Genomic DNA, 55,304 nt, shown 5'->3' with positions numbered 1-55,304 from the left:
TTCGGACCGCGATCATGTCCTTCTCGACGCTCTCTCCCAACCGGACGCCCGCGTCGAAGCCCTCCTCGACGATGTTGCGGAACGTGCTGTCCAGGATCAGTTCGACACCGATATCGGGATAGGCGCTGAGGATCGGCTTCAGCTTGGGCCAAACCACGCTTTCAAGCGCGTGGTCGGACAGCGTCAGCCTGATCGAGCCCGAGGGTTTTTCACGAAACGCCATCAACGCGGCGATCTCATCCTCGATTTCGCCGATGCGCGGGGCGATCGTCTGTAACAGCCGCTCGCCTGCGGCGGTCGTCGCGACATTGCGCGTGGTGCGGGTCAGGAGGCGTATGCCCATTTGCGCTTCGAGCTGCTTGATCCTGTGACTGAGCGTCGACTGCGCGACGCCGAGCTTTGCCGCCGCCTTGGTGAAGCTGCGCTCCTCGGCGACGGCCTGAAACCACGTCAGTTGATTGAGGTCGGTTTTGGCCATGAGCTTCTCTCGTTTGCCATGCCGCAGCACATTATTCGATGTGGTCGATTAGTTCATGCGAATTTCGATGGCTAATCGCTTTATGGCAAAGCCACTAGTTTTGCGTTGCAACAATTCAGCAGGAGCAAACGACATGGCGATTGCCGCCGCAACCGATGCGGATAGCAAACCGGACGCCGCCTGGGGCGCGGTTCTTTCGATGGCACTGTGTGTGGCAATGCTGATCGCCTCGGAATTCATGCCGGTCAGCCTGCTCACCCCCATGGCCGAAGGATTGCGCGCAACTGAGGGACAGACCGGACAGGCGATCTCGATCAGCGGTCTTTTCGCCATAGCGGCGAGCATGGTCATCACCACTGCCGCTGGAACGCTGAACCGCAAATGGGTTCTGGTCGCGATGACGGCTTTCATGCTGTTGTCACTGGTTCTGGTTGCGGCGGCCCCGAATTTCTCCGTGCTGATGCTCAGTCGAGGCCTGTTGGGCATCTGCATCGGCGGCTTCTGGGCACTGGCCACCGCCGTCATCATGCGGCTGGTCCCTGAAAGGGATGTGCCGCGCGCGCTCGCCTTGATGTATGGCGGACAGGCGATCGCTGCGGCCTTCGCCGCGCCGATCGGCAGCTATCTCGGCGCCGTGTTCGGCTGGCGCGCGGTGTTCTGGGCGCTGACGCCAATCGTCGCCATCAACCTCGTCTGGCACTTGATCGCGCTGCCGTCGTTGCCCGCGCGCCAGCGGCAGGATTTCCGGACGATGTTCGGCCTGCTGAAGCGCCCCCATTTCCTGCGCGGCCTTATTGCCTCGATGTTATCCTGGGGCTCGGCCTTCACCATGTTCACCTATCTGCGCCCCTTCCTGGAGCAGGTGACGGGCGTCAACGTGGGGACGCTCTCGATCCTGTTGCTTGTACTGGGCTGTGCGGGCTTCCTCGGAACATGGGCGACAGGGCGTTTCGTGAGCGGCAATGTCGCACCGCTGCTGCGGTTGCCCGCGCTGCTGATGGGCGGCTGCACGCTGGGGCTCCTGCTTCTCGGCGGTTCGGTAGCCGCCGCCGGCCTCTTCCTTGCTCTCTGGGGCGCGGCGAACACCGCAATGTCTGTGATCTGGATGACGTGGATGTCCCAAAACGCGGACGATGCGCCGGAAGCCGCCGGAAGCCTGATGGTCGCAGCCATCCAGGCGTCGATCCTGCTCGGTGCCGTGGTCGGCGGGCTGCTGCTGGATGGCATGACGGTCTTCGCGACCTTCGCCGGCAGCGTGGTTCTCGCCGGCCTTGCAATCGCCCTGATCGGCAATGGCCGGCGGTTGCTGAAGCCCGGACGCCCCGCACTGACGTTCGTTCAACGAACTGCCCAATCCCAATTCATACCAACAGGAGATCGGAAATGCCCATGAATACCCCTGACACGAAAAATTCGGCAAGCGTCATCCACCGGCGCGAACTGTTGAAGTTGACCGGCGCAGGCGTCGCCGCCTTCGGTGCAGTTTCAATATCCAACCCCTTCAAAGCAAAGGCTCAGAATATGTCAAAGGAATGGGATAAGGTCTTTCCGCTCAGCGATAAGATCGATCACGAGAAGATCACGTTCAAGAACCGCTACGGCATCACACTGTCGGGTGATCTCTATCTGCCGAAGGACCGGGCCGGCGGACGTCTGCCGGCGCTTGCCGTCGGCGGTCCGTTCGGCGCTGTTAAGGAACAATCCTCTGGCCTTTACGCGCAGACGATGGCCGAGCGCGGCTTCGTCGCACTGGCTTTCGATCCGTCCTACACCGGCGAAAGCGGCGGCGAGCCGCGCAATCTCGCTTCGCCGGACATCAACACCGAGGATTTCAGCGCGGCCGTCGACTATCTCGGCCTGCACGCCGCCGTCGACCGTGAGCGCATCGGCGTCATCGGCATCTGCGGCTGGGGCGGCATGGCTTTGAATGCCGTCGCCGCAGACAAGCGCGTCAAGGCCGTGGTGGCGAGCACCATGTACGACATGACCCGTGTTATGTCGAAGGGCTACAACGACAGCGTGACCCCCGAACAGCGCGCACAGACATTGGAGCAACTGGGTCGGCAGCGTTGGACGGATGCGGAAAACGGCGCGCCAGCCTATCAACCACCCTACAACGACCTGCACGGCGGCGAGGCGCAGTTCCTGGTCGACTACCATGACTATTACAGGACGCCGCGCGGCTACCATGCGCGCGCGGTCAACTCAGGCAATTCCTGGACGCAGACCACGCCGCTGTCGTTCATGAATATGCCGATCCTGACCTACATCGCTGAAATCTCGCCGCGCCCGATCCTGTTCATCCATGGCGAAAAGGCCCATTCGCGCTACTTCAGCGAAACCGCCTTCGCGGCAGCGGCGGAGCCGAAGGAACTCATGATCATTCCAGGCGCCAGCCACACCGATCTTTACGACAAGGTGGACGTGATCCCGTTCGACAAGCTGACCAGCTTCTTCAACCAGCATCTCGCTGCCTGACCAGGTCGTATCGTCGAAGGGTGCGGCCGTGTGCAGGAACGATGGACATGGCCGCACCGACCGGGAGACTTTAAATGACACGCGCCGCCGTATGGCTTTCACGCCGCACCTTGCTGGCAGGTGCTGCCAGCCTCGCGCTCCCCTCTTCGGTGCGCTCTCAGACCGACGCAGCCACGGATAGGAAAGGAGCCACCATGCGCCTTAGATTCATCTTCGGGGATCAGGATTTCACGGCGACGCTGGAGGACAATCCTTCCGCGCACGATCTGGTCTCGATCCTGCCGCTGGATCTGACGATCGACGACTATTCGACCAACGAGAAGATCGCCTACCTGCCGCGCAAGCTCACCGAGGAAGGCAGCGGTCGCTTCGGCAACGAGGCGACTGGCGATCTCTGCTACTACGCCCCCTGGGGCAATCTGGCGATGTTTCATGGTCCCTACCGCTGGTCGCGCGGCCTGATCCGGCTCGGGCGACTGGACCAGGGCCCGGCGCCCCTTCTGACGCGCGGAGAACATCCGCTGCGCGTCGAAATGCTTTCCTGAACCCGGGAAGGCCGCTGCGCATGGGGACAATGCCGCGGATGCCGGAAAACCGAAGCAGGTTTCGAGTGACTGACACACGCCGACCAAGTGGTATGAGCGCCTGCTGACCTCGATCCATGATCTGATACAAATAAATGATGCTCGCCTGTCGGGAGCTCGCTGTCAGATCGTCGTCGGCACCATCCACATCAATCACCGCTTGGAACGCCGCTCCGGCCGCGTCGGAACTCCGCCAATCTGAAGAGATTCGAACTCTTTACTGCCTAACGCCGCCGTTTCTACGCTTTTTCGCTCGCAGGCTATTCCCCGCTCGTCGCGTAGGCGCCAATTCGGCAGCTATATCGTCGCAGGGAAACGATGATGGTTTTGGCGCACCCGACAGGATTCGAACCTGTGACCTCTGCCTTCGGAGGGCAGCGCTCTATCCAGCTGAGCTACGGGTGCTTTCCGGAATCCGGAAAACGAACCAGCCGGTGAACCGGCAAGTCACGGCTTCTTAGCGGAAGCCGGGGCGGGCTTCAACGGGCAATTGGAGATTGGCGTAGCGACTTGGCTCGATGCGTCCGGGCTGCGGCCTATGAGGTTTCCGCCCCCGCCTTCACCGTCCGCCTTCCACGCACCGCCCGCTTCGGCTTCTTAGCGCCCGCCAGTTCGTGCATCGCGTCCAGCTGCATCTGCTGCATTTCGGCCAGGCGCGTCCATTGGCGCGAGATGAGGTAGTCGAGTTTTTCGTGCAGATGGCGCACTTCGAGCTCGGCCTTGAGGTTGACGCGGTAGTCGTTGAAGGAGCGCAGGCGGTCCTTGGACTCCTGCCGCCGCTGGCTCATCATGATGATCGGCGCCTGGATGGCGGCAATGCAGGAGAGCAGCAGGTTGAGCAGGATGAAGGGATAGGGATCGAAAGCGGCGCTCATGCCGGCGACCAGATTGATGCCGATCCACACCAGAAGCACGCTGCCGAACGAGATCAGGAACCACCAGCTGCCGCCGAATGCCGCCATGTTGTCGGAGACGCGGTCGGCGAAGGTGCGGTGCTCCTCGAATTCTTCTTCCGAGTTTTCGGAAATCGTGTCCTGCCTGGCGATCGATTCGACCACCTGACGGTCGAGCTCGGAGAATTCGCCGTGCTCCTGCTGCAGCAACTCCTCCATGTAGCGCATGCGGTAGCGGCCGAGCTCGGCGCGGCTGATGCGGGCGCCCGCCGGCAGGTCGGGATGGTCCGAGCGGATGCGGTCAGCGAGGCTCGGGCGCAGCGTGTCGATGCGCACCAGATCGCGCTTGCGGAATTTGCGGCCCGATATCGCCGACGGCTTTTTCTTCGGCTTGCCACGGTGGGCGCCTGGACCAGCGGGGTCGGAGTCCGGCACTTCGGGCGTGTCGAAGTGTTCGTCCGATACCGGATCGGCCTCCAGCTCACCGACGATCGGCGCCTCGAAATACTCGCCGCCGTCATCGTTCTGATTGTCTGCCGCCTGTTCGGGCGTTTTGGGGACGGTGCTCATGGTGGGCTCCTGAGGGTGCTGGGCGACGATAGACAGAGGTGGCGGCGCATAGCCAGCGCCGGGCACGGATTTCGCAGGCCGGACAAGTGTTTTTGATCGGAGAAGGCGATGTGGCTGGCGGCGGCTCGCCTCTCAGGGCGGGTGGAGACGTTCCAGATTGGCCGGAGCGGGAAGAACTTGCCCGATGTTTGCGGCAATCACCCCCCTCTGTCCTGCCGGACATCTCCCCCTCAAGGGGGGAGATTGGCTGTTGTCCCGGCTTTCGCCAATTTCCACCGTCACAGGAGTGAGCGGAGCGCCGAAGCTGCCAATCTCCCCCCTGCGGGGGTTGAGGAGCGGTCCGCGTAGCGGGTGGAAAGCCAATTGCTTGGCTTTCCGAGCGACGAAGATCCGGCAGGACAGAGGGGCGCTGTCCCCGCCAACGTGCACAAGGTTCTGCAGGGCGGCGGGCAACAAAAAACCCGCCTTGCGGGCGGGTCACGTTTCCAGTCGATCAATTGGCGCGACTCAGCACCATACCGAAAATAGTAGCATAGCTGCCCTCAGGGTCAAGAAAAAATTCCTATCGACATCCATCCCCGCGCAGCCAAGCGCGATGCTTGCTACCGGCAGCTCGCCCTTCGCAGGCTCAGGGCGTTCGTCGTTCAAAAAGCCAAGCAATTGGCTTTTTGTCCGCTACGCGGACCACTCCTCACTGTTCCGCGAACATCAGCCTGGTCTTGGCGCCGTCCGTGGTCGGCGACAGGCTGCGCTGGATCAGCGCTTCGACATGGTCGTTGCGCTGGCGGGCTGAGTCGGCGCCCATCACCACGACGATCAAATTGCGGCCGTCGGCATTGTAGGAGGTGACGATGTTGAAGCCGGACGCCCTGATGTAGCCGGTCTTGATGCCGTCGACGCCGCGCACGCGGCCGAGCATGTCGTTGTGGCCGCGCACCAGCCGGCCGCGGAACATGAAGTCGCTTTCGGAGAAATAGTGGAACTGCTGGGGAAAGCGCTGATGCAGCGCCATGCCGAGCACCGCCATGTCGCGCGCCGTCGTCATCTGGCCATCGTCGGGCAGGCCCGACGCGTTGCGGAAGGTCGTGCTGGTCATGCCGAGCTGGCGCGCCTTGGATGTCATCATGGCGGCGAACTGATCCTCCGAGCCGCCGAGATATTCGCCGACCGCCACCGCCACGTCATTGGCCGATTTGACGACGATGGCGCGGATCGCGGAATCGACGTCGATGCTCTCGCCGCGCCGGAAGCGCATCTTGGTCGGCGGCTGCGAGGCGGCATGGTCCGACACCGGGATCTGCGTCTGCTTGCTGACGCGGCCGGAGTCCAGCGCCTCGAACAAAAGATACAGCGTCATCATCTTGGTCAGCGAGGCGGGGTAGCGCTGCGCCGTCGAGCTGACCTCGAACAGCTGCTTGCCGGTCCTGGCGTCAACCACGATGGCCGCATATTTCTGCGCCGGCGCCGGCACGGCCAGCACGCTGTCGGGCGGCGTCGTGGCGCAGCCGGCCAGCAGCACCAGCAGGGCTAGTGCCGCAAAAACTCTCTGGATGAGCGGAAGGGGACGCAGGTAGGACAAGGGCTGGACTGTTCTGGGTCGGCTGTTGCTGAGATGAGACGACGCTAACGTAACGCGGCTGTTGCGTCCATTTGGTTAATGCCGGTTAGCCCCAGGATTGTCGAGCCTCGCAAGCTTGGCATCCGCCCCGAAAACGCCGGTTTTCCCGTGTCTTTGCTTGCCAAGGCCGCGTTTCCCGTGGGAAGGGGCGTGGTATCGAGGGCTTGGGGGCTTGGCATGACGAACATCGGGGCCGGGGGCGCTGCGCCCTCGCTTATCAGGGCATCACTCAGCCGCACCGGCAAATGGGCCGGCAGCGTCGCCTTTGTCGGGGGTGCCGTATCCGACATCCTCAATCCGCTGGCGCCGTTCGCCGCCTATATCGCGCTGGTCGCCGCGGTCGCCGCAATCATCATCGCCATTGCCATCGTGCTCCGGCTGGTGCTGGCGGCCAAGGCGCTGCCGGCCTTGATCTTCGCCACCAGTGCGGCGGCCGTCGCCGGCGGCGTCTACGGCCTGCAGCAGCAGACCAACGCCCAGCACGGGGTGATCGCCAGCCTGGTGCCGGCCATTGCCGGGTTGCAGCAGTCGATGGGCATCGTTACCGAGAAAGTTGCGAAGATCGAGCAGACCGTCACGCAGACGCAAAAGACGGTGGAGGCGGTCAAGCAGTCGACCGACACGGTGGCGAAAAAGACCGACGAGATCGCGTCCGTCCAGCAGCAGCAGACTGAGCGGACGGCGGAAGTGCAGAAGACCACCGACGAGGTGAAGAAGGAGACCGAGACGCTGGTCGCCGGCCAGGCGCAGCAGCAGGCCCAGACCGAGAAGCTGCAAGCGACGACCGTGCAGATCGCCGCCTCGATCGACATCATCGCCAAGGGCTTTGCCGCCTTGGCCGCGCAGGGCGGGGCGATCGCCGAGCCGAAGCGGCCGGACGAGTTCTACCACAATGCCCGCGTCTACGAGTTGTCCGGCGACATGCTCAATGCGCGGCGCTCCTACCTCGCCTTTGCCGGCTTCGACGTCGACGCCATCGACCCCTATACGCGCTTTGCCACGCTGCTTCGGGTGCAGGACGGCAAGGCCGGCGCGCGCGAGGTGTTCGGCGCGCTTGCCGACAAGGGCAAGGCGCTGTCGATCAAGCTCGTGCATATCCAGCAGTTCGACGACGCCCAGCGCCTCGACAAGCTCAACGCCTTCATATCAGCCAATCCAGATTTCGCGCCGGCCTATTTCCTGTTGGCGCAGGAGTTTTCCGAAGACCGCCTCGGCGCCCAGACGCTGGCCGACAAGCGCAACGAGGCCAAGGCGCTGACCAAGTTCACGTCCTACGAAAAGGATGGCGGGTTGCTCAAATATTTCGTCGACCAGACGCAGTTGGCCGACTGGCTGGACCGCAGCCGCAGCCGGCTGGCGGCGCTTGGCGACGTGCTCGACCCCGCCCGCTTCGTGCCTTCGCTGACGCCGATGCGCTCCAACCAGGGCTGGTCGATGACCATCTCGCTGCCCGAGCCGGCGACCGCCATCTCCTGGCGCATGGGCGACAGCGGTCCGTTCACCGACACCGGTTTCCTGGCCATGAACGACCAGACGACCGGCAAGCCGATGGCCAATCCGAGCTTCGAGATGCCCGACAGCACGGTGGCGGGAATCATTGCGATCAAATATCTCGACATCAGGGGCCGCGAGACCGGCCCGTTCGACATCCGCTTCGACCCCGAGACAGCGCTTCAGCAAGGCAACAAGCAGATCCTCGACCAGTTCTGGACCTCGTGGATCGCCTTCGATGCCAGCGGCAACCACGGCCTGGTCTATTTCACCCAGATGCTGTCCTACCGCTGCGCCATCAAACAGGTGCATTACAGCCTGAACGGCGCGGCACTCGACAAGGAGATCAAGATGCCGCCTTGCGACAAGAAGGACCCCTACGCCATCCCCTACGACTACCAGCCCTATTTCAAGGTCGCCGACAGCGTGAAATCGATGTCGGTGCAGGTCACCTACACCGACGACACCAAGTCGCCGGTGCGAGAATACAAGCGACAGTAGCTCACCCTCCCCTTGTGGGGAAGGTGAAGGTGCGCGATGCAAAAATGCCCTGTCGCAGTGCTTGCGCAACCGCCGCCGAACGGGTTCTGTTTGTGCCTTCAGAATCGGTGACAGCGCAAATGACCATCCACACCATCAAGGCCAGAGGCATTTCGGTTTCGCTCGACCTCACGGTCGGCCACATCGCCGACATGGTCGTCGAGGCTGGCGGGCGGCAGCTGAAGCCGCTGCATCGCGCGCCCTGGGTCGATGCGAACGAGACGCTGCCGAAAGACCTGCCGGAAGGCACGGTTCGGCTGTCCGGCGATTTTCTCTGCGCGCCGTTTTCGCGCAGCGATGTCGAGGAAGCGCCGCTGCATGGCTGCCCGGCCAACAGCGCCTGGGATGTCGTCGAAAGTGTCGCGACCGACGATGGCTGGCGCGCCGTCTACCGCCTGCGGCACGAGGTGATGGGCGCTTCGGTCGACAAGATCCTGACGCTGCGCGACGGCCATCCCTTCCTCTACCAGGAGCATGTATTTTCCGGCGGTCATGGTGCGATCTCGGTCGCCCATCACCCGATGACGGCCATGACCGGCGGCGGCAGGCTGGCCTTTTCGCCCAAGCGTTTTGCCGCGACGCTGGACGATCCGCTGGAGCCCGATCCCGCACGCGGCCGCTTCATGCTCGCCTATCCGGCTCGCTCCACCGATCTCGGCCATTTTCCCGCCGCCGGCGGCGGCACGCTCGACCTGACGGAATACCGCATGGATGACCGCCGCGAGGATTTCATCACGCTGGTCGAAGCCGACCATGGCGGGCCCGGATGGACCGCGCTTGCACGACAGGCCGAGGACGATCTGGTGCTGGTGCTGAAGAACCCGGCCGAACTGCCAATCACCATGCTGTGGTTCAGCAATGGCGGGCGCGACTACGCCCCATGGAGCGGCCGCCACCTTGGCGTGCTCGGCATCGAGGATGGCCGCGCTGCCGTCGGCCATGCCGCCTCGATCGGCGACAACTGGCTGAAGCGCGAAGGGGTGGCGACCGCTTTTGCGCTGGGCGAAGGCCAAAGCGTGTCCTTTCGCCACGTCATCGGCGTCCTGCCGCTGTCGGGCGGCGAGCCGCCGCGGGACGTCACGACGGCGGATGGCCGCATGCGGCTGCATGCCGGCGGTTCGACGCGGGAGGTTCCCTTCGACAGCGATTTCCTGCGCATCGGCCAGCCGCTGGCCTCGTAGGTGTGATTGCGCGGCCGCAGGGTTTGAAATTTCCGTGAACTGTCGCCAAGATGTGGCCGAAATCATCATGCGGAACATGGTGGATCTGAAGCTCTGCCAGAGAGGCTCTCATGTCCGAAATCGCCCATCTCGCCGCCACCATCTTCAAGCGTGCCGGCAAGGCAAACCGCTTCATCGTCGCCATTGCCGGTCCACCGGGCGCCGGCAAGTCGACGCTGTCGGCAAGGCTGCATGAACTGCTGCCCGAAGGTGCAGCGGAGGTCGTACCGATGGACGGCTTCCACTATGACGACGCCGTGCTCGAGCGGCGCGGTCTGCGCGCGCGCAAGGGCGCGCCGGAAACCTTCGACTTTGCCGGTTTTGAGGCCTTGCTGAAGCGTATCCGTGCCGGTGAACCCGACATCGCCATTCCGGTCTTCGACCGCAACATGGAACTGTCGCGCGCCGCAGCCTCGATCGTCGCCACAGAAACCAAGTTCATCCTGGTCGAAGGCAATTACCTGCTGCTCGACGAAGAGCCGTGGTCGCGGCTGGCGCCGCTGTTCGATTTCTCGATCTTCGTCGACGTGCCGCGCAACGAGCTCGAGCGCCGCCTAATGGAGCGCTGGCACGAGCATGGCCGCTCCGATGAAGATGCGCGCGCCTGGATCGCTTCCAACGACCTGCCCAACATCGAGCGCGTGCTCGCGCGGCGCAGTGCCGCCGATCTGGTGATCGGCCTTTCCGCTTGATTCGACGGATTGTGCAAGGGGAACCTTAAGACTTTCAGGCCGTTATCCCGACACGACAATTGTGCCAAAAGAGGGATTCGGTCCAATGGCAACCAAGGCAAAAAAGCCTGCGCCCGCCAAGGGCAAGGCGACCCAATCCAAAACCGGCGCCGGCCCGGCAATGACAGGCCGTTCAAAGGACGCCAAGCCGGCTTTCGGCAAGGCAGCGCCGAAGAAAGTGGTGCCGGCCGCAGCGAAAGCCGCGCCAAAAGCCGCAAAGCCGAAGAAGCCCGCGAGTTCCAGCGACTCCTTGGGCGGCAGTGCGATGCGCACGGCCAAGGCCACGGCCAACGTCGCTGCCGGCGCGGTCATGGTCGCCGCCCGAGGTGCTGCGTCGCTCGCTGCTTCCGTCATGGGCAAAGGCGGTTCGAAAGCTAAAGCGAAGGCGAAATAGCCGCGCTTCGGAGGCTGGTTTTTCTATCCCTTGGCCGGGATGGTCAGGCCTTTTTGCACCGCCGGCCGCGCCAGGCCGCGCTCCAGCCATGTTCCCAGATGGGCGAAATCGTCAAAGCCGACGAGTTCGCGCGCTTCGTAGAATCCGATCAGGTTGCGCACCCAACCGAGCAGCGAGATGTCGGCGATGGTGTAGTCATTGCCCATGATCCACTTGCGCCCTTTCAGCCGGCCGTCGAGCACGCCGAGCAGTCGCTTTGACTCGTCGCGATAGCGCTCGAGAGGGCGTTTGTCGGCGATCTCGCGGCCGGCGAATTTGTGGAAGAAGCCGACCTGGCCGAACATCGGCCCGACCGAGGCCATCTGGAAGAACACCCACTGGATGGTCTCGTAGCGGCGCGCGCCATCAATGGGCATGAGCAGGCCGGTCTTTTCAGCAAGGTAGAGCAGGATGGCGCCGGATTCGAACAGGCCGATCGGCTTGCCGTCCGGGCCGTTGGGATCGATGATCGCCGGTATCTTGCCGTTGGGATTGAGCGACAGGAATTCCGGTGTCCAGCTTTCGTTCTGGCCGATGTTGACCCAATGCGGCTCGTAAGGAAGGCCGAGTTCCTCCAGGGCGATCGATATCTTCACCCCGTTCGGCGTTGTCGCCGAATAGAGCTGGAGCTGGTCCGGATGCTTGGCCGGCCAACGCGTTGCGATCGGAAAGGCGGACAGGTCTGCCATGGAAACTCCTGGATGAGGATTCGCGCCGAGCGGCGCGGTTTTGGCGGGTCGGCCAAGGATTAGACGCGGCGCACGGCACGATCAATATGGCGGCGAAGGGTTTCATCGAGCACGGACAGTCAACGGAATGGCCGGCCCGGGGCAGATCCGCCCGCCCCTTAGATCAGACAGCCTTGAAGGCCAGCACGGCATTGGTGCCGCCGAACGCGAAGCCGTTGCTGATCGCGGCGCGCACCTTGCGCTCGCGCGGCACATTCGGCGTGACGTCGAGGTCGCAATCGGGATCGGCCTCACGAAAATTGGCCGTCGGCGGCACGATGCCTTCGCGGATCGCCATCACGCAGGCGATCATCTCCAGCGCACCCGATGCGCCGAGGCAATGGGCGTGCATCGACTTGGTCGACGACACCGAAAGCTTGTAGGCATGGTCGCCGAAGACGCGCTTGATCGCTGCCGTCTCGATCTGGTCGTTGGCCTTGGTGCCGGTGCCATGGGCATTGAGGTAGTCGACATCCTCGGGATTGAAACCGGCATCGGCGAGGCAGGCGCGCATGGCCGCCGTCGGCCCTTCGACGGTCGGCGCGACAATGTCGGAGGCGTCGGCGGAGAGGCCGGCGCCGGCGACCTCGGCAAGGATGGTGGCGCCGCGCGCCATGGCGTGCTCGTACGTCTCCAGGACCGCCATGCCGGCGCCCTCGCCGAGCGACAGTCCCTGGCGGTCGGCCGAAAATGGCCGGCAGGTGTCGGGCGCCAGCACGCGCAATGCTTCCCAGCCCTTCAGGATGCCCCAGACCAGCGGCGCATCGGTGCCGCCGGCGACCATCACGTCGGCGCGGCCAAGTCTGATCTGGTCGACAGCCGAGGCGATGGCGTGGTTGGACGACGAACAGGCCGAGGTGACGCCGAAGACCGGGCCGCGCAGGCCCAGATTCATGCTGACATGGCCGGAGGCCGCGCTTGGCATGACCTTTGGCACGGTGAAGATGCCGGCGCGGTTCTTGCCCTCGACCAGGATGGCGCGATAGCTCTCTTCGATCGCCTCCCAGCCGCAGACGCCGACACCGACGACCGTGCCCATCCGATAGGTGGTGGCTTCATTCGAGACCAGGCCGGCGTGCTGCATGGCTTCCCTGGCTGCGATCGTCGCCAGCAGGCTGAAGCGGTCCATCGACACGGTCTGCTTGCGGTCGATGCCGTGATCGGGAAGCGTCTTGATTTCGCAGCCGACCTTGACCTTCAGATCATGCAGTTGGGGACTTGTGATCTGGCCGATGGCCGAGCGGCCGGCGCGCATCTCGTTCCAGATCGCGGGCGCGCTGGTGCCGAGCCCGCAAATGCCGCCCATGCCGGTGATGACAACGCGCTGCCGCATTCAGTTCAGGCTTTTTTCGCGATCAGCGCGCGCACAGCTTCGACCATGTCGCCGACGTTCTTCAGATTGCTCCAGGCGTCGACCGTGTTCATCTCGATCTCGATGCCATACTCTTCCTCAAGATCGAAGATAATCTCCGTCAGCTCGAGCGAATGGATGCCAAGCGAGGTCAATTCGGTGGTGGTGGTGATTTCTTCGCCGCCCGGCTCGGCATGAGCCTTGATCTTCGCGATGATATCCGTTGCCAGCTGGTCGGCCATTCGGTTCCTTCCCCACTATCTCGCGTTTCCCGACGCCGACTGAGCAGCGCCCCTTTTTCTCCTGGTATCAAGCCGCCGTCGTCGTTTAATACCCCCGCCAAGCGCAGCATGACCGTACCAAGGTGGTTCCCTCTATAGAAACCGAAACGTTGTCAAGCAACAAGCTATATCGAACTCCATATCGACAAAGCCGCCGGAGTGCTTAACGTGCAGGCATGGATATGGGCGAACATGGCGGGATTTCGACGCAGCGCGTTGCGGGCGTGGCGCGGCTTTCCTGTGCGCTCAGTGAGGGCCGCACGCGCCTGCGGCGCCTCTATCAGGACGGCGCCGCCAAGATAAGAATGCCGGCCGTCTCGGCCGATCCGCTCGAAGCGGTGCTGATCAACACCGCCGGCGGAATGACGGGCGGCGACCGTATCGCCTGGGACGTGGATGTCGGCGCGGCCGCTTCGGCATCGATCACCACGCAGGCCTGCGAGAAGATCTACCGGGCGTCATCCGACCATGCCGAAGTGCGGGTCAATTTGTCGGTCGGGGAAAACGGCCGCATCGCCTGGCTGCCGCAGGAAACCATCGTCTTCGACAGGGCGGCCTTTGCCCGTACGCTCAACGTCGAGCTTGCCGTCGGCGCCGAGGCGCTGGTGCTGGAAGCCGCCGTCTTCGGCCGCCTGGCGATGGGCGAACGCGCCACGCAGGGCAACTTCCATGACCGCTGGCGTGTGCGTCAGGATGGCGCCCTCGTTCATGCCGAGGATTTCCGCATCGGGCCCGATATCGCCGCAACGCTCGATCGCCCGGCGGTTGCCGGCGGCGCGATCGCGGTGGCGACATTGCTTCTGGTGTCGCCGCGCGCCGAAGCCCTGCTCGATCCGGTTCTGGAGATCGTCGGCGACCAGGGCAGCGCCAGCGCCTGGTGCGTGAAGAAATCTGGCAAGCTTCTTGCGAGGCTCTACGCCGGGGATGGCTCCCGACTGCGCCAGCGGCTGGTTCCACTCGTCGAATTGCTCAACGGAAGGGCGGGGTTGCCCAAATTATGGTCACTATAGGCCTGCCTCTACCAATCCAGGGAAACGCATGAACCTGACGCCGAGGGAAAAGGACAAGCTGCTGATCGCCATGGCGGCGATGGTGGCGCGCAAGCGGCTCGAACGCGGCGTCAAGCTCAACCATCCGGAAGCGATTGCGCTGATCACCGATTTCGTCGTCGAAGGCGCCCGCGACGGCCGTCCGGTCGCCGAACTGATGGAAGCCGGCGCTCATGTCGTCAGCCGCGCGCAAGTCATGGAAGGCATCGCCGAGATGATCCATGACGTGCAGGTCGAGGCGACGTTTCCCGACGGCACCAAGCTGGTGACCGTGCACGAACCGATCCGTTGAGGAGGACAGGATGCTGGAGCTGCGTCCCAACTGCGAATGCTGCGACAAGGACCTACCGCCCGAGGCGACGGATGCGCTGATCTGCACCTTCGAGTGCACCTTTTGCGCCGGATGCGTGGAACAGGTGTTGGGCGGCATCTGCCCCAATTGCGGCGGTGGTTTTTCGGCGCGGCCGATCCGCCCGGCAGCGATGCTGAAGAAATATCCGGCGTCGAGCAAACGCGTTCTCAAGGCCGAAGGCTGCGGCCCCCGCAAGGCGGCGTGAACACCAGACCGAGCAAAACGAAAGGCAAACAGAATGATATCCGCCAAACGCCTCTGCCTGTCGGCGATCCTGCTGCTGGCCGCCGCCCTGCCGGCCTATGCCCATGTCGGCCTGGGTACCACCTCCTCCTTCACGGCCGGCTTCATGCACCCGCTCTCCGGCCTCGATCACATGACGGTGATGATCGCGGTCGGGCTGTGGGCGGCGCTCAAGGGCGGCAAGGCGATTCTTGCCTGGCCCGCTGCCTTTGTCGGCGTCATGCTGGTCGGCGGCGCGCTGGGCGTGCTGCATATGCCGCTGCCCTTCGTCGAACCGGGCATACTGGCATCGGTCGTGACACTCGGACTGCTGGTGGCGCTGGCGATCGATCTGCCGGTCTCGGCCGGCGTCGCCATCATCGGCCTGTTCGCACTTTTCCACGGCCACGCGCATGGCACCGAGGTGCCGGAGAATGCCGGCGGGCTTGAATACATGGCCGGCTTTGCCATCGCCACGCTGTTGCTGCATGCCACCGGCATCGCCGCCGGTCTCGGTCTCGGCATCCGGTTTCGTGGCCTGGCCCGCGCTGCCGGTGCCGCCTGCGCGGCGATCGGCATCGGTCTCGCCTTCGGCATCGTGTGAGGGTGACCATGATCCCCGGTGAAATCATCACGGTGGGCGGCGACATCGAGCTCAACAAGGGCCTGCAGACCGTCACCCTGAAAATCGCCAACAGCGGCGACCGGCCGATCCAGGTCGGCAGCCACTACCATTTCTTCGAAACCAATGAGGGGCTGAAATTCGACCGCGAACGGGCGCGTGGCATGCGCCTCGACATTGCCGCGGGCACGGCCATGCGCTTCGAGCCGGGCCAGGAGCGCGACGTCACGCTGGTGCCGCTCGGCGGCAAGCGCGAGGTCTACGGATTTCAGCAGAAGGTGATGGGCAAGCTGTGAAATCTTCCGGCGCGCTCAGCTCAGTTCGATGGCTTGGCCGCGGCGTAGATGACGATCTTTCCGGGATTGTCGAATTCGACGGCGAGGACATCCTGCGCCTGCACGCGCCGCGATTCGATGGCGTTGAACAGCAGCGCGTTGGCCTCGATCTCCTTGCGCAGCTCCGTAATGTCGTCCTGATGCTGCTTGACCTTGGTCTCGATCTCCGGCGGCGGGCCGCCTTCGCTGCGCGCGGCGTCGGTGAGGAACACGATGTCGACCTTGTCGAGCTTGGAGGTCTTGCGCACCGTGCCGATGTTTTCACGCGTGCGGTCGATCGCCGTGTTGACGTTGCCGGCCTCAGTGTTGGCCTTGGCCTCTTCCTGTTTGACCTGCGAGCCGACGATGCGATTGACGGTCTCCGTGCTTTCCAGTCCTTGCGCCTGCAGTCCGGCAGCAGGACCAGCCGCCGCCAGGAACGTCATGGCGGCGACTGCCTGCATTCTGGTCGAGAAAGAAGTGATCGCCATCGCTCGCTCCTGAGAGAAATCGTTTCGGGGCGCGGGTTAGTGCGAAAAGAACAAAACGAATCCGGCCCGGCGAAGGTTCCTTTCCCGATGCGGCCGGCCGGCCGGATGCCGGCCCGCCATGCCGTGGCGTCAGCTCGCCTTCTTGGTGATCAGGGTCAGTGCGCCATTGGGTTCCATACTGGCTGCGACCACCTGCGCCGAGGTCATTCCCTTGGCCTCGAGCGCCGACTTGACCTTGGGTGTGGCGTCGATCGAGCTGCGCAGTTTCTTCAAGCCGTCATCGCCGCGCTGGGCGATCACCTGGTTGACCTGCGTCTGGGTGTCCTTTGGCAGCTCCGTGATGTCGACGATGTTGACGCTCTGGATCGTCGGAACGGCCGGCTGAGCCTGGGGCGTGGCTGGAGCAGGCGTTGCCGGCGCCGGAGCGGGCTGTGGCGCGGGTTGCTGCTGGGCACTGGCGGCGCCCGCCAGCATCAGGCTGGCGGCGGCGGCAAGAACTATCGTTTTGCGCATGGATTTTCCTTTCCATCGATTGGCAAACGGTCGGTCTGGGGTGACCCCCTAACCTCAACCGCCAAATGGGATCAGAAGGTGTCGCCCAGCAGGTCATTGCGTGACCATAGGATGGCAGCAATGTGCAGCCGCGCTTCAATCCAACCGCATTTCGGCAAACCGCATTTCGGGAGCAATCGCTGATGGCCAGAATTACCCGCGCCGCCTACGCGCAGATGTACGGCCCGACGGTCGGCGACAGAGTACGGCTTGCCGACACCGAACTGTTCATCGAGGTCGAGAAGGATCTCACCATCCATGGCGAAGAGGTGAAATTCGGCGGCGGCAAGGTGATCCGCGACGGCATGGGCCAGAGCCAGGTTTCCAGAGCGCAAGGCGCCGTCGATACCGTGATCACCAACGCGCTGGTGATCGATGCCAGTGCAGGCATCTTCAAGGCCGACATCGGCCTCAGGGACGGCCGCATCGCGGCCATCGGCAAGGCCGGCAATCCGGATACGCAGGATGGCGTTACCATCATCATCGGTCCCGGCACCGAGATCATCGCCGGCGAAGGCAAGATCCTGACATCAGGCGGCTTCGACGCGCATATCCACTTCATCTGCCCGCAGCAGATCGAGGAGGCGCTGATGTCAGGCATCACCACCATGCTCGGCGGCGGCACCGGTCCGGCGCACGGCACGCTGGCCACCACCTGCACGCCGGGGCCATGGCACATGGCCCGCATGATCCAGTCCTTCGACGCCTTTCCGATGAACATCGGCCTGTCGGGCAAGGGCAATGCCTCGCTGCCCGCCGCGCTCGAGGAAATGGTGCTGGGCGGCGCCTGCTCGCTGAAGCTGCACGAGGACTGGGGCACGACGCCGGCGGCCATCGATTGCTGCCTGTCGGTCGCCGACGATTACGACGTGCAGGTGATGATCCACACCGACACGCTGAACGAATCCGGCTTTGTCGAGAACACGGTCGCCGCCATCAAGGGCCGCACCATTCACGCCTTCCACACCGAGGGCGCCGGCGGCGGCCACGCGCCCGACATCATCAAGGTCTGCGGCCTGCCCAACGTCATTCCGTCTTCGACCAATCCGACGCGGCCCTACACGGTCAACACGCTGGCCGAGCATCTCGACATGCTGATGGTCTGCCATCATCTGTCGCCGTCGATCCCCGAAGACATCGCCTTTGCCGAAAGCCGCATCCGCAAGGAGACCATCGCGGCGGAAGACATTTTGCACGACATCGGCGCCTTCTCGATCATCTCGTCGGATTCGCAGGCCATGGGCCGCGTCGGCGAAGTCGCGATCCGCACCTGGCAAACCGCCGACAAGATGAAACGCCAGCGCGGCTCGCTGCCGCAGGAGACCGGCAACAACGACAATTTCCGCGTCCGCCGCTACATCGCCAAATACACGATCAACCCGGCCATCGCGCATGGGCTGTCGAAAGACATCGGCTCGATCGCGGTCGGCAAACGCGCCGACCTGGTGCTGTGGAACCCGGCCTTCTTCGGCGTCAAGCCGGACATGGTGCTGATCGGCGGCATGATCGCCGCCGCCCCGATGGGCGACCCCAACGCCTCGATCCCGACGCCGCAGCCGATGCATTACCGGCCGATGTTCGGCGCCTATGGCAAGGCCAGGACCAACTCGTCGGTGACGTTCGTTTCGAAAGCAGCGCTCGAGTCGGGACTGCATGGCAGGCTCGGTGTCGACAAGCAGTTCGTCGCCGTCGAAAACACCCGCGGCGGCATCGGCAAGCATTCGATGGTGCTCAACGACGCAACGCCGCATGTCGAGGTCGATCCGGAAACCTACGAGGTGCGCGCCGACGGCGAGTTGCTGACCTGCGAGCCGGCGACGGTGCTGCCGATGGCGCAACGGTATTTTCTGTTTTGAAGCGGCGCTTCCACCGGGCGAGCATTATCCGTTGCAGCCCTTGGTGGAAGGCAGCACTATGCGGCCAACCAACAGCTGCATTGTGATCGAGCATGACCACCGAAATCGCTTCCGCCCACGACATCTTCCCGCACATCCGCATCGTCATGGGCATGGTGATCGGGCTTGGTGTCGCCCGCCTGCTGTCGGGGGTGGCGCGCATCGTCCAGCATCCCGGCCAGTACAAGCTCTATACCGTGCATCTGGCCTGGGTCGTCTCAGTGCTCCTGATGCTGGTGCATTTCTGGTGGTGGGAGTTCGGCCTCTACGCCGTCGAGACCTGGACCTTCGGCAAATATTTGTTCATCATCTTCTACGCGATCACGCTGTTCCTGCTGTGCGCGCTTTTGTTTCCCGATTCGATGCTGGACTACACCAGCTACGAGGATTTCTTCTATTCGCGCCGGGCGTGGTTCTTCGGCCTGCTGGCGGCGACCTATCTGCTCGACGTGGTCGACACGCTGCTGAAGGGTCCGGAGCATTTCGCCCGCTTCGGCAGCGAGTATCTGTTCCGCACGCCGGTCTTCGTCGCGCTCTGCATCATCGCGATCCTGGTGCGCGACCGCCGCTTCCACATCGCCTTTGTCACGGCGGCGCTTATCTACCAGATATCGTTCATCCTGCGGCTCTTCGACACCATCGTCTGAACGAACGCGATGATCTAGCTTTGTTGGGGAAAGGCAGGGTTCGACATGTACAAGGCCATTGGATCGCGCGTGTGCGGGCACAAGCAAATGGGAAATCCATGAAATGAAACTCAACCTCAACACCGACTTCACCAAATTCCCGCGCGTCGTCTCGGTGCTGTCCGCCGGCGCTGCCGGAACCACCCTACCGTCCGGCCGGGCCATTCTCGCCCATGACGAGCGGCATCTGCGCCGCCGGGCCATCGAACTTGCCGACGGCAGCAAGGTGCTGGTCGACCTGCCCGAACCCGTCGCCTTGAACGATGGCGACCGGCTGGTGCTGGAGAATGGCGGCCATATCGAGATCATCGCGGCACCGGAAGAGGTCTACGACATCCGCGCCCGCGATGGCGTGCATCTGGCCGAACTCGCCTGGCATATCGGCAACCGCCATCTCGCGGCAGGCATCGAGGCCGGACGCATCCTCATCCTGCGCGACCATGTCATCAAGGCGATGCTGGAGGGGCTGGGCGCCACCGTGACCGACGTTTCCGAACCGTTCAAGCCGGTGCGCGGCGCCTATTCCGGCCATGCTGGGCAAAGCCACGATCACGGCCATGCGCATGCGCACGCCGAAGCGCACAGCCATTCTCATGGCGAAGCGCATTCCCATTCGCACAGTCATGCCGGCCATCACCACGATCATGACTGACCAGCCTTCGAACATCGCCCTGCTGCGGCTGATGGCGTGGCTGTCGCCTGCCTTTCCGGTCGGCGGCTTTTCCTACAGCCATGGTCTCGAGCGGGCGGTGCATGACGGGTTGGTTGCCGATGCCGGAAGCCTCGCCGGCTGGCTGGAGACGCTGGTCGAGATGGGCTCGGGCTGGAACGACGCCGTGCTGTTCGCCGAGAGCTGGCGCCGAGCATGCGGCACCGGTGATCTCGATGAAGTGGCGGCACTCGCCGAAGCCCTGGCCGGCTCGCGCGAACGCCATACCGAGACCATGCTCCAGGGTGGAGCCTTCCTCAAAGCGGCGGCCGCCTGGCCTAATCCGGTGCTGGAGCGCCTGCCGGCCGAATGCGCCTATTGCGTCGCCGTCGGCGCCATTGCGGGTGGCAACGGCATCGCGCTTCAGGATGCGCTGTCAGCCTTCCTGCAAACCTTCTTCTCCAACCTTGTGCAGGCAGCGATCCGGCTTGGCATCGTCGGCCAGAGCGGCGCGACCACGTTGTTAGCCGGCTTCGAGCCGCTGGCCCTGGCGACCGCAAGCCGCGCCGCGCGCTCGACACTCGACGATCTCGGTGGCTGCGCCTTCGTCTCCGATGTCATGGCGATGAAGCATGAAACCCAATATTCGCGACTGTTCCGCTCATGATTTTTCTCGCCTTCTCGCTATCCTTTGTCCTGCTGCTGATCACCGTTCTGCATGTCTATTGGGGCCTTGGCGGCATCTGGCCGGGCCAGGACGCAGCCTCCTGCGCTCGCGCCGTGGTCGGCTTTCGCGGCGTCGATGAGATGCCGACGCCGTTTGCCAGTTCCGCCGTTGCCGCGTGCTTGTGCCTGGCGACACTATGGCCGCTGGCGCTCATGGGAGTCTTCGCTTCACCCTTCCCCAAGGAGGGTCTCGCCGCCACGTCGCTGCTCATCGGTCTGGTGTTCCTGGGGCGCGGCATAGCCGGCTTCACGCCATGGTGGCGGCGGCTGACGCCTGAACAGCCTTTCGCGCGGCTCGATGTCCGCTATTATTCGCCGCTGTGCCTGTTGATCGGGCTCGGCTTTGCCATCCTCGCCATCACGGAGTTTCCCGTATGACACAGACAAATGGTCCGCTGCGCGTCGGCATTGGCGGCCCGGTCGGTTCGGGCAAGACGACGCTGACCGAAAAACTGTGCAAGGCGCTGCGCGACGAGTTTTCCATCGCCGTCGTCACCAACGACATCTACACCAAGGAAGACGCCATGATGCTGGCGCGGCTGCAGGCGCTGCCCGAGGACCGCATCATGGGTGTCGAGACCGGCGGCTGCCCGCATACCGCGATCCGCGAGGATGCCTCGATCAATCTGCAGGCGATCGCGCAGATGAACAGGAAATTCCCGGACCTCGACATCGTCTTCATCGAATCCGGCGGCGACAACCTTGCCGCCACCTTCTCGCCGGATCTCGCCGACCTGACGCTCTATGTCATCTCGGTCTGCCAGGGCGAGGAGATTCCGCGCAAGGGCGGGCCAGCGATCACCCGCTCCGATTTCCTGGTCATCAACAAGAGCGATCTGGCTCCTTACGTGAACGTCAACCTCGACGTGATGGAGAGCGACGCCGGCCGCATGCGCGGCAAGCGGCCGTTCGGCTTCACCGACCTGTCGCGCGGCAAGGGACTGCAGGAGGTGATCGATTTCATCATCGAGCATGGCGGCCTGCGAGCCGGCGCTGCCGCTGCCAGCACGGCGGCGTGAGCATCCCTGCACCAACCAAAACCGGTTGCGGGAATGGGCTGGCCACGGCATTCTTGCCGAAACCGGAGGATTTTTCGATGAGCCTTGCCCGTCTGCAAAAGGAAACGCTGACCAACCTGCCCTACTATGAGGAGCGCGTCGATCTCGCCTGCGCCTTCCGCTGGACGGCGCGGCTCAACATGCACGAGGCGGTGGCCAATCATTTCTCGCTGGCCGTCAATGATGAGGGCACACAATTCCTCATGAACCCCAACCAGGTGCATTTCTCGCGTATCAAGGCGAGCGACCTTCTGATGATCGATGCCAACGATCCGGAAACGCTCTCCGGCCCCAATGCGCCCGACCCGACGGCGTGGGGGCTGCATGGCGCCATCCATCGCAATGTGCGTCACGCGCGCTGCGTCATGCATGTGCACTCGATCCACGCCACGGTGCTGGCATCGCTCGCTGACTCGACATTGCCGCCGATCGACCAGAATTCGGCGATGTTCTTCAACCGCCATGTCGTCGACGCGCACTATGGCGGGCTGGCCTTCGAGGAGGAGGGCGAGCGCTGCTCGCAGCTTCTCGTCGATCCCAAGGTCAAGGTGATGGTGATGGGCAATCACGGCGTGCTGGTCATCGGCGACACGGTCGCCGATGCCTTCAACCGCATGTTCTATTTCGAACGCGCCGCCGAGACATACATCAAGGCGCTGTGGACCGGCCGCCCGCTGCGCACGCTTTCTGACGCGATCGCCGAAAAGGCGGCGAGCGAGATGGACGATTACCCCGGCCAGGCCGAACGCCATCTCAGCGAGTTGAAGGCGATCCTCGACGAGCAGGAACCGGTTTATCGGAGCTGAGGACCCTTCTCCCCGTCACTATGCGGGGAGGCGGTTTTCCTCAGAGCCCCAGCTCTTTCCCCAATTCCTCGGCGCTGTTGATGACGATGGCGCCGGGCGGGCCTTCCATCGGCTTTTCCGGCCAGAAGATCGTCTTCATTCCCGCCGCCAGTCCCGCCATGGCACCCGGCCAGCTATCGTCGATCGCCACCGCCTGCGCGGGGTCGACATCGGCCAGATACGCGGCGCGCAGGAATGGCTCGGCATGCGGCTTGCCTTCGCGCACGTCGTTGCGGCTGATCGTCTTCATGCCGGGGTAGATCAGGCCGACCATGCTCAGATTGGCGTCGACGATCATCCGGTCCGAATTCGAGACCACGGCCTGCTGGATGCCTCTTGTACGCAGCTCGTTGAAGATCTCGATCGCGCCGGGGCGCGGCTTCAAGCTCTCCACCAGCGGCAGGTAGTGTTCGTATTTGCGCAAGATCCAGTCGTCGAAAGGCAGGTCCAGGCCGAACTCGTCGCGCATCATCTCGTAGACCGGCCAGGCGGCGACGCCGAGCACGCGCTCATGCAGATCGTCCGGCGGGACAAGGCCGACATTGCGCATCGCCGCCACCAGGGCAGCTTCGTGCAGCGGTTCGCTGTCGACCAGCGTGCCGTCCATGTCCCAGAAAACCGCTTTCGGCGTCATGCGAGGCTCCTTTTTGCCATCCCTTAAAGGGTTTGAGCCGGGAGATAAACCTTCGGAGCGCAAGAACGTGCCGCCTGCCGGGACCGCAGCCAAGTCTCTTTGGCGAGACAGACATCGTGGGAGACGAAAAACTGGGCCGTGCCTACGCCGAGGGACAGCAAGCAATTGCCCCCGAGATTTGACAATTGCGCAGCAGGCCGTTCCCTGCGAAAGTGGGCATGGGCCGCTCTTATGACCGGCGGTCTCGGGAGGCAGGACTTTGAATAGCCGGCAGGATGGTGGCAGCAACAGGCTGGACGATGCGGCACGCGCCGGCTGGCTTTATTATGTTGCCGGCAACACACAGGACCAGATCGCTTCGACGCTTGGCATCTCGCGGCAAACGGCGCAGCGGCTGGTATCGCTGGCGGTGTCGGAGGGCTTGATCAAGGTTCGCGTCGACCATCCGATCGCCAACTGCCTCGATCTGGCGGCACGGCTGAGATCGCGCTTTGCGCTCGATCTGGTCGAAGTGGTGCCGAGCGACCCCAACTCGTCCTCGACCACGATCGGCATCGCCGAGGCGGCTGCCGCCGAGATCGAGCGACGGTTGCGTTCACCGACCCCGATCGTCATGGCGATCGGCACCGGGCGCACGCTGAAGGCGGCGATCGAGCAGCTGCCGCCGATGGAATGCCCGCAGCACAAGGTGGTGTCGTTGACCGGCAACATCTCGCCGGACGGCTCGGCCGCTTTCTACAACGTCATCTTCACCATGGCCGACAGGGTCAAGGCGCGTTCGTTTCCGATGCCGCTGCCGGTCATCGCCTCGTCGCCGGAGGAGCGCGAGATGCTGCTCAACCAGCCGATGATCCAGCCGACGCTTGCGCTTGCCGCCGAGGCTGACGTCACCTTCATCGGCATCGGCGACCTCGGCCCCAAGGCGCCGCTCTACGAGGACGGCTTCATTTCGGAGAGCGAATTGAAGGCGCTGCAGAAGGCCGGGGGCATCGCCGAGATCGTCGGCTGGGTGTTCGATAGGGAAGGCCGCATGATCGAGGGCATCACCAACGACCGGGTGTCGTCGGCGTCGCTGCCGTCACGCGAGAAATCGCTGGTCATCGCACTGGCGATGGGAGAACGAAAGCTGCCGGGCATTCTGGCGGCCGCGAACCGGCGGCTGATCAACGGCCTCATCACCGATGAACGGACCGCCGCCGCGCTGCTCGCCAGCATCTGACCGGAAGCACAACTGATTTGCGATAAAACCAACCGCGCTAGCTGTGCCGCCCGAAATGGTCGTTGCCATCGAGAAAACCGAGATCGCGCTGCAGATGCGGCGACAGGTCCCTGATGTCGAGATGTGCCCGTTTTTTGGCTGCGAACCAGCCGAATCCATCCGTCAGCCACGAAAACCAGCGATGATCGGGTGCGGAAGTGCATTTTTGCTGCGCCATGGTCATGATCGTCAACCTTCGCTATCCTGAACCCGAATGACGGGTTGACTGGAAATGTCGGTCTTGACGGCGGCCTTTGCCAATCGAACGTCGATAAGGACCCATAAGGAGGCTTTATGCCGGACCTCAGCTCTCGGCAGGTTTCACAGCTTCCGCCGCTGCAGGCGATCCGGGTGTTCGAAGCGGTGGCGCGGCATCTTTCCTTCACCAAGGCGGCCGAGGAACTTGCCATGACGCAAGCGGCGGTCAGCTATCAGATCAAGGTGCTGGAGGAACGGGTCGGCGCGCCGCTGTTCCTGCGCCGGCCGCGCCAGATCGCACTCACCGAGGCTGGACAGCGCCTTGCGCCAGCGGTCAGCGAGGCCTTCGCCATTCTCGGCCAGGCCTATGCGGCGGCGCGTGGCGGCGCCGACGGATTGCTGTGCGTCACGACGGTGCTGACCTTTGCCTCGAACTGGCTGGCGCACCATCTGGGCTCATTCCAGATCGCTCATCCCTCCCTTGCCGTGCGGCTCGAAACATCGAGCCGGCTGACGGATTTCGCCCGCGAGGATGTCGACCTCGCCATCCGGTCGGGCGGCGGCAAATGGCCGGGGCTGGAAGCCTACAAGCTGCTCGATGCCGATTTCACGCCGATGCTGAGCCCGAAGCTCGCGGCAAGCATCGGCGGCGTCAGGGAACCGGCGGACCTGTTGCGGCTGCCGATCCTCGATCCCGGCGACATCTGGTGGACGCAATGGTTCGAGGCTGCCGGCGTGCACTCGCACGATCTCGCCAAACGGCCCGGCAGCAGCATGGGCGCGCAGGCCTATGAGGCCAACGCGGCGATCGCCGGTCATGGCGTCGCGATCCTGACCAGGGCGCTGTTCAAGGCGGAACTTGCCGGTGGGCGCCTGATCCAGCCTTTCGATCTGGTTGGCGACGACGGCCATGCCTTTTGGCTGGTCTACCCCGAAGCGCGCCGCAACGTGCCGAAGATCCGTGCCTTCCGCGACTGGCTGCTGGCCGAGATCGCCTGCTGACCGGCAAGCTTGCGGGCTGCACCTGGTCTCGCAGATCCATCCGCTGTTGCCGCACTGTATCCGGCCGGGACGCTCTTCGTCCTGGCAATTTCCGCTCGTCCCGGCCTGCGGTGTCGCCCGGGTGCTGCGCTGCAGCATCGAATCCGACTTGACATAATTCACGCCAAGTGAGTAATTGCCCAAAGCCAAGGCAAATGCTCATCTTGGTTCAAGGGAGGAATTTGATGAAACTTCGCACGCTCACCCTGGGCTTGTTGTCGGCCAGCACGCTTGCGTTCGCCGCACACGCCGAATCCATCACCATCGCCACCGTCAACAATGGCGATATGGTCCGCATGCAAAAGCTGACCGAGGACTTCACCAAGGCGAACCCCGACATCCAGCTCAACTGGGTTACGCTCGAAGAGAATGTGCTGCGCGAGCGCGTCACCACCGACATCGCCACCAAGGGCGGCCAGTACGACGTGATGACCATCGGCACCTATGAGGTTCCGATCTGGGCCAAGCAGAGCTGGCTTTTGCCGCTCGACAAGCTCGGCGACGACTACGACGCCAAGGACATCATCCCGGCCATTGCTGGCGGCCTTTCGGTCGACGGCAAGCTCTATGCCGCGCCCTTCTACGGCGAAAGCTCCTTCGTCATGTACCGCAAGGACCTGATGGACAAGGCCGGGCTGAAGATGCCCGACGCGCCGACCTGGGACTTCATCAAGCAGGCCGCCGACAAGATGACCGACCGCGCCAATGGCGTGAACGGCGTGTGCCTGCGCGGCAAGGCCGGCTGGGGCGAGAACATGGCTTTCCTGACCGCCATGTCGAACTCCTTCGGCGCCCGCTGGTTCGACGAGAACTGGAAGCCGCAGTTCGATCAGCCGGAATGGAAGAACACGTTGCAGTTCTATGTCGACCTGATGAAGGCCGACGGCCCCGAGGGGGCTTCCTCCAACGGCTTCAACGAAAACCTGGCGCTGTTCCAGCAGGGCAAATGTGGCATGTGGATCGACGCCACGGTCGCCGCGTCCTTCGTTTCGGACCCGAAGAACTCCACCGTCGCCGACAAGGTCGGTTATGCGCTGGCGCCCGACAATGGCCTGGGCAAGCGCGGCAACTGGCTGTGGGCCTGGTCGCTGGCCATCCCCGCCGGCACGCAGAAAGCGGATGCCGCCGAGAAGTTCGTCTCCTGGGCGACCAGCAAGCACTATGCGGAGCTCGTCGCTTCGAAGGAAGGCTGGGCCAACGTTCCTCCGGGCACGCGCTCCTCGCTCTACGCCAATGCCGAGTACCAGAAGGCCGCTCCGTTCGCCAAGATGACGCTGGACTCCATCAATGCCGCCGATCCGACACATCCGACGGTCAAGCCGGTGCCCTATGTCGGCGTCCAGTTCGTCGCCATCCCTGAGTTCCAGGGCCTTGGCACCACCGTCGGCCAGCTCTTCTCGGCGGCGCTTGCCGGCCAGTCGAGCGTCGACGACGCGCTGAAGCAGGCCCAGGACGCTGCCACCGCGGCAATGACCGAGGGCGGATACATCAAGTAAGGCTCCTCCCGGTGCCGACTGCCGGTCGCCTCCTTGACCGGCAACGGCCGCCCGAGTTCCCAGTTCGGGCGGCCGCCTTTAACGCCTTTTGAAAATTCCGTCTGACCAGTGAGGGTGACCGTCATGGCTACTCAGCAGACCCGTTCGCTTGCCCGTTTCATGATGGCGCCATCCGTGGTGCTGCTGTTCGTCTGGATGATCGTGCCGCTGGTCATCACCATCTGGTTCTCCTTCCAGCAGTACAACCCGCTCAATCCGATCCGCGACGGCTTCGTCGGCTTCTCGAATTACGCGCTGTTCTATTCCAACCCGGCCTTCCTGCAGTCGATCCTCAACACGCTCACCTTGGTGGTCAGCGTGCTCCTGATCACGGTGATCGGCGGTATCCTTCTGGCGCTGCTGATCGACCAGCCGATGTGGGGCCAGGGCATCGTGCGCATCCTCGTCATCTCGCCGTTCTTCGTCATGCCGCCGGTGGCCGCATTGGTCTGGAAGAACATGATCATGCACCCGCAATACGGGGTGTTCGCCGATATAGCCCGCTTCTTCGGGGCCCAGCCGATCGACTGGTTCGGGCAACATCCGATGCTGGCGATCATCATCATCGTCGCCTGGCAGTGGCTGCCCTTCGCGACGCTCATTCTTCTGACCGCGCTGCAGTCGCTCGACGGCGAGCAGAAGGAAGCCGCCGAGATGGACGGCGCCGGCTTCATCAGCCGCTTCATCTATCTGACGCTGCCGCACATGTCGCGCGCCATCACGGTCGTCATCCTGATCCAGACGATCTTCCTTCTCTCGGTCTATGCCGAGATCCTCGTCACCACCAATGGCGGCCCGGGATACGCCTCCACCAACCTGCCCTTCCTCGTCTACCAGAAGGCGTTGCTGGAGTTCAAAATCGGCCAGGCATCCGCCGGCGGTGTGATCGCCGTCATTCTCGCTAACATCGTTGCCTTCTTCGCCATGCGCGCCGTCGGCAAGAACCTGGACAAGTAAGGGAGGCTACGATGGCACGCTCAGTCACCACCCGGCACAAGACGATCGCGACGGTTGCCGCCTGGATCGTCGCCCTGCTGATCTTCTTCCCGATCCTCTACACGATCATCACCTCGTTCAAGTCGGAGCAGGAAGCCATCCAGGGCTTCAGCATCATCCCGTCGGGAACGTTCGAGAGCTATACCGAGGTCCAGGCACAGAGCGGCTACTTCAAGTTCTTCTTCAACTCGGTGCTGCTCTCGGTCGGCTCGACCATCCTGGCCCTGCTGGTCGCCATACCGGCGGCATGGTCGATGGCCTTCTCGCCGACCAAGCGGACCAAGGACATCTTGATGTGGATGCTGTCCACCAAGATGATGCCGGCGGTCGCGGTGCTGTTCCCGATCTACCTGATCTTCCGCGACACAGGCCTGCTCGACAGCCGCATCGGCCTCATGATCATGCTGATGCTGATCAACCTGCCGATCGTGGTGTGGATGCTCTACACCTATTTCCGCGAAATCCCTGGCGAGATCCTGGAAGCGGCGCGCATGGACGGCGCATCGCTGTGGAACGAGATCGTCTATGTGCTGACGCCGATGGCGGTGCCGGGCATCGCCTCGACAATGCTGCTCAACATCATCCTGGCCTGGAACGAGGCGTTCTGGACGATCCGGCTGACGACGACGGAAGCCGCACCCCTGACCGCCTTCATCAGCTCGTTCTCAAGCCCGCAAGGCCTGTTCTGGGCCAAGCTTTCGGCCGCCTCGACGCTGGCCATCGCGCCGATCCTGATCATGGGCTGGTTCAGCCAGAAGCAGCTGGTGCGCGGCCTGACATTTGGTGCGGTGAAATAACGGAATTGCCCGAAGCAATCGGCAGAAATAACCCCTCGGGGAGGAAACCATGGGAAACATCACGCTCAAGAACGTCTCGAAATCCTTCGGAGCGACGTCCATCATCCCCGGTCTCGACCTGGTGATCGAGAATGGCGAGTTCGTCGTCTTTGTCGGCCCGTCGGGTTGCGGCAAGTCAACGCTGCTGCGCCTGATCGCCGGGCTCGAGGACACCAGCGGCGGCTCCATCAACATCGACGGCCGCGACGTCACCGGCGAGGCACCGGCCAAGCGCAAGCTCGCCATGGTGTTCCAGTCTTACGCGCTCTATCCGCACATGACGGTGGCCAAGAACATCGGCTTCCCGCTGAAGATGGCCGGTGAGGACAAGGCGACCATCGACAAGAAGGTGGGAGACGCGGCGCGCGTGCTCAACCTGACCAACTATCTCGAACGCCGGCCCGGCCAGCTTTCAGGCGGCCAGCGCCAGCGCGTCGCGATCGGCCGCGCCATCGTGCGTCAGCCGACCGCCTTCCTGTTCGACGAACCGCTGTCCAATCTCGATGCGGCACTGCGCGGCACCATGCGGCTGGAGATCAGCGAGCTGCACCATCAGCTCAAGACCACCATGATCTACGTTACCCACGATCAGGTTGAAGCGATGACCATGGCCGACAAGATCGTCGTGCTGAACGCCGGCAACATCGAGCAGGTCGGCTCGCCGATGGAGCTCTACAAGACGCCGAAGAACCTGTTCGTCGCCAGCTTTATCGGCTCGCCGAAGATGAACCTGATCGAGGGCGCGCCGGCTGCCAAAAACGGCGCCAAGACCATCGGCATCCGTCCCGAACACCTGGAGATCTCGACCACGGCGGGCGAATGGAAGGCGGTCGTCGGCGTCGCCGAGCATCTCGGCTCCGACACCTTCCTGCACGTCCAGGCCGACGGCGTCGGTCCGCTGACCGTGCGCGCCGACGGCGAACTCGGCGTCCATCACGGCGACACCATTTACCTGACACCAGACAAGGCCAAGCTGCATCGCTTTGGCGCCGACGGAAAGGCAATCTGAACATGCGACTGGCCGGCAAATCCGCGCTGATCACGGGTTCGGCCCGCGGCATCGGCAGAGCCTTCGCCGAAGCCTATGCCGGCGAAGGCGCAACCGTCGCCATCGCCGACATCAATCTCGAGGCTGCGCAGAAGACCGCCGCAGAGATTGGCGGCAAGGCCTATGCGGTCAAGCTCGACGTCACCGACCTCGCCTCGATCGAGGCGGCAGTGAAAGCCGTCGAGACGAAGACCGGTGGCCTCGATATCCTGATCAACAACGCCGCCCTGTTCGACCTGGCGCCGATCGTCGAAATCACCAGGGCAAGCTACGACAAGTTGTTTTCCGTCAATGTCGCCGGCACGCTGTTCATGCTGCAGGCAGCCGCCCGCTCGATGATCGCGCGAGGCAAGGGCGGCAGGATCATCAACATGGCGAGCCAGGCCGGACGGCGCGGCGAGGCGCTGGTCGGCGTCTATTGCGCCACCAAGGCCGCCGTCATCTCGCTGACCCAGTCGGCGGGGCTCGACCTGATCAAGCACCGCATCAACGTCAACGCGATTGCCCCTGGCGTCGTCGACGGCGAGCACTGGGATCATGTCGATTCGCTGTTCGCCAAATATGAGAACCGGCCGAGGGGCGAGAAGAAGAAGCTGGTCGGCGAGGCGGTGCCGTATGGCCGCATGGGCACGGCACAGGACCTCACCGGCATGGCTGTGTTTCTCGCCAGCAGCGACGCCGAATACATCGTCGCCCAGACCTACAATGTCGATGGCGGCCAGTGGATGAGTTGAGGGCGGGGGACGGCCTCTGCTCCTCGTCCCTCCGCGGGGAGCAGAGGCCGACTTCAGCGGGCGCGTAGCAAGTGCCACCCCTTATCCTCTCCCCGACGGGGAGAGGAGCGTAACGAAGGCCGAAACCCGGCCAAAGGGTAAAACAGATGACCGTGAAACTCTCGTCCTCTAACCTCTCCAAGCTGCCCGCCAACGTCGCAGGTCCGAAGTATGACCGCGCGACGCTGAAGGCCGGCATCGTGCATTTCGGCGTCGGCAATTTCCACCGCTCGCATCAGGCCGTCTATCTCGACGATCTGTTCAATGCGGGCATCGGCCATGACTGGGCGCTGATCGGTGCCGGCGTGTTCGACGGCGAAAAGATCGGTCGCGGCAAACTGGAAGAGCAGGACTGGCTCACCACGGTGGTCGAGCAGGATAGCGGCCATATGAGCGCACGCGTCACCGGCGCGATGATCGACTTCCTGATGCCTGGCGATGCGGCCGGTGTGATCGAACGGCTTGCCGACCCGGCGATCAAGATCGTTTCGCTGACCATCACCGAAGGTGGCTATTTCATCGACCCGGCCTCCGGCGTGTTCAACCCGACCCATCCCGACATCGTCGCCGACGCGCAGGCCGGCGCCACGCCGAAGACGGTGTTCGGCATCATCCTTGCCGGGCTGATGCGCCGCCGCGATGAAGGCACCGTGCCGTTCACCGTGATGTCGTGCGACAACATTCCCCACAATGGCCATGTCACCTCGGATGGCGTCATCGGCCTGGCCCGTTTGATCGACGAGGATCTGGCGAACTGGGTCAGCGAGCATGTCGCCTTTCCGAACGGCATGGTCGATCGCATCACGCCGGCCACCACCGACCGCGAGCGCGGCATCCTGGCCAAGGATTTCGGCCTCGAGGACAACTGGCCGGTGTTCTGCGAGCCGTTCCGGCAGTGGGTGCTGGAGGACCATTTCACCGATGGCCGGCCGCCGCTGGAAAAGGTCGGCGTGCAGTTCGTCAAAGACGTTGCGCCTTATGAACTGATGAAAATCCGCATCCTCAATGGCGGCCATGCAGCGATCGCCTATCCGGCCGGCCTGATGGACATCCATTTCGTGCATGAGGCGATGCAGGAGCCGCTGGTGAGCGGTTTTCTGGCCAAGCTCGAACGGGACGAAATCATCCCGACGGTGCCGCCGGTGCCGGACACGGTTCTGGAAGACTATTACCAGCTCATCGAGAGCCGCTTCTCCAACCCGAAGATCGGCGACACGGTGCGCCGGCTCTGCCTCGACGGCTCCAATCGCCAGCCGAAGTTCATCATCCCGACCATCGCCGACCGGCTGAAGGCTGGGAAAAGCGTCGCCGGCCTGGCCCTGGAATCGGCATTGTGGTGCCGCTACTGCTTCGGCACGACGGACAGCGGCGCCGTCATCGAGCCCAACGACCCGAGTTGGGACCGGCTACAGGCGACGGCAAAGGCAGCAAAGGACGCTCCCGCCGCCTGGCTCGCCATGGAGGACATCTATGGCGATGTCGGCCGCGCAACGGCGTTCGTCGAGGCCTTTGCCCATGCGCTCAACGTGCTGTGGGCGAATGGCGCGCGCGCCACGCTGACGCGCTACCTCGCCGGCAAGCTCTGAGAGCCATTCTCGGCCATGACGCCTGAACTGGTCATTTTCGACTGCGATGGCGTGCTGGTCGACAGCGAGGCGCTCTCCGTCTCGGCGCTGCTCGGCATGGTCAGGCTTGCCGGCGGCAGCGTCAGTGAGGATGCCGCCTACGAGCATTTCCTTGGCAGGAGCATGAAAAGCGTGCGCGAGATCCTCGGCCGCGACTTCGGGCTCGATATCACCGACCTGCACCTGACCGAGATGCGCGTCGAATTGATGCGCAAATTCCGCGAGGAGCTGAAGCCGATCGCCGGCGTCAAGAAGATGCTGCCGAAGCTTGGGCTGCCGTTCTGTGTCGCGTCCTCGGGCACGCTCGACCGCATCCGCTACGCGCTCGACGTCACCGGATTGCTTGGGCTGATGGAACCGCACCTGTTCAGTGCCACCATGGTGGCCAAGGGAAAGCCCGCGCCGGACCTGTTCCTGCATGCTGCCGCCAGCATGCGGGCCCATCCACGCAAATGCCTCGTCATCGAGGACAGCCCGGCCGGCATCATTGCCGCGCGGGCGGCGGGGATGCGCGTGTTTGCCTTCACCGGCGGCTCGCATGCCGGCAACCCGACCTTGAAAGCGCGGCTTGCGTCGAGTGAACCGGACTTTATATTCGCTGACATGCTGCAATTGCCCGATCTGATTGCAGGCCTGGGAGCGAGAGACAGAGCATCTTGACGAAACAGTTCGTTTGCGCGGTCGATGTCGGCACCGGGAGCGCTCGCGCGGGCATTCTCGACACCAACGGCACCTTGCTCGGCCGCGCCGAGCGGCCGATCGCCATGAACCAGCCGAAGCCCGATCACGCCGAACATGATTCGCGCGATATCTGGTCGGCCGTCTGCGCCGCCGTGCGCGCTGCCCGCGAAAAGGCCGGCATAGCTGCCGAGGAGGTCGTCGGCATCTCCTTCGATGCCACCTGTTCGCTGGTGGTGCGCGACCGGCAAGGCGGCCAGCTCAGCGTCTCGACCACGGGCGACAAGCGCTGGGACACCATCGTCTGGCTCGACCACCGCGCCATCGCGGAGGCCGACGAATGCACGGCAAGCGGCCATGCCGTGCTGAATTACGTCGGTGGCGTCATGTCGCCGGAAATGGCGACACCGAAGCTGATGTGGCTGAAGCGCAATTTGCCGGAGACCTGGAATGAAGCCGGCTATTTATTCGATCTCACCGATTTCCTGACCTGGCAAGCGACAGGTTCGCTGGCCCGCTCGCAATGCACGCTGACCGCCAAATGGACCTATCTGGCGCATGAAGAGGCCGGCTGGCGGCGCGACTTCTTTGCGCTCGTCGGCCTCGGCGATCTTTTCGAGCACGGCAATTTGCCGGAAAAGGCCAGCCCGGTCGGCGCTTATATTGGCCAACTGACCGCCCAGGCAGCGGCCGAGCTTGGGCTGAGCGAGAAATGCCGGGTCGGCGCCGGCGTCATCGATGCCTATGCCGGTGCGCTTGGCGTGCTCGGCGGCTTTGCCGGCGACCAACAGGACATCGGCCGGCATTTGGCGCTGATCGCCGGCACGTCGAGCTGCGTCATGGCGATGTCACCGGATCCGCAGCCCTTCGCCGGCGTCTGGGGTCCCTATTACGGCGCGGCGCTGCCCAGGCTGTGGCTGTCGGAAGGCGGCCAGTCGGCGACCGGCGCCCTGCTCGACCACATCATCCGCTGGCACGGCGCCGGCGGCGAGCCTGATGCCGCCATGCATGCGAAGATCGCCAGGCGTGTCGCCGAGCTGCGCGCCACCGAGGGCGACAACCTTGCCGCGCGGCTGCATGTGCTGCCCGATTTTCATGGTAACCGCTCACCGCTCGCCGATCCGCATGCCGTCGGCGTCGTCAGCGGGCTGACGCTGGACTCCTCCTTCGACAGCCTGTGCAAGCTCTACTGGCGCACCGCCGTCGGCATCGCGCTCGGCGTGCGCCACGTGCTGGAGGCGCTGAACGAGAACGGCTATCTGATCGATACGCTGCACGTCACCGGCGGCCACACCAAGAACCCGCTGTTGATGGAGCTCTATGCCGACGCCACCGGCTGCACGGTGATCGAGCCGCTGGCCGACGAGGCGGTGCTGCTCGGCACCGGCATGATCGCCGCCACCGCGGCCGGGCTGTTTCCCGACCTCAACGCGGCCTGTCTTGCCATGCAGCAAGGCGGCAGGACGCGCGCGTCGAACCCGAAATCATCAGGGCGTTTCGACCGCGACTATAAGGTTTTCCTCGAGATGCACCGCCAGCGGCGGATGCTGGACGCGATAAGATAGACAGGCTGCGCAGATTGCAATCCGCGGAAGGAACTCGGGAAAAGCTTGTGCACCAGGTGGTTTGCATACATAGCTACTTCAGTCGGAAGCACATCGAGCACACCCTCCAAATCTCTTAAAGAGAGGCGCCATGAAGGCCTTTATTTCACACAGCAGTAAAGACAAAATATTTGCGTCTCAGATAGCGGCCGAAATTGGTGATCTCCGATGTGAGTATGACGAATACACGTTTGATTTTACGTTGAATAGCGCCGCCATTAGGAAGGCTTTGGCGCGATCGTCTCTATTTGTGATCCTCCTTTCGGAAAATTCAGTTCGGTCGACATTTATAAACGAGGAAATACGCGCTGCGTTGGAGGCCAGAAGTGCCGGCCGAATAAAGGATGTTCTGATCTTTTCTATCGATGGAACATCCTATAGCAGCCTGCCTAGTTGGTTAAAGGGAATAAATGTAGCCCAGCATCTGCGTTCTCCAAAACAGATTTCTAGGAGAATTGACGCCACTCTCATGGAACTTTCCCTGAAGGAAGGAGTGATAAGCGACTTCTATTTCGGTCGCGATGGTGAAGAACTTAACTTCCGCCAAGCGCTGGCCAAGCCAAAGGCTTCGTCACCCATCGCCGTTCACGTTGTTGGAAATCATGGCGTGGGGCGAAAGACATTCCTACGAAAGTCCCTGGGTTCCGTTGCGCCCAGAAACTACGCGGCGTTTATCGAAATTCCCCTGGACGAATACGAGTCGATAACTGAGCTATATCGTAAACTCTATGATGTGTGGGAAATATATAATCCACTTACTGCAGGCGAAGCGTTTTTGGCGTTTAAAGACCTTTCAGACAGTGATAAGATAAAGGAAGTTTCTAAATACATACGACAACTGGCCGAAGCAGACACTCTTCCTGTATTTGTTGATGACGGAGGAGTGTTCCAAGACGACGGTGACTATCACCCGCACTTTCCATTAATTTTCAACGAACTTTCCGACATTGCGCGCCCGACGCTTTCCTTTATCCAAGCAAGGATGATGCGTCACGCCTTGAAGCAGCGATATCCTCGATCGTTCCATATCAGGATTCCCAGCCTCTCAGATGAGACCGTTTATCAGCTTCTGTGCTTAAAGCTGAAGGAACTGGACATCGACTTTACGGAAGCCGAGGTCCGCAAGGCATGTGAATTTACCGATGGGCATCCATACAACATAAATTTGGTTGTTTCGTTCATAGCTGCCGACGGATTCGACGTTTTTCTAGCGAATCCGTCAGATGTTATTGAGATAAAATCTCAGCGCGGCCATGATTTTATGAAACGCATACAATTTTCGACGTTAGAGGCCGATATTGTTGCGGTTTTACATGAATATAGATATTGCGATCTCGAATTTCTTCTGGCGGCTTTGGAGGTAGATGCTAACCTTCTAACCGAATCAGTAAGAAAACTGGAGGACTTCTGTTGTATAGAGCGTAAGGATCGAATGATAACACTGTCACCTCCAATTCGCGACGCGGTTCGACGCGATAAGCGATTTGGTCGAGCCGACGATTGGCTTGGATCGGTTGGGCAGCGCATTGTAGCAGCTATTAAGGAGTATGAAGCCTCCGAAAGTTTGTCGATCTCATTTCTGGACAGTGCAATTCCTGAAATTCTTCGCAGCGGCAGCGGAGTTGGGTTTGTTTCTGCTTTGATATTGCCATCGCATTTTTTGCGTGTCGGCCGCGATTACTATGACAAGGGCAATTTTCGACGGAGTATAGAGTTCTGTCAGAAAGCACTTGAGGGAGACGCTCAGCTTAGTATGGACGCGAAAATCGAGGCGAGTAGACTCTTGGGGCTTGCGATTACTCGGCTGGATCCGGACGATCTTCGGGTGAACGGTATACTGGATAAACTCCGGGCCTATGGGACAAATACGTCTAAACGGGTTGGCTTTTTTATCGAAGGTTTTCGGGCGCGACGTAAAGGCAAATATGATGTCGCAGAGGAAAAATTTAGACTTGCCTCTCAACTCGACAAAGAAAACTATCATATTAACAGAGAATTATCCTCTGTTTTGTGCAGGTTAGGGCGCTTTGCTGAAGCGGAGCCCTTTGCTCGCGCCGCCTATAACCGGTCGCCAGATAATCCTTATATCTTGGATGTTTTGGTAGAATCACTTGAGGGAATGGCGCAGCAGGGACTTAAAGTTAATAGTAAGGAAATATTTGAGTTGAATTCCGATTTGGAGGCGATTTGCACCGCCGGCGGGTTTCTTTTTCATAAAGTTAGGAACTCACGTCGGCTCTATGGACAGAGTAAGCAGGTGGAGGCCATCTCGATTCTGGCTAATTTAATATCTGGAGATGAAGTTAGCTTGGAGGCTTACTTTCGACGGGCGCAGATGTATGTGCGCTCTCATGATTTAAAGCGCGCAAGAACTGACATCGCGAAAATTAGAACAATGGGCGATTCTGAGACAGATGCTTTCCGATATGCAGACGAGTTAGAGGTCGATTGTCTGATCGCCGAAAACCGGTTCGTCGAGGCCAAGAACGAGATAGGGATGAGATTTGGTGGCGCAAGCGGGATAGAAAAGCGGTTGTATCGTTCGTTGGTGAATGCCATTGCCTACGCCCCGGCTGGGGTTCCGCAATGGCTTAAGGACTGGTCAAAGCAATATCGCTAAGTGAGCGGTGAATTATGCTGTTTCCGACCTAGTAGGCGGTCGCAATCGAGCGCGCCCGCCAGAGATAAGCCAGAGCTTGCCCGGCTGGCTCAATCCGTTCCCGTCCCTCCTCTCTTGCCTTCATGTCGCGTTTCGTCCAGAAGCTGACGCAAACGCCGCGAAACCGAAGGTTTTGCCGTTTGACATGCGGCTTCCGGCTTTAATGCCGACGCGCCGTAGCTGGAAAGAGCGGAACAATGTCTGCGATCGAAGCCGGCGCTCGCGCGCCGGAAAATCTTTGGCGTCAGGAAATCAGGGCGACGCTGGCGCTCGCCTGGCCGATGGTGCTGACCAATCTCGGTCAGACCGCGATGACGGCCACCGACGTCATGATGATGGGCCGGCTGGGGCCGGACACGCTGGCCAGTGGCGCGCTTGGCGCCAACCTCTATTTCATGCCGCTGATCTTCGGCCTCGGCCTGATGCTGGCGACATCGCCGATGATCGCCACCGAGCTTGGCCGCCGCCGCTATTCGGTGCGCGACCTGCGCCGCACCGTGCGCCAGGGCCTGTGGCTGGCGATCCTGATCTCGATCCCGATCTGGCTCGTGCTTTGGCACGGCGAAGGCATTCTGCTGGCCATGGGCCAGGAACCGGCACTGGCGCATCAGGCCGGCATCTATCTGCGCTGGCTCGAATGGGCGGTGCTGCCCTTCTACTTCTATATCGTGCTGCGCTCGTTCATCTCGGCGCTGGAGCGGCCGGGCTGGGCGCTGGTCATCGTCTTTGTTGCCGTCGCCTGCAATGCCTTCTTCAACTGGGTGTTCATGTTCGGCAATCTCGGCGTGCCGTCGATGGGCATTGCCGGGTCGGGCCTTGCCACCTCGCTGTCCTCAACGCTGATGTTCATCGGCCTGGCTGCCGTGGTGATGCTGGAGAAGAAGTTCCGCCGTTATCGTCTGTTCGGACGGTTCTGGCGATCGGACTGGCCACGCTTCAAGGGCCTGTTGCGGCTCGGCCTGCCGATTGCCGGCATTCTCGCCTTCGAGGTGACTATCTTCAATGCGGCCGCCCTGCTGATGGGCCTGATCGACGCGGATTCGCTGGCCGCGCACGCGATCGCCATCCAGATCGCCTCGATCTCCTTCATGGTGCCGCTTGGCCTCAACCAGGCGGTGACGGTGCGCGTCGGCCTTGCGCATGGCGCCGGCAATCCGCAAGGCGTGTCGCGCGCCGGCTGGACCGCCTTCGTCATCGGCGTCTCGTTCATGGCGCTGATGGGGCTGGTGATGATCCTGTGGCCGCATCCGCTGATCAGCGCCTTCATCGATCTGAGCAATCCGGCCAATGCCAGGGTGATCGAACTTGCCGTGTCGTTCCTGGTCTTCGCGGCGCTGTTCCAGGTCTTCGACGGCGCCCAGGCGGTGGCCGCCGGCATGCTGCGCGGCCTGCACGACACCAAGGTGCCGATGATCTATGCCGCGATCGGCTATTGGGGCGTCGGCCTGCCGCTTGGGGTGCTGCTCGCCTTCCATTTCGGCCTGCATGGCGTCGGCATCTGGATCGGCCTGTCGACGGGGCTGGCCGTGGTGGCCGCGCTGCTGCTGGCGCGCTGGCTGCGGCGCGACCGACTGGCGCCGCCGCTCGCGTTCGAGCATTGAAACAGGACGGTTGGGCTCGGCGGCTGTTGTCCTGTGGACGTTGGCTCATTGAACGACGTCTTCAGAACTCCCTCGAAATCCGGCGCCGCGCTGGAGGCGGTCAGAATGTCGGCGGCGTGTTGACCCAGAGGATGCGGACCGTGGTCGAACCGATATTGCGGTAGCCGTGGCCGAGTTCGGAGTTGAAATAGAACGCGTCGCCTGCCTCGAGCGCCACCACGTTCGCCTCGACCAGCAATTCGACGGAACCTTCGAGCACGTAGCCGAACTCTTGTCCCTTGTGGCTGATCAACTCGGGGCTGCCGCCGCCGGCCTCGATCACGTGGACGTTGATCTGCAGCAGATATTCCGGACCGGACGGCACCAATTGCTCGAGCACGACATGGTTGCCCGAACGCCGATGTCCCGTCTCCATGTGCGGACGCTCGTTTTGCCGCAAAACGAACACTTCCGAGGCATTGTGCTGCAGCGTGCCGAACATCGCGTTCATGTTGATGCCCAGTGCCTGCACCAGCCGGTGCAGAGCCGCCATGGACGGCGTAGCGCGGTCGTTTTCGATCTTCGAGAGATAACCCTCTGTCAGCCCGATGCGGGCGCCGAGCTCTTCCAGGCTGAGGCCAAGCACCTGTCTGGCATGGCGCAGCTTGACGCCGATCCTCGGGGTTCCGTTTCTGTCGCGCATGTCAGGTCCGCGTCTTCATCCAGTCCGCCAGCTTCGCCAGCAGGAAATCGACTTCCGCCTCGGTGTTGTAATGAGCCAGCCCGATGCGGACGACACCGTTGCGGTCCGCAAGCCCCAGCCGCTTGATTGGCTCCAAACCGTAATTGTGACCGTGCCAGAGATAGATGCCTTCCTCTGCCATCGCCCTGGCGATGTCCGCGGGATCGGTTCCGTCAACGGTGATCGACACGGTAGGCACACGGCGCGCCAGCGCCGCCACATCGGATATGCCCTGGATCAAGACGCCATCAATTCTGGACAATCCGGCAATCAGCCGTGCTGTCAGGACACGCTCATAACGGTCGGCGACTTCAATGCCGGCGACGATTCGCTCCCGCCGCGTCGCCTGCGGGTGGACGTTGCCGAAGGACTGTCCGAGCCAGGCATAGTGCTCGACGGCGCCAAGCACCCCGGCAAGCGCCTCGCGGCTTGTCGTTCCCGTCTCGAATTTTCCAGGTGGCGTATTGGAAGCCGCGCGCACCTTATAGGCGGTCAGCGCCTGCAGCAGATCGAAACGGCCCCACAACACCCCGTGATGCGGTCCAAAAAATTTGTAGGCCGAGCAAACCAGGAAATCACAGCCGATCTCCTGGACGTCGATCACCCCATGCGGCGCGAACTGCACCGCGTCGATATAGCTCAGCGCCCCGATCGCGCGGGCGCGCTGCGCGATCCGCTTCACGTCGTTGATCGTGCCGGTAACGTTGCTGGCATAGCCGACAGCGACCAGCTTGACGTCCTCGTCGATAGTCGCCTCCAGCGTCGACAGGTCGAGTTCGAAGGTTTTTGGATCGAGGTCGATCCAGCGTACTTCAAGCCCCCGATCCTCCGCCAGCATCAGCCAGGGTGCGACGTTGGCGTCATGATCCATGCGCGTCAGCACGATGGCGTCGCCGGCGTTCAGATCGCGGCCGATGGCGCGCGAGACGGCGAAAGTCAGAGTTGTCATGTTCTGGCCGAACACCACCTCACGCCGGTCGGCGGCATTGAAGAAATCGGCCATCGCCTGATGCGCGTCGTCGACCATCGCCTGGGCCGCGAGTGAGGTTTCGAAATAGCCACCAAGATTGGCGTTGGTTTCGATGATGGCACGCGTCATACGCTCGATCGAACGGCTCGCCATCTGGGTTCCCGCGGGATTGTCGAAGAAAATCCGCTTCTTCGGCTCGGCACCTCTCGCCATCGCCGGAAAAGCATCGCGGACTGTATCTATATCCATGTCTGAATTCCGTATCTGATGATCGTTGTGCGGCGGCCCCTCGACCGTCGCCAGCAGCGGCTTCACGCGTTCAGCCGGCCGCTTCATGGATGGCGACAGCGCGAGCCGGGAAGCCAGATCCGGCCTTTGGCTTTGGCCAGCTTGCCATTATCAAGGCGCCGGCTTCGGGCACCTTGTCGAGATTGGCCAAGAGCTCGATCTGCCAGCAGTCGCGCGACAGCACGTAGTATTCCAGGCTTGCGTCACCTGCGGAAGTGGCACGGCCGGGATCAGTGTCCATGCCCTCGTGCCCGATCGCAGCAACACCGCGGCGTTCCAAAAGTTCCTCCAGCACCGGCTTCGACCAACCCGGCGCATGCGAGATACCGTCGGCCGACTTGTTCCGAAACGCCACGGGGTCCGGCCAGCGCGGCCACCAGCCGGTGCGAAGTGCGACAAAACACTTTTCCGGGATACGACCGTTCCGCGCCTCCCAGGCCGAAATGTCGTCGAGCGTCGGCGTCGCGTCGGGATCGGCGGCGACCCTGTCGCTGATGTCGAGGATGACCAGCGGCAGAAGCATCTCCGCCACCGGCAGTTGGTCGATCGAGCGGCCGCCGTCGATGAAGTGCACCGGCGGATCGACATGGGTGCCCCACTGTCCGACGAAGGCGTAGTGGTGGACCTGGAAGGCATCGCCTTTCGAAAAATCGAGCAACGCACTGCGCTCCTCGTCCGGGAAGGCCGGGAAATGCGGCTGGCCCGGATGAAACGCATGCGTCAGGTCGGTGAAGGTCGCGGCGGAGAGCCGCGACCTGTAGATGTCCCAAAGGGAGCCCGGAGTGGACAAGATCACGGCTCCGCGACGAAGGTCGGTGCCGCTTCACTTGCCAGGACAAGCTTGCCGTCCTTGACACCAATGACCGAGACCGACTTGTCCGGCACCGAAATGCCCGGGCGGTAGGTGATCGTGCCGGTCACGCCGTCGAGCCCGGACGTAGCGGCCAGCGCGTCACGGATCTTGGCCGGATCCGGCGCACCGGCACGCTTGATCGCGTCGGCCATCAGCTTGACCGAGTCGTAGCCGAGCGCAGCGAACGCGTTCTCCGGGGCATTGCCGACCGACTTGGTGTAGGCGTCGATAAAGGCCTGCACCTTCGGGGTGGCGCCCTCACCGATATAGGCGTGGGTGGTGAAGTAGGTGTCCTTGGCCGCGTCGCCGCCGACCTGGATCAGCAAGGGCGTGTCGTAGCCGTCGCCGCCGACCACCGGCAGGTTGATGCCGGCCTGGCGCATCTGCTTCAAGATCAGGCCGATTTCCTCGGCATTCGACGAGGCATAGACGAAGTCTGGCTGCGGCGACAGCGCCTTCAGTTTGGCGATCTGCGCGGTAAAGGTCTTGTCGCCGATCTTGTAGGTGTCGCGCTCCAAAATCTTGCCCCCGCCATGCTCGTAGGCGGTGACGAAGTAGTCCGACAGCAGCGTTGTGTATTCAGTGCCGATGTCGGTCAGCAGGTAGGCGGTTTTGCCGTTCAGCTTGTTCAGCGCAAATTCCGCGCCAACCGCAGCCTGAACGTTGTCGCCGAAGGCGGCGAGGAAGATCTCGTTGCCGAGCTGGCTAGGCAATTTCGGCGAGGTCGCGCCTGGCGTTATGAACGGTATCTGCGCCGTCTGGACCTGCGGTCCGATGGCCAGCACCGAGTCGGAATCGGCGAAGCCGATGATGCCGACGACCTTGTCGCTGTCGATCAACTGGCTGGCGACGGTCGAGATCGTCGTCGAATCGCTCTTGGAATCGTAGATCACCAGTTCTATCTGCTGGCCGAGCACGCCGCCGGCGGCGTTGATTTCGCTCGCTGCCAGCTTGGCGCCATTCAGCATCGGACCGTCGAGCGAGGCCTGGATGCCGGTCAGGTTTGCCGGATAGCCGATCTTGATGGTGTCGGCAGCAAGTGCCGTGCTGGCCGAGGCAAGCGCGAAGAATGCGCCCAGTCCCAGGCCGATGGTACCGCGTCGAGTGAGTTTGATCATCGTTTTCGTTCCTCTGTCTGGTTCACCGTTGCCGATCTTTGGGTTGATCCGAACATAAGTTCCCGGTCCCCCATGATCCCCTTCGGCCGGAAGATCATGACTAGAATGAAGATGAAGCCGAGCACGATCTGGCTGGCGCCAAACAGGGCCGGCACCGCGAAATCGCCGATCGTGAAGCCGCGTTCGACCGAGCGCAGGATCTCCGACAACAGCGAAACGCAGATGACGCCGACCACCGCGCCGGTCAGGGAGCCCATGCCGCCCAGCACCAGCATTGTGATCAGACTCATCGTCAGCGCGAAGTAGAAAGTGTTCGGCGAAAACGAGCCGAGATAATGCGCATAGAGCGACCCGCCGACGCCTGAGAAGAACGCGCCGATGACGAAGGCGATCAGTCTGGTCCGCAGCACGCCGATTCCGACAGCGCTGGCCGCGATCGTGTCGTCGCGCACCGCCTTCATGGCGCGCCCGAAAGGCGAATAAACCAGGCGCGCCAGAACGAACACCGTGATGGCGAGCCAACCCATCACCCAGGGCAACGTCGTCTCCAGCGGCACGCCGGTAAACGTGCGGGCACCTCGGGTGAAATCCGACGCATTGATCAGCACCACGTTGACGATAATCAAGAATCCCATCGTCGCCACCGAAACGAAATAGCCCGACAGGCGCATCAAGGGATAACCGACGACCACCGCAAGCAATGCCGTCAGAAGACCTGCCACCAGCGTCGCCGGCAGGAAGGGGAGGCTGAAAGCATGCAGAAACCCCGGCAGATGCGGCAGCAATGCCATCTTCTGCTGCACCGGGATCGACAGGATTCCCGAAATATACGCGCCGGCGCCGATGAAGCCGACATGGCCGAGCGAAAACACGCCCGTAAAACCGTTGCTCAGCGACAGCGCCAGCACCAGGATTGCATTCAGCGCGATCAGCAGGATAATCCGGACGAAATAGTCGCTCAGCACGTGCGGCGCACCGAATGCGACAGCTGCCCCCGCCACCACGGCGACGAGGACGAGGAGTGTGATCCGCGCTTCCCGGCTCACAGCTTTATCTCCCGGTTTGGCTGGAGCAGCCCGCCCGGGCGCACCAGGAGAAAGGCGATCAGCACGGCGAAGACGATTGCGTCGCGATAGGACGAGACGCTGCTCGGCAGGAATGCGACGATGAATATCTCCAGCGCGCCCAATATGTAGCCGCCGACCAGGGCGCCCGCGATCGACCCGAAGCCGCCGATGATTGCCGCCACGAAAGCCTTCAGGAGCGGCGTGAAGCCCATCTGCGGCTGCACCACGCCGGCCTGTGCCGCCCACAAAATGCCGGCGAGGCCGGCATAGGCGGATGCGACGATGAAGGCGACGATGATCAGCCGGTTGACGTTCAGACCGACAAGGTGTGCCGCCGACATGTCCTCGGCTGCGGCGCGCATGCCGAGCCCAGTCGTGGTGCGCGTGATAAACCAGCCGAGGAGCAGCAGCGACACGAAGGTCAGCGCGATGGTCAGGAGATTGATGCTGGTGAAGGTGATGGCGCCGTTCGACATTTCCCAGGAGGTGTTGAGAATATCGGGGAGTGGAAAATTGCGCGGCGAGGAGGTGAACACCAGGATGCCGACATTCTCGATGATGTAGGTGACGGCGAGGCTGGTCAGCAGTCGCGCAACGTCGGGCGCGTCGCGGATCGGGCGGTAGGCGATGCGTTCGATGAGGAAGCCGGCGGCGGCGGCTGCGGCGATGCCGCAGATCACGGCGACCGGGAACGGAACGCCGATGCCGACCAGCAAGGCAACCCCGAAGGCACCTACCATCATGACGTCGCCATGCGCGAAATTGGTGAGCTTGAGGACGCCGAAGACGATCGACAGACCGACCGCCACCAGTGCGTAGAGGCTGCCGAGGCTCACCGCATTGACGATCTGCTGCAGGATATAGTCCAGCTGGGTCATGTTGCCGCCCCGAGATATGCCTGCGCCACGCGTTCGCTGTCGCGCAGTTCCGCGGACCGGCCAGACAGCGCCACCTGGCCCGTGCGCAGCACATAGGCACGGTCGGCGAGGTCCAGCGCGAGCGTGATGTTCTGTTCCACCAGCAGCATCGTCATGCCCTGGCGCTTCAGTTCGGCAAGCGCGCTGAAGATATGGCGGACCAGCAGCGGCGCAACGCCGAGCGAAGGCTCGTCGAGCAGCAGCAGGCGCGGCGCCGCCATCAGCGCGCGCGCCAAAGCAAGCTGCTGCTGTTCGCCGCCCGACAGCGTGCCGGCCAGTTGCTTCAGCCGCTGCTTGAGAATCGGGAACAGCATGAACATGCGCTCGCTGTCTCTGAGGATGGCATCCTTGTCGGTGCGGGTGCAGGCGCCGAGCCGCAGATTGTCAGCCACCGTCAGGCCGCCGAACAGGCGCCTGCCCTCCGGGCTCTGCGCGATGCCCAGACTTACGATGCGCGACGGAGCGACACCTCCAATCGGCTTGCCATCGAAGATGATCCTGCCGCCGCGCGGCCGCGACAGGCCGGAAATGGTGCGCAAGGTCGTGCTCTTGCCGGCGCCGTTGGCGCCCACCAACGCCACCACCTCGCCGGCATGGACGTCGAGCGAAATGCCCTTCAGCGCACGCACCGCGCCGAAATTGACCTCGAGGTTCTCGACACTGAGCAGAACGGGGCTAGGCGTGGCCAAGATACGCCTCCCGCACTTTCGGGTGTTCGCGTACCTGCTCCGGTGTTCCGACGCAGATCACCTCGCCAGTCGCCAGCACCTGGATGCGTTCGCACAGCGCCATGATCAGGTCCATGTCGTGCTCGACAACGACCACCGTTACGCCATAGCGGTCACGGATCGTCCGGATCAGCGCTGCCAACACCTTGGTCTCGTTGGAATCAAGACCGGCAGCGGGCTCATCGAGCAACAGCAGTTGCGGGCCGGTCGCCAACGCACGCGCAATCTCCAGCCGCCGCTGATCGCCGTAGGGAAGATCCGCGGCGACCCTGCCGGCCTGATCTGTCAGGCCCATGAGGTCGAGGAGTTCGTCGGCCTTCTGCCGGGTCGCGGCCACCCGCTCGCGATAACGCCGACCGCGCAGCACGGTATCGGCGGCGCCGACAGGATGGCGCAACTGCGCCGCCGTCAGCACGTTCTGCGCGACGCTGAGGCTGCCGAACAGGCGAGAGCCCTGGAAGGTGCGGGCGATGCCCATCGCGACGATCTGCGATGTGCGCAGGCCGACGATCGACCGGCCCTCCATCTCGATGCTACCGGAATTCGGCTGGGAGAAGCCGGTGATCAGGTTGAAAAGCGTGCTCTTGCCCGAGCCATTCGGCCCGATTACCCCAATGATTTCACGTTCGTGGAGCTCGATGGAATGATCACGCAGGGCAACCAGCCCTCGAAAGGCTTTTGTCAGCCCGACCGTCCTCAACAGCACTCGACTCGACTGTCTATCCACCCGCCGGTTTGCCCCTGTCCCTCGCCGCCCCGTTCGGCCCGGTCAAGCTTCAAATGGACAATTCGAACGGCAAGATGTCAAGTCCTATTCCCAAGAGGAAAGCTGTATGCCTGCCTCGGCTCGACCGTTGCCGCGACAGCACCGGCATCGATGCAGGGCCTGCAGTCCAGCGCGCCAGCGCTCGCTTCTCGAGCCTGCGCGCATAGTGCGTGGGCGCAAGGCACGAGACGAAGACGATCGGCGCCACCGGCCCGTAGACCTTGGGCGTCCTCGGACCGCGCTTGTGCTAGCTTGTTGTCTGTTCGGCGACAGCTTCTTCGAGGCCGGCTGCGGCCTGGGCGGCGAGAGCGCGCGCCGCCGCCTGTGAATCGTAGAATTCCTCGAGCGCATGAACCCTGCCCCACCGCAGCGTGAACACGTGGAGACCACGGTTGACGTAGGACGTATCGCCGTTGAGCAGGGTAGCGGTGCCATCCCACTGGGCAAACACGGTGGTATGCCACGGCCAGCCCTTCACCCACACGTGGTTGACCGTGAGATGGAGAGTGGGCAGAACACGGCCGAGGCGCTCGAACCACCGGCGCAGGGCCTGCTTGTCGTGGCGCTCGCCACCAAGCGCGTGTGCGCCACCAACCCGGTGATGGACATGCGGCGCGATGGCCTTCACCGCCGCATCCCAGCGATGGTTGTTGACGTCGTCGAAGCTCTGCCGGATCGATTTCTCGACAAAATAGCTGTAAAGCATGTGACCTCTCTCCAAACTTATCGGTGGCGCGCCGTTCCGACGCGAGACCCCGGCCAGCATCGCTCGGCCGCGGTCTGCGCGTCAGGTCAGGGCATTGTCGCGTCGGCTCGCAGGGATGTGTCCGTCTCGGTCGAGACCGTCACTTCCTCACCGGACCTTGAGAACGCGTAGAGCGAGCCCGGGTGGCCAGGTATGGAAAACGCCACGGAGTCACTGTTGGCGAGGCCCATGACAACCCGCAGCGGATCACCCCCGGTCTTCGGTGCGAAAGTGGCGGTGACCTCAAGCAGGTCGCCGTCCGGAACGTAGTAGACCACCATGTCCAGGTGTGCCTGGTGCAGGCTACCGCCTTCGATCGGGCGCCCGATGGTGGCTTCCTCGGCAAGAGCCGGGGTTGCAAGAAACAGCGCCGCCAGCAGCGAGGCGCCCAAGGTTTTGCGGATCATCTCATTTGTCCTTTTTTAGATTGCGTTCACCCTCTATATAGGGTATAGATTACGAATGCAATCTAAAAAAGGAGATGACGATGCGTGTAAGTCGCACTCAGGCCGCGGAAAACCGTGAGACCGTGATCAATGTGGCAAGCCGGCTTTTTCGGGAGCGCGGGTTCGACGGCATCGGCCTCAAGGATCTGATGAAAGGGGCCGGGCTGACCCAGGGCGCCTTTTACAAGCAATTCGAGTCGAAGGACGATCTGGCGGCGCTGGCGTCCAGGCGGGCGATGGAAAGCGCCACCCACAAATGGTCGGCCGCGACCGCGGCAAATCCCGGGAACCCGCTCGACGGGGTGATCTCATTCTACCTCAGCATGGATCATCGCGGAGAAAAGATGGACGGCTGCCCGGTCGTTGCGCTCGGCTCGGATGCCGCCAGGCAAGGTGCCGAGGTGAAGGCGTCATTCGAAGCCGGCATCAAGGCGTACCTCGAGATGCTCGGCGGTTGGGTTGGCGAGGGCGACATCGAAAAGACCGGCAACAAGGCAATGGCCGTTCTCTCGACGATGGTCGGCGCGGTCGTGCTGTCGCGGGTCGTCAACGACCCCGACCTTGCGCAGGCTTTTCTGGATGCGGCGGCCGATCAGGTTCGCGAAGCAGTCGCTACTTGAACGGCGCGAGCAGCGCCGCCAGCACAGCAAGGATAGGAGAGCAGATGGAACGGATTGTCGTCACGGGCATGGGTGCGGTCACGCCCCTTGCCGCCAATGTCGAAGCGTCCTGGTCACGCCTGCTTGCCGGCCGGTCTGGCGTTCGCAGGCTTCCTGACGATGTGGTGGGAGAGCTGCCGGCTAAGATTGGCGGCGTGGTTCCCTCCCTGGGCGAAGACCCCGAGGCTGGTTTCGATGCCGATGCCGTCCTGTCCGCGAAGGATCAGCGCAAGGTAGACCGGTTCATTCTCTTCGCGCTGGCGGCGGCGGAAGAGGCGCTTGCGCAGGCGCAATGGAAGCCTGCCTTGGAGACGGATCGCCTGCGCACGGCCACGATCATCGCTTCAGGTGTCGGCGGGTTCCCGGCCATCACCGAGGCGGTGCGCACGGTGGACCTGCGTGGCGCCCGCCGCCTGTCTCCCTTTACGGTGCCGTCCTTCCTGGTGAACCTCGCGGCGGGCCACATCTCGATCCGTCATGGCTTCAAAGGTCCACTCGGCGCACCGGTGACGGCGTGCGCGGCAGGCATCCAGGCGATCGGCGACGCCGCCCGCCTGATCCGCGCCAACGAAGCCGACATCGCCGTGTGCGGCGGAACGGAAGCGTGCATCAACACCGTCAGTCTCGGCGGTTTCGCCGCCGCTCGTTCTCTTTCAACCGGCTTCAATTGGGCGCCGGCCCAAGCCTCGCGCCCTTTCGACACATCGCGGGACGGCTTCGTCATGGGCGAAGGGGCCGGCGTGCTGGTCATCGAGGCGTTGAGCCACGCGTTGGCGCGCGGCGCAAAACCGATTGCTGAGCTCGTCGGCTACGGCACGACGGCGGATGCCCATCACGTCACCTCCGGGCCAGAGGACGGCGACGGCGCGCGCCGGGCCATGCAGATCGCGATTGCCCAGGCAGGGATTTCGCCACGCGACGTTCGTCATCTCAATGCGCATGCGACCTCCACGTCAGTCGGCGACCTGGGTGAGATCGAAGCGATCAAGAGCGTGTTCGGGCGCGATTTCGCGATAGCTGTCAGTGCCACGAAATCGGCGACCGGACACCTGCTCGGAGCGGCCGGCGGGCTTGGTGCGATCTTCGCAATCCTGGCGCTCAGGGATCAGGTCGCCCCGCCCACCCTCAACCTTGGCGAGGCCGATCCGGCCGGCGACGGAATCGACTTCGTCGCCAACGCGCCCCGGCCCATGGAGATGGAGTACGCGATCTCCAATGGCTTCGGCTTTGGCGGCGTGAATGCCAGCGCCCTGTTCAGACGCTGGAACTAACCGGTGGCCAGACGCAGTCATGACCGACGCCCTTTGCCCCGGCCTCTCATGCTTTTCCCAATCCGGTCCAACGCAAAGAAGGATATGATTTCCATGAACAAGACCAATCCCGGCGTCGCCCTTGTCACAGGGGCATCCTCCGGCATCGGGCGCGCTACCGCCGACGCCTTGCTAGGCGCCGGCTTTCGCGTCTTCGGAACCAGCCGTCGCACGGCCTCACAGCAATCCGCCGGCGTGACCATGCTGACCTGCGACGTGACCGACGACGCGTCCGTCGCGACAATGGTCGATGACGTTCTGGCCGCGGCCGGACGCATCGACGTGCTTGTCAACAATGCCGGCATGGGCCTGTTTGGCGGCGCGGAGGAGTCCTCGACCGCCCAGGCTAAAGCGCTGTTCGACGTGAACGTCTTCGGCGTCTTGCGCGTGACCAACGCGGTGCTGCCGGCAATGCGGCGCCAAGGGAAGGGCAGAATCGTAAATTTGAGCTCGGTACAGGGGTTCATCCCCGCTCCCTATTTCGCGCTTTACTCGTCGACCAAACACGCCATCGAAGGGTATTCCGAGTCGCTCGATCACGAATTGCGCCCCTTCGGCATTCGCGTTTCGCTGGTGGAGCCCGCCTATACCCGCACATCATTCGAGGACAATCTTGCCGCCCCCGACCGGTCGCTCGAAATCTACGACTCCGCGCGCGCCGGGATGACTATGTCAGTGCGGAAATCGATGGAAAAAGGCGATGCGCCCGAAGTGGTCGCCAAGACCATTCTGGCAGCAGCGACCGATCCCGCGCCGAAGAAACGCTATGCGGCGGGGAAAATGGCGCGCCAGGTCCGTTTCCTGCGCCGTTTCGTCCCCGCATCCGCATTCGACAAGAGCCTGCGCAAGCAGCTTGGGTTGCCGGTCTGAAATCGGGCGCTGCCTTGGCGCGTCAGCGAGCAGCCGCCTGTTTCTCGAGCCTGCGGGCGTATTGCGTCAGCGGAAAGCACATGACGAAGAAGATCAGCGCCACCAGCCCGTATACCTTGAACGGTTCGAAGGTCGCATTGTTGATGGCGTTGGAGGTCCGCACCAGCTCCTCGAAGCCGATTATCGAGGTGAGCGCCGTCGATTTGATCAGCTGCACCAGGAAGCCGACGGTGGGTGCGCGGGTGATCGAAAACGCCTGCGGCAGGATGATCAGCCTGAGTTCCTGCAGATAGTGCAGGCCGAGGCTGGCACCGGCGTCCCATTGACCGAGGGGTAGCGCCGCGACGCCGGAGCGCCAGATTTCGGCGAGATAGGCGCTGGCGAAGAAGGTGAGGCCGAGCGCCGCCGCCGTCCAAGGTTCGATGCGCAGACCAAGCATCGGCAGGCCGAAGAACATCAGGAACAGCTGCATCAAGAGCGGCGTCCCCTGGAACAGGGCGATGTAGCCGGAGGCGACACGCCGGCTCCATTTGTTCTCAGCGATCCTGAAGAACAGCACGATCATGCCGACGATACCGCCGCCGATAAAGGCGGCCAGCGATAGCAGCACCGTCCAGCGGGCGGCGAGCAGTAGGTTGCGCACGATGTCCCAGAAGGTGAACTCGATCATGACACACCGGCTCCGAGCGCGCGGCGCCCGCCTGACACCAGCAGCCGGCGCAAGGCCATCGACAGAGCGAGATAGACCAGCGTCACGACGAAATAGGTCTCGAAGGAGCGGAAGGTGCGTGCCTGCAGCATGTCGGCCTCGTAGGTCAGCTCACGCACGGCGATCTGCGACACGACGGCGGACTCCAGCATCATGATGACGATCTGGCTGGTGAGCGCGGGGTAGATGATCTTGAGCGCCTGCGGCAGCACGATCTTGACGAACACCTGGCGTGGCCGCAGCCCAAGGGCCAGCGCTGCTTCCGTCTGCCCGCCGGGCACGGCGTCGAGCCCGGCGCCGACGATCTCGATGGTGTAGGCCGCCATGTTGAGCGTCATCGCCAGCATCGCGGCCAGGAGCGGGTCGAGCCGGACGCCCAGGCTGGGCAGCCCGAAGAAGATGAAGAACAACTGCACCAGGAACGGCGTGTTGCGCATCACCTCGACATAGCAGGCGATTGCCCGCTTGAGCAGCACCGGGCCGTTTCGCCGCCCCGCGGCACCCAGGATGCTGAGCAGCGTTCCGGCCAGCGTGGTCACGGCGATCAGCAGGATCGTCGTGGCCGCGCCATGCGCGATGTCGCCCAGGGCACCCGGGAGCCAGCCAAAGGCCACGGAAACTCAATCCTTGAGATTGTCGGGATTGAGCGGCGTCTTCAGCCAGGCTTTCGAGCTTTCGTCCAGCTTGCCGTCGGCCAGCATCTTGGCGACCGCATCGTTGACGGCCTTCTTCAGGCCGTCTTCGTTCTTGTTGAGGCCGATATGCGAAGGCGAGGTCAGAAGCTGGAACTTCTGCTCCGGCTTCAGTGCGTCCTGCTTGGCCAGCACCTGCGCGCCGACGTCGTTGCCGACGACCATCAGCTGCGTCTGGCCGGAGATGAAGGCCTGGATCACCGAATTGTAGTTGTCGAAGCGCTTTATGTCGGCCGATGCCGGTGCTGCCTCGGTGAGCGAGGTGTCTTCCAGCGTGCCGCGATTGACGGCGATCGACTTGTCGGCGAGGTCTTCCTTGCCTTTGACGGCAAGCGCTGCCGGACCGATCACGGCGATGTAGTAGGGCGCGTAGGCAGCGGCGAAGTCGATGACCTGCTCGCGTTCCTTCGAATAGCCGACGCTCATCAGCAGGTCGACGCGATGATCGTTCAGATACGGGATGCGGTTCTGGCCGGTGACGGCGATGGGATTGAGCTTCACCTTGAGCGTATCGGCGATGTATTGCGCGACATCCATGTCATAGCCCTTGAGGCTCATGTCGGCGCTGGCCGAGGAGAAGGGCGGAAAGTCGGCGAAGACGCCGACATTGATGGTGCCGGCCTTGGTGATGTCCGCCAGCGCATCGGCGCTAGCGGCCTGAACTGCGAGGCCGAAACCGGCCGTGCCGAGCATCAGCACGGCGGCGATGGAGGCAAATGTCTTACGGATTGTCATTGTCATTCCCCTGTCTGGAAGCTTTGTTTGTTCGGGTCGGCCGCCGGCTCCAGCGCGGCGGCTGCCTTTGCTTTTCTAGGCGTCAGGCGCCCTTGCCTGTTATCGCCGGGCTGAACACCATCAGGCTCAGTATCTCGAACAGCACCTGTGCGGCGGCATGCGCGGTGTTGGTGGTGGCGTCATATTGCGGCGCCACCTCGACGACGTCGCCGCCGACGATGTTGAGACCTTTGAGGCCGCGCAGGAGTTCAAGCGCTTCGCGCGTCGTCAGCCCGCCGACCTCCGGCGTGCCGGTGCCCGGCGCGAAGGCCGGATCGACGCTGTCGATGTCGAAGGAGACATAGGTCGGGCCGTCGCCAACGATCTTGCGCGCCTTCTCGATGATCGCCGGAATGCCGAGGCCGGTCATCTCCTCGGCATGCACCACGGTCATGCCGGACTCGTAGGTGAACTCCCACAGATATTCGGCCGAGCCGCGGATGCCGATCTGGATCGTGCGCGTCGGGTCCAGCACGCCGTCAAGCACCGCGTTGCGGAACGGGCCGCCATGGTGGAACTTGGTCATGTCGAACAGGCCACTGGTGTCGCAGTGGGCGTCGATATGGATCAACCCCACCGGGGCCTTCTTGCCGACGGCCTTCAGAATTGGATGGCTGATCGAATGGTCGCCGCCGATCGACAGCGGAATGACCCCGGCATCGACGATCTGGTTGGTGCGGCGCTCGATATCCTCATGGCTGGTCTCAAGCCGGTAGCGGCTGCGGAACGGCGTGTCACCAATGTCGGCGACCCTGAGCTCATGCGTCGGCGCGCATTCCAGCACGTGATTGTAGGGCCCGATGCGCTCGATGGCGCGCAACGCCCTTGGCCCGAAGCGCGAGCCTGGGCGGTTGGTGACGCCGAGATCCATCGGCACGCCGATCATCGCCACCTGCAAATCGCCGAAATCCGGATTGTCGGCCGATATTTCGCGGTAGGGCGCGGCGAGAAAGGTCGGGATGCCTGAATAGGGCGCCAGCCGCGTGCCGCTCTTGGAGAAGATCTTGTCGGCGACCTTGCGGAATTTCGGGTCGAACATCTCGCCGCCATGGCTTTCACCATATTTGCGACGCAACGCATCGAGCTTGCCGCGATCGTATCCCATGTCCGCTCCTCCTGGGCTGATGCAGTGCCGGCGCGGGTGACGCCTGCGAACCGACCGTCATCCGGCCGGGCCGCTGTCCCGCTGGCTGCCTGCAGTTTTCATGTCTTGATGCTGTTCTAAACTCAAGTGTCTGGCAGTGGCATTGAAAAATCAATTGATATTGTTAGGGTGTTTTCTGTGAGAAAATCTCACAACAAAGTGGTACCATGACCAAGCGCCTGCCACCGCTCAATCCGCTGCGCGCCTTCGAGGCAACGGCTCGCCATGGTTCACTGACCAAGGCAGCGACTGAGCTGAACGTCACGCATGGCGCCGTCAGCCACCAGATCAAGGCGCTCGAGCAGTCGCTCGGTGTCAAGCTGTTCGAGCGGGTCGGCCAGCGGGTCAAGCTGACACCGCATGGCGCGGAGCTTCTGCCGGCGGTGTCGACCGCGTTCGACGGCATCGCCGCCGCCACCCAGCGCATGACAAGGCCGGCGAGCAGCGGCACACTTTCGGTCTCCTGCGTGCCGGCGCTACTGTTGCTGTGGATGACACCGCGGCTCGGCAGTTTCATGGCGCAATATCCCGACATAAGGCTGACGCTTATTCCTTCCAACGATCCCAAGGATTTGCGGGCGCCCAATATCGACGTCTGCGTGCATTATGGCGACGGCAGCTGGACCGATTGCTGGATGCGCAAATGGTCGGGCCTCGAACTGTTTCCCGTGGTCAGCCCGACCTTGATCAACAACCGGCCGATCCGCAGCGTCAGGGATCTCGCCGATCATGTCTTCCTGCATGGCGATGACGGCCGCGAATGGCACACCTGGCTGGCTGCCGCCGATGCGCTGGACCTGGAGCGGGGCCGCCGCCATCACCTCGGCGATGCGCGTATGGCGACCGAGGCAGCGGTGCACGGCCATGGCGTGGCGCTGGGCGACTCGGTGACGGCAAGCGCGCTGCTGGCCAGGGGCATGCTGGTCGCGCCGTTCAGCCTGTCGGTGCCGGCGGTCGACGATTTTTATGTCGTCTGCCGCAACGAGATGCGGGCGACGCCGATCGTGCAGGTGTTCGTCGACTGGCTGTTTGCCGAGAAAGCGGGGGACGACGGGCGCGCCGACGCCCCTGTGGCCGGCCGCATCGTCAGCCGCCGCAAGCGTCCGGCGCTCAGGGTGATGGGCGGCAAATCCGCAAGCTGATGCCGGGCTGCGCGCCGCCGCATGCAGGAAGCTCTTTTTGTC

Annotated in this window: 59 protein-coding genes and 1 tRNA gene (1 of these 60 running past the window's edge); 34 read left to right on the top strand and 26 right to left on the bottom strand. The window is 63.0% G+C overall.

Going from position 1 to position 55,304, the window contains the following annotated elements; genetic code table 11:
• Positions 1-478, bottom strand: the 5' portion of a protein-coding gene (locus EN949_RS02910; protein ID WP_127365439.1) for a LysR family transcriptional regulator. The gene continues 416 nt to the left of window position 1, outside the view; 478 of the gene's 894 nt are visible here — the first part of the coding sequence; it begins with the start codon at positions 476-478; the stop codon falls past the left edge of the window.
• Between the two features lie 133 nt (positions 479-611).
• Between EN949_RS02910 and EN949_RS02905 the strand changes: the two genes are divergently transcribed.
• From EN949_RS02905 to EN949_RS02895, 3 genes are all read left to right on the top strand, one after another.
• Positions 612-1,871: an MFS transporter gene (locus EN949_RS02905; protein ID WP_127371628.1), complete on the top strand. Its 1,260-nt coding sequence runs from the start codon at positions 612-614 to the stop codon at positions 1,869-1,871.
• Entirely contained in the window at positions 1,862-2,956 is a 1,095-nt protein-coding gene (locus tag EN949_RS02900; RefSeq protein ID WP_127365437.1) for an alpha/beta hydrolase, read from the top strand. The genes EN949_RS02905 and EN949_RS02900 overlap by 10 nt, the downstream gene beginning before the upstream one ends.
• Positions 2,957-3,030: 74 nt before the next feature.
• Positions 3,031-3,501, top strand: coding sequence for a cyclophilin-like fold protein (locus EN949_RS02895; protein WP_024502099.1), 471 nt, complete (start codon positions 3,031-3,033; stop codon positions 3,499-3,501).
• A 367-nt stretch (positions 3,502-3,868) separates the two neighbouring features.
• Here the strand turns inward: EN949_RS02895 and EN949_RS02890 are convergent.
• The 3 genes from EN949_RS02890 to EN949_RS02875 all read right to left on the bottom strand — a co-directional run bounded on the left by EN949_RS02890 (position 3,869) and on the right by EN949_RS02875 (position 6,582).
• Positions 3,869-3,945 (bottom strand) — tRNA-Arg (locus tag EN949_RS02890).
• Between the two features lie 131 nt (positions 3,946-4,076).
• Positions 4,077-5,003, bottom strand: coding sequence for a DUF1003 domain-containing protein (locus EN949_RS02885; RefSeq protein WP_127371143.1), 927 nt, complete (start codon positions 5,001-5,003; stop codon positions 4,077-4,079).
• 691 nt (positions 5,004-5,694) lie between these two features.
• A complete protein-coding gene (locus EN949_RS02875; protein WP_127366568.1) occupies positions 5,695-6,582 on the bottom strand; it encodes a D-alanyl-D-alanine carboxypeptidase family protein in 888 nt (295 codons plus the stop codon).
• Between the two features lie 216 nt (positions 6,583-6,798).
• Here EN949_RS02875 and EN949_RS02870 point away from each other — a divergent pair, with 216 nt between their 5' ends.
• The 3 genes from EN949_RS02870 to EN949_RS02860 all read left to right on the top strand — a co-directional run bounded on the left by EN949_RS02870 (position 6,799) and on the right by EN949_RS02860 (position 10,564).
• The gene (locus tag EN949_RS02870; RefSeq protein WP_164755077.1) at positions 6,799-8,613 is read left to right on the top strand and encodes a methyl-accepting chemotaxis protein; all 1,815 of its coding nucleotides are present in this window, start codon (positions 6,799-6,801) and stop codon (positions 8,611-8,613) included.
• Positions 8,614-8,732: 119 nt separating this feature from the next.
• Positions 8,733-9,833 carry a hypothetical protein gene (locus tag EN949_RS02865; protein WP_127366570.1) on the top strand — a complete coding sequence of 367 codons (1,101 nt, stop codon included), beginning with the start codon at positions 8,733-8,735 and terminating at the stop codon, positions 9,831-9,833.
• A 110-nt stretch (positions 9,834-9,943) separates the two neighbouring features.
• Positions 9,944-10,564 carry a nucleoside triphosphate hydrolase gene (locus tag EN949_RS02860; protein ID WP_063169761.1) on the top strand — a complete coding sequence of 207 codons (621 nt, stop codon included), beginning with the start codon at positions 9,944-9,946 and terminating at the stop codon, positions 10,562-10,564.
• A 42-nt stretch (positions 10,565-10,606) separates the two neighbouring features.
• Here EN949_RS02860 and EN949_RS35765 read toward each other — a convergent pair whose 3' ends face one another.
• The 4 genes from EN949_RS35765 to EN949_RS02840 form a co-directional block, all read right to left on the bottom strand.
• A complete protein-coding gene (locus EN949_RS35765) occupies positions 10,607-10,882 on the bottom strand; it encodes a hypothetical protein (RefSeq protein ID WP_164755075.1) in 276 nt (91 codons plus the stop codon).
• A gap of 138 nt (positions 10,883-11,020) precedes the next feature.
• Complete coding sequence (locus EN949_RS02850; RefSeq protein ID WP_027161063.1) at positions 11,021-11,725, bottom strand: glutathione S-transferase N-terminal domain-containing protein; 705 nt, start codon at positions 11,723-11,725, stop codon at positions 11,021-11,023.
• Between the two features lie 163 nt (positions 11,726-11,888).
• Positions 11,889-13,097, bottom strand: coding sequence for a beta-ketoacyl-[acyl-carrier-protein] synthase family protein (locus EN949_RS02845; protein ID WP_063170976.1), 1,209 nt, complete (start codon positions 13,095-13,097; stop codon positions 11,889-11,891).
• 5 nt (positions 13,098-13,102) lie between these two features.
• Positions 13,103-13,357, bottom strand: coding sequence for an acyl carrier protein (locus EN949_RS02840; protein ID WP_013528393.1), 255 nt, complete (start codon positions 13,355-13,357; stop codon positions 13,103-13,105).
• A gap of 221 nt (positions 13,358-13,578) precedes the next feature.
• On the opposite strand from EN949_RS02840, the gene EN949_RS02835 reads away from it, so the two are divergent.
• From EN949_RS02835 to EN949_RS02815, 5 genes are read left to right on the top strand one after another with little or no spacing between them, the layout of a single operon-like run.
• Positions 13,579-14,406, top strand: coding sequence for an urease accessory protein UreD (locus EN949_RS02835; RefSeq protein ID WP_127366075.1), 828 nt, complete (start codon positions 13,579-13,581; stop codon positions 14,404-14,406).
• Between the two features lie 28 nt (positions 14,407-14,434).
• On the top strand, positions 14,435-14,737 hold the full coding sequence (locus tag EN949_RS02830; RefSeq protein ID WP_013528395.1) for an urease subunit gamma: 303 nt from the start codon (positions 14,435-14,437) through the stop codon (positions 14,735-14,737).
• 10 nt (positions 14,738-14,747) lie between these two features.
• A complete protein-coding gene (locus EN949_RS02825) occupies positions 14,748-15,002 on the top strand; it encodes a DUF1272 domain-containing protein (RefSeq protein WP_027161066.1) in 255 nt (84 codons plus the stop codon).
• A gap of 33 nt (positions 15,003-15,035) precedes the next feature.
• Positions 15,036-15,623 (top strand): HupE/UreJ family protein, encoded by a 588-nt coding sequence (locus EN949_RS02820; protein WP_127366071.1) that lies wholly within the window; start codon positions 15,036-15,038, stop codon positions 15,621-15,623.
• 8 nt (positions 15,624-15,631) lie between these two features.
• Positions 15,632-15,937, top strand: a complete 306-nt coding sequence (locus tag EN949_RS02815) for an urease subunit beta (RefSeq protein WP_127366072.1) — start codon at positions 15,632-15,634, stop codon at positions 15,935-15,937.
• A gap of 20 nt (positions 15,938-15,957) precedes the next feature.
• On the opposite strand, the gene EN949_RS02810 is transcribed toward EN949_RS02815, so the two are convergent.
• Both EN949_RS02810 and EN949_RS02805 read right to left on the bottom strand, forming a co-directional pair.
• Entirely contained in the window at positions 15,958-16,446 is a 489-nt protein-coding gene (locus EN949_RS02810) for a hypothetical protein (protein WP_127371627.1), read from the bottom strand.
• 129 nt (positions 16,447-16,575) lie between these two features.
• Positions 16,576-16,959 (bottom strand): hypothetical protein, encoded by a 384-nt coding sequence (locus EN949_RS02805; protein WP_013528400.1) that lies wholly within the window; start codon positions 16,957-16,959, stop codon positions 16,576-16,578.
• Between the two features lie 179 nt (positions 16,960-17,138).
• On the opposite strand from EN949_RS02805, the gene ureC reads away from it, so the two are divergent.
• The 7 genes from ureC (at position 17,139) to EN949_RS02770 (ending at position 22,818) form a co-directional block, all read left to right on the top strand.
• A complete protein-coding gene (gene ureC / locus EN949_RS02800; protein ID WP_164753580.1) occupies positions 17,139-18,854 on the top strand; it encodes an urease subunit alpha in 1,716 nt (571 codons plus the stop codon).
• Positions 18,855-18,946: 92 nt separating this feature from the next.
• Entirely contained in the window at positions 18,947-19,540 is a 594-nt protein-coding gene (locus EN949_RS02795; RefSeq protein WP_013528402.1) for a hypothetical protein, read from the top strand.
• 103 nt (positions 19,541-19,643) lie between these two features.
• Complete coding sequence (gene ureE, locus EN949_RS02790) at positions 19,644-20,231, top strand: urease accessory protein UreE (RefSeq protein ID WP_063169755.1); 588 nt, start codon at positions 19,644-19,646, stop codon at positions 20,229-20,231.
• Positions 20,224-20,895: an urease accessory protein UreF gene (locus tag EN949_RS02785; protein ID WP_063170432.1), complete on the top strand. Its 672-nt coding sequence runs from the start codon at positions 20,224-20,226 to the stop codon at positions 20,893-20,895. The genes ureE and EN949_RS02785 overlap by 8 nt, the downstream gene beginning before the upstream one ends.
• Complete coding sequence (locus tag EN949_RS02780) at positions 20,892-21,332, top strand: DUF3995 domain-containing protein (RefSeq protein WP_127366074.1); 441 nt, start codon at positions 20,892-20,894, stop codon at positions 21,330-21,332. The genes EN949_RS02785 and EN949_RS02780 overlap by 4 nt, the downstream gene beginning before the upstream one ends.
• Positions 21,329-21,973 (top strand): urease accessory protein UreG, encoded by a 645-nt coding sequence (gene ureG / locus EN949_RS02775; RefSeq protein WP_013528407.1) that lies wholly within the window; start codon positions 21,329-21,331, stop codon positions 21,971-21,973. Before EN949_RS02780 ends, ureG begins: the two co-directional genes overlap by 4 nt.
• A 77-nt stretch (positions 21,974-22,050) precedes the next feature.
• Positions 22,051-22,818, top strand: coding sequence for a class II aldolase and adducin N-terminal domain-containing protein (locus EN949_RS02770; protein ID WP_063170970.1), 768 nt, complete (start codon positions 22,051-22,053; stop codon positions 22,816-22,818).
• A gap of 40 nt (positions 22,819-22,858) precedes the next feature.
• On the opposite strand, the gene EN949_RS02765 is transcribed toward EN949_RS02770, so the two are convergent.
• Positions 22,859-23,491, bottom strand: a complete 633-nt coding sequence (locus tag EN949_RS02765; protein WP_063170969.1) for an HAD family phosphatase — start codon at positions 23,489-23,491, stop codon at positions 22,859-22,861.
• 259 nt (positions 23,492-23,750) lie between these two features.
• On the opposite strand from EN949_RS02765, the gene EN949_RS02760 reads away from it, so the two are divergent.
• Positions 23,751-24,710, top strand: a complete 960-nt coding sequence (locus EN949_RS02760) for a sugar-binding transcriptional regulator (protein ID WP_013528410.1) — start codon at positions 23,751-23,753, stop codon at positions 24,708-24,710.
• A gap of 37 nt (positions 24,711-24,747) precedes the next feature.
• Here the strand turns inward: EN949_RS02760 and EN949_RS02755 are convergent, their stop codons facing one another.
• Positions 24,748-24,933 carry a hypothetical protein gene (locus EN949_RS02755; protein WP_063170431.1) on the bottom strand — a complete coding sequence of 62 codons (186 nt, stop codon included), beginning with the start codon at positions 24,931-24,933 and terminating at the stop codon, positions 24,748-24,750.
• Positions 24,934-25,043: 110 nt separating this feature from the next.
• On the opposite strand from EN949_RS02755, the gene gcvA (EN949_RS02750) reads away from it, so the two are divergent.
• The 11 genes from gcvA (EN949_RS02750) to EN949_RS02700 all read left to right on the top strand — a co-directional run bounded on the left by gcvA (EN949_RS02750) (position 25,044) and on the right by EN949_RS02700 (position 39,343).
• Positions 25,044-25,949 (top strand): transcriptional regulator GcvA, encoded by a 906-nt coding sequence (gene gcvA / locus EN949_RS02750; protein ID WP_013528412.1) that lies wholly within the window; start codon positions 25,044-25,046, stop codon positions 25,947-25,949.
• Positions 25,950-26,173: 224 nt separating this feature from the next.
• The gene (locus EN949_RS02745; protein ID WP_013528413.1) at positions 26,174-27,484 is read left to right on the top strand and encodes a sugar ABC transporter substrate-binding protein; all 1,311 of its coding nucleotides are present in this window, start codon (positions 26,174-26,176) and stop codon (positions 27,482-27,484) included.
• 123 nt (positions 27,485-27,607) lie between these two features.
• Entirely contained in the window at positions 27,608-28,480 is an 873-nt protein-coding gene (locus EN949_RS02740) for a sugar ABC transporter permease (RefSeq protein ID WP_013528414.1), read from the top strand.
• 11 nt (positions 28,481-28,491) lie between these two features.
• Positions 28,492-29,316, top strand: coding sequence for a carbohydrate ABC transporter permease (locus tag EN949_RS02735; RefSeq protein WP_013528415.1), 825 nt, complete (start codon positions 28,492-28,494; stop codon positions 29,314-29,316).
• 49 nt (positions 29,317-29,365) lie between these two features.
• On the top strand, positions 29,366-30,364 hold the full coding sequence (locus EN949_RS02730) for an ABC transporter ATP-binding protein (protein WP_013528416.1): 999 nt from the start codon (positions 29,366-29,368) through the stop codon (positions 30,362-30,364).
• A gap of 2 nt (positions 30,365-30,366) precedes the next feature.
• The gene (locus EN949_RS02725) at positions 30,367-31,137 is read left to right on the top strand and encodes an L-iditol 2-dehydrogenase (protein WP_013528417.1); all 771 of its coding nucleotides are present in this window, start codon (positions 30,367-30,369) and stop codon (positions 31,135-31,137) included.
• 146 nt (positions 31,138-31,283) lie between these two features.
• Positions 31,284-32,762 carry a mannitol dehydrogenase family protein gene (locus tag EN949_RS02720; RefSeq protein WP_127365443.1) on the top strand — a complete coding sequence of 493 codons (1,479 nt, stop codon included), beginning with the start codon at positions 31,284-31,286 and terminating at the stop codon, positions 32,760-32,762.
• Positions 32,763-32,777: 15 nt separating this feature from the next.
• Positions 32,778-33,461 carry an HAD family hydrolase gene (locus EN949_RS02715; protein WP_013528419.1) on the top strand — a complete coding sequence of 228 codons (684 nt, stop codon included), beginning with the start codon at positions 32,778-32,780 and terminating at the stop codon, positions 33,459-33,461.
• Entirely contained in the window at positions 33,458-35,044 is a 1,587-nt protein-coding gene (locus EN949_RS02710; RefSeq protein ID WP_063169748.1) for an FGGY-family carbohydrate kinase, read from the top strand. The genes EN949_RS02715 and EN949_RS02710 overlap by 4 nt, the downstream gene beginning before the upstream one ends.
• Before the next feature lie 130 nt (positions 35,045-35,174).
• The gene (locus EN949_RS02705; RefSeq protein ID WP_127365444.1) at positions 35,175-37,703 is read left to right on the top strand and encodes a toll/interleukin-1 receptor domain-containing protein; all 2,529 of its coding nucleotides are present in this window, start codon (positions 35,175-35,177) and stop codon (positions 37,701-37,703) included.
• Between the two features lie 236 nt (positions 37,704-37,939).
• Positions 37,940-39,343, top strand: a complete 1,404-nt coding sequence (locus EN949_RS02700; protein WP_127365445.1) for an MATE family efflux transporter — start codon at positions 37,940-37,942, stop codon at positions 39,341-39,343.
• Between the two features lie 100 nt (positions 39,344-39,443).
• On the opposite strand, the gene EN949_RS02695 is transcribed toward EN949_RS02700, so the two are convergent.
• The 10 genes from EN949_RS02695 to EN949_RS02650 form a co-directional block, all read right to left on the bottom strand.
• Complete coding sequence (locus EN949_RS02695) at positions 39,444-40,025, bottom strand: cupin domain-containing protein (protein WP_013528422.1); 582 nt, start codon at positions 40,023-40,025, stop codon at positions 39,444-39,446.
• A gap of 1 nt (position 40,026) precedes the next feature.
• Positions 40,027-41,283 carry a cysteine desulfurase-like protein gene (locus EN949_RS02690; RefSeq protein ID WP_127365446.1) on the bottom strand — a complete coding sequence of 419 codons (1,257 nt, stop codon included), beginning with the start codon at positions 41,281-41,283 and terminating at the stop codon, positions 40,027-40,029.
• A 70-nt stretch (positions 41,284-41,353) separates the two neighbouring features.
• On the bottom strand, positions 41,354-42,118 hold the full coding sequence (locus EN949_RS02685) for a cyclase family protein (protein ID WP_244514254.1): 765 nt from the start codon (positions 42,116-42,118) through the stop codon (positions 41,354-41,356).
• Entirely contained in the window at positions 42,115-43,293 is a 1,179-nt protein-coding gene (locus EN949_RS02680; RefSeq protein WP_013528425.1) for an ABC transporter substrate-binding protein, read from the bottom strand. The genes EN949_RS02685 and EN949_RS02680 overlap by 4 nt, the downstream gene beginning before the upstream one ends.
• The gene (locus EN949_RS02675; protein WP_082826621.1) at positions 43,290-44,339 is read right to left on the bottom strand and encodes a branched-chain amino acid ABC transporter permease; all 1,050 of its coding nucleotides are present in this window, start codon (positions 44,337-44,339) and stop codon (positions 43,290-43,292) included. Before EN949_RS02675 ends, EN949_RS02680 begins: the two co-directional genes overlap by 4 nt.
• Positions 44,336-45,238, bottom strand: coding sequence for a branched-chain amino acid ABC transporter permease (locus EN949_RS02670; RefSeq protein WP_024502052.1), 903 nt, complete (start codon positions 45,236-45,238; stop codon positions 44,336-44,338). The genes EN949_RS02675 and EN949_RS02670 overlap by 4 nt, the downstream gene beginning before the upstream one ends.
• On the bottom strand, positions 45,235-45,966 hold the full coding sequence (locus EN949_RS02665) for an ABC transporter ATP-binding protein (protein ID WP_013528428.1): 732 nt from the start codon (positions 45,964-45,966) through the stop codon (positions 45,235-45,237). The genes EN949_RS02670 and EN949_RS02665 overlap by 4 nt, the downstream gene beginning before the upstream one ends.
• Positions 45,953-46,732: an ABC transporter ATP-binding protein gene (locus tag EN949_RS02660; RefSeq protein ID WP_024502054.1), complete on the bottom strand. Its 780-nt coding sequence runs from the start codon at positions 46,730-46,732 to the stop codon at positions 45,953-45,955. The genes EN949_RS02665 and EN949_RS02660 overlap by 14 nt, the downstream gene beginning before the upstream one ends.
• Before the next feature lie 286 nt (positions 46,733-47,018).
• A complete protein-coding gene (locus EN949_RS02655) occupies positions 47,019-47,477 on the bottom strand; it encodes a nuclear transport factor 2 family protein (RefSeq protein ID WP_063169747.1) in 459 nt (152 codons plus the stop codon).
• Positions 47,478-47,563: 86 nt separating this feature from the next.
• Positions 47,564-47,923, bottom strand: coding sequence for a hypothetical protein (locus EN949_RS02650; RefSeq protein WP_063169746.1), 360 nt, complete (start codon positions 47,921-47,923; stop codon positions 47,564-47,566).
• Between the two features lie 80 nt (positions 47,924-48,003).
• Between EN949_RS02650 and EN949_RS02645 the strand changes: the two genes are divergently transcribed.
• The 3 genes from EN949_RS02645 (at position 48,004) to EN949_RS02635 (ending at position 50,801) form a co-directional block, all read left to right on the top strand.
• Positions 48,004-48,582 (top strand): TetR/AcrR family transcriptional regulator, encoded by a 579-nt coding sequence (locus EN949_RS02645; RefSeq protein ID WP_063169745.1) that lies wholly within the window; start codon positions 48,004-48,006, stop codon positions 48,580-48,582.
• Between the two features lie 44 nt (positions 48,583-48,626).
• A complete protein-coding gene (fabF, locus tag EN949_RS02640; protein ID WP_013528433.1) occupies positions 48,627-49,892 on the top strand; it encodes a beta-ketoacyl-ACP synthase II in 1,266 nt (421 codons plus the stop codon).
• A gap of 93 nt (positions 49,893-49,985) precedes the next feature.
• Complete coding sequence (locus tag EN949_RS02635; RefSeq protein ID WP_127365447.1) at positions 49,986-50,801, top strand: oxidoreductase; 816 nt, start codon at positions 49,986-49,988, stop codon at positions 50,799-50,801.
• 22 nt (positions 50,802-50,823) lie between these two features.
• Here the strand turns inward: EN949_RS02635 and EN949_RS02630 are convergent, their stop codons facing one another.
• The 4 genes from EN949_RS02630 to speB form a co-directional block, all read right to left on the bottom strand.
• Complete coding sequence (locus EN949_RS02630) at positions 50,824-51,471, bottom strand: amino acid ABC transporter permease (RefSeq protein ID WP_024502056.1); 648 nt, start codon at positions 51,469-51,471, stop codon at positions 50,824-50,826.
• Positions 51,468-52,124, bottom strand: coding sequence for an amino acid ABC transporter permease (locus EN949_RS02625; RefSeq protein WP_024502057.1), 657 nt, complete (start codon positions 52,122-52,124; stop codon positions 51,468-51,470). Before EN949_RS02625 ends, EN949_RS02630 begins: the two co-directional genes overlap by 4 nt.
• 6 nt (positions 52,125-52,130) lie before the next feature.
• On the bottom strand, positions 52,131-52,937 hold the full coding sequence (locus EN949_RS02620; protein WP_013528437.1) for a transporter substrate-binding domain-containing protein: 807 nt from the start codon (positions 52,935-52,937) through the stop codon (positions 52,131-52,133).
• Positions 52,938-53,019: 82 nt separating this feature from the next.
• On the bottom strand, positions 53,020-54,081 hold the full coding sequence (gene speB, locus EN949_RS02615) for an agmatinase (RefSeq protein WP_127370721.1): 1,062 nt from the start codon (positions 54,079-54,081) through the stop codon (positions 53,020-53,022).
• A 206-nt stretch (positions 54,082-54,287) separates the two neighbouring features.
• Here speB and gcvA (EN949_RS02610) point away from each other — a divergent pair, with 206 nt between their 5' ends.
• The gene (gcvA, locus tag EN949_RS02610; protein ID WP_127371626.1) at positions 54,288-55,262 is read left to right on the top strand and encodes a transcriptional regulator GcvA; all 975 of its coding nucleotides are present in this window, start codon (positions 54,288-54,290) and stop codon (positions 55,260-55,262) included.
• Positions 55,263-55,304: the final 42 nt, after the last annotated feature.

This window comes from Mesorhizobium sp. M7A.F.Ca.US.007.01.2.1 (assembly GCF_003998165.1).
GTDB classification, from domain to species: Bacteria; Pseudomonadota; Alphaproteobacteria; order Rhizobiales; family Rhizobiaceae; genus Mesorhizobium; species Mesorhizobium ciceri.
The sequence above is the reverse complement of the archived record's forward strand: the minus strand, read 5'-3'. Positions and strand labels throughout refer to the sequence as shown.

Bases quoted from the DNA above. Each gene is read 5' to 3' on its own strand.
- EN949_RS02725 (WP_013528417.1), top strand. From the start codon at position 30,367: ATGCGACTGGCCGGCAAATCCGCGCTGATCACGGGTTCGGCCCGCGGC.
- EN949_RS02630 (WP_024502056.1), bottom strand. From the start codon at position 51,471: ATGATCGAGTTCACCTTCTGGGACATCGTGCGCAACCTACTGCTCGCC.
- EN949_RS02795 (WP_013528402.1), top strand. From the start codon at position 18,947: ATGACCACCGAAATCGCTTCCGCCCACGACATCTTCCCGCACATCCGC.
- EN949_RS02810 (WP_127371627.1), bottom strand. From the start codon at position 16,446: ATGGCGATCACTTCTTTCTCGACCAGAATGCAGGCAGTCGCCGCCATG.
- EN949_RS02740 (WP_013528414.1), top strand. From the start codon at position 27,608: ATGGCTACTCAGCAGACCCGTTCGCTTGCCCGTTTCATGATGGCGCCA.
- fabF (WP_013528433.1), top strand. From the start codon at position 48,627: ATGGAACGGATTGTCGTCACGGGCATGGGTGCGGTCACGCCCCTTGCC.
- EN949_RS02620 (WP_013528437.1), bottom strand. From the start codon at position 52,937: ATGACAATCCGTAAGACATTTGCCTCCATCGCCGCCGTGCTGATGCTC.
- EN949_RS02635 (WP_127365447.1), top strand. From the start codon at position 49,986: ATGAACAAGACCAATCCCGGCGTCGCCCTTGTCACAGGGGCATCCTCC.
- ureG (WP_013528407.1), top strand. From the start codon at position 21,329: ATGACACAGACAAATGGTCCGCTGCGCGTCGGCATTGGCGGCCCGGTC.
- EN949_RS02845 (WP_063170976.1), bottom strand. From the start codon at position 13,097: ATGCGGCAGCGCGTTGTCATCACCGGCATGGGCGGCATTTGCGGGCTC.
- EN949_RS02780 (WP_127366074.1), top strand. From the start codon at position 20,892: ATGATTTTTCTCGCCTTCTCGCTATCCTTTGTCCTGCTGCTGATCACC.
- EN949_RS02895 (WP_024502099.1), top strand. From the start codon at position 3,031: ATGACACGCGCCGCCGTATGGCTTTCACGCCGCACCTTGCTGGCAGGT.
- EN949_RS02900 (WP_127365437.1), top strand. From the start codon at position 1,862: ATGCCCATGAATACCCCTGACACGAAAAATTCGGCAAGCGTCATCCAC.
- EN949_RS02690 (WP_127365446.1), bottom strand. From the start codon at position 41,283: ATGGATATAGATACAGTCCGCGATGCTTTTCCGGCGATGGCGAGAGGT.
- EN949_RS02905 (WP_127371628.1), top strand. From the start codon at position 612: ATGGCGATTGCCGCCGCAACCGATGCGGATAGCAAACCGGACGCCGCC.
- EN949_RS02770 (WP_063170970.1), top strand. From the start codon at position 22,051: ATGAGCCTTGCCCGTCTGCAAAAGGAAACGCTGACCAACCTGCCCTAC.
- EN949_RS02840 (WP_013528393.1), bottom strand. From the start codon at position 13,357: ATGGCCGACCAGCTGGCAACGGATATCATCGCGAAGATCAAGGCTCAT.
- ureE (WP_063169755.1), top strand. From the start codon at position 19,644: ATGAAACTCAACCTCAACACCGACTTCACCAAATTCCCGCGCGTCGTC.
- EN949_RS02720 (WP_127365443.1), top strand. From the start codon at position 31,284: ATGACCGTGAAACTCTCGTCCTCTAACCTCTCCAAGCTGCCCGCCAAC.
- EN949_RS02655 (WP_063169747.1), bottom strand. From the start codon at position 47,477: ATGCTTTACAGCTATTTTGTCGAGAAATCGATCCGGCAGAGCTTCGAC.
- EN949_RS02865 (WP_127366570.1), top strand. From the start codon at position 8,733: ATGACCATCCACACCATCAAGGCCAGAGGCATTTCGGTTTCGCTCGAC.
- EN949_RS02745 (WP_013528413.1), top strand. From the start codon at position 26,174: ATGAAACTTCGCACGCTCACCCTGGGCTTGTTGTCGGCCAGCACGCTT.
- EN949_RS02735 (WP_013528415.1), top strand. From the start codon at position 28,492: ATGGCACGCTCAGTCACCACCCGGCACAAGACGATCGCGACGGTTGCC.
- EN949_RS02650 (WP_063169746.1), bottom strand. From the start codon at position 47,923: ATGATCCGCAAAACCTTGGGCGCCTCGCTGCTGGCGGCGCTGTTTCTT.
- EN949_RS02870 (WP_164755077.1), top strand. From the start codon at position 6,799: ATGACGAACATCGGGGCCGGGGGCGCTGCGCCCTCGCTTATCAGGGCA.
- EN949_RS02700 (WP_127365445.1), top strand. From the start codon at position 37,940: ATGTCTGCGATCGAAGCCGGCGCTCGCGCGCCGGAAAATCTTTGGCGT.
- EN949_RS02825 (WP_027161066.1), top strand. From the start codon at position 14,748: ATGCTGGAGCTGCGTCCCAACTGCGAATGCTGCGACAAGGACCTACCG.
- gcvA (WP_127371626.1), top strand. From the start codon at position 54,288: ATGACCAAGCGCCTGCCACCGCTCAATCCGCTGCGCGCCTTCGAGGCA.
- speB (WP_127370721.1), bottom strand. From the start codon at position 54,081: ATGGGATACGATCGCGGCAAGCTCGATGCGTTGCGTCGCAAATATGGT.
- gcvA (WP_013528412.1), top strand. From the start codon at position 25,044: ATGCCGGACCTCAGCTCTCGGCAGGTTTCACAGCTTCCGCCGCTGCAG.
- EN949_RS02835 (WP_127366075.1), top strand. From the start codon at position 13,579: ATGGGCGAACATGGCGGGATTTCGACGCAGCGCGTTGCGGGCGTGGCG.
- EN949_RS02830 (WP_013528395.1), top strand. From the start codon at position 14,435: ATGAACCTGACGCCGAGGGAAAAGGACAAGCTGCTGATCGCCATGGCG.
- EN949_RS02730 (WP_013528416.1), top strand. From the start codon at position 29,366: ATGGGAAACATCACGCTCAAGAACGTCTCGAAATCCTTCGGAGCGACG.
- EN949_RS02680 (WP_013528425.1), bottom strand. From the start codon at position 43,293: ATGATCAAACTCACTCGACGCGGTACCATCGGCCTGGGACTGGGCGCA.
- EN949_RS02695 (WP_013528422.1), bottom strand. From the start codon at position 40,025: ATGCGCGACAGAAACGGAACCCCGAGGATCGGCGTCAAGCTGCGCCAT.
- EN949_RS02860 (WP_063169761.1), top strand. From the start codon at position 9,944: ATGTCCGAAATCGCCCATCTCGCCGCCACCATCTTCAAGCGTGCCGGC.
- EN949_RS02705 (WP_127365444.1), top strand. From the start codon at position 35,175: ATGAAGGCCTTTATTTCACACAGCAGTAAAGACAAAATATTTGCGTCT.
- EN949_RS02785 (WP_063170432.1), top strand. From the start codon at position 20,224: ATGACTGACCAGCCTTCGAACATCGCCCTGCTGCGGCTGATGGCGTGG.
- EN949_RS02755 (WP_063170431.1), bottom strand. From the start codon at position 24,933: ATGACCATGGCGCAGCAAAAATGCACTTCCGCACCCGATCATCGCTGG.
- EN949_RS02885 (WP_127371143.1), bottom strand. From the start codon at position 5,003: ATGAGCACCGTCCCCAAAACGCCCGAACAGGCGGCAGACAATCAGAAC.
- EN949_RS02765 (WP_063170969.1), bottom strand. From the start codon at position 23,491: ATGACGCCGAAAGCGGTTTTCTGGGACATGGACGGCACGCTGGTCGAC.
- EN949_RS02820 (WP_127366071.1), top strand. From the start codon at position 15,036: ATGATATCCGCCAAACGCCTCTGCCTGTCGGCGATCCTGCTGCTGGCC.
- EN949_RS02850 (WP_027161063.1), bottom strand. From the start codon at position 11,725: ATGGCAGACCTGTCCGCCTTTCCGATCGCAACGCGTTGGCCGGCCAAG.
- EN949_RS02715 (WP_013528419.1), top strand. From the start codon at position 32,778: ATGACGCCTGAACTGGTCATTTTCGACTGCGATGGCGTGCTGGTCGAC.
- EN949_RS02645 (WP_063169745.1), top strand. From the start codon at position 48,004: ATGCGTGTAAGTCGCACTCAGGCCGCGGAAAACCGTGAGACCGTGATC.
- EN949_RS02805 (WP_013528400.1), bottom strand. From the start codon at position 16,959: ATGCGCAAAACGATAGTTCTTGCCGCCGCCGCCAGCCTGATGCTGGCG.
- EN949_RS02815 (WP_127366072.1), top strand. From the start codon at position 15,632: ATGATCCCCGGTGAAATCATCACGGTGGGCGGCGACATCGAGCTCAAC.
- EN949_RS02670 (WP_024502052.1), bottom strand. From the start codon at position 45,238: ATGACCCAGCTGGACTATATCCTGCAGCAGATCGTCAATGCGGTGAGC.